The organism is Niveibacterium microcysteis (assembly GCF_017161445.1).
Classification (GTDB): Bacteria; Pseudomonadota; Gammaproteobacteria; order Burkholderiales; family Rhodocyclaceae; genus Niveibacterium; species Niveibacterium microcysteis.
The window spans coordinates 4,353,063-4,408,722 of sequence record NZ_CP071060.1 but is presented as its reverse complement, the minus strand read 5'-3'; the positions used below and the strand labels follow the sequence as shown (position 1 = coordinate 4,408,722).

Annotated in this window: 55 protein-coding genes (1 of these 55 running past the window's edge); 25 read left to right on the top strand and 30 right to left on the bottom strand. The window is 65.2% G+C overall.

What is annotated here, in order from left to right:
* The 7 genes in view from JY500_RS19985 to pelG are tightly spaced (at most 11 nt apart) and all read left to right on the top strand, a layout consistent with a single transcriptional unit that may run on beyond the window.
* On the top strand, positions 1–2,273 hold the 3' portion of the coding sequence (locus tag JY500_RS19985; RefSeq protein WP_172202516.1) for a bifunctional glycoside hydrolase/polysaccharide deacetylase family protein. It extends 619 nt beyond the left edge of the window; only the last 2,273 of its 2,892 coding nucleotides appear in the window; its start codon lies off the left edge, out of view; its stop codon occupies positions 2,271–2,273.
* Positions 2,233–5,937, top strand: a complete 3,705-nt coding sequence (locus tag JY500_RS19980; RefSeq protein ID WP_206254339.1) for a tetratricopeptide repeat protein — start codon at positions 2,233–2,235, stop codon at positions 5,935–5,937. Before JY500_RS19985 ends, JY500_RS19980 begins: the two co-directional genes overlap by 41 nt.
* Before the next feature lie 11 nt (positions 5,938–5,948).
* Positions 5,949–6,494: a penicillin-binding protein activator LpoB gene (locus JY500_RS19975; RefSeq protein ID WP_172202518.1), complete on the top strand. Its 546-nt coding sequence runs from the start codon at positions 5,949–5,951 to the stop codon at positions 6,492–6,494.
* Positions 6,495–7,871, top strand: a complete 1,377-nt coding sequence (locus JY500_RS19970) for a PelD GGDEF domain-containing protein (RefSeq protein ID WP_206254338.1) — start codon at positions 6,495–6,497, stop codon at positions 7,869–7,871.
* Entirely contained in the window at positions 7,831–8,829 is a 999-nt protein-coding gene (locus JY500_RS19965; RefSeq protein WP_172202520.1) for a hypothetical protein, read from the top strand. The genes JY500_RS19970 and JY500_RS19965 overlap by 41 nt, the downstream gene beginning before the upstream one ends.
* Positions 8,826–10,373, top strand: coding sequence for a GT4 family glycosyltransferase PelF (gene pelF, locus JY500_RS19960; protein ID WP_172202521.1), 1,548 nt, complete (start codon positions 8,826–8,828; stop codon positions 10,371–10,373). The genes JY500_RS19965 and pelF overlap by 4 nt, the downstream gene beginning before the upstream one ends.
* Before the next feature lies 1 nt (position 10,374).
* Positions 10,375–11,745 (top strand): exopolysaccharide Pel transporter PelG, encoded by a 1,371-nt coding sequence (pelG, locus tag JY500_RS19955; protein WP_206254337.1) that lies wholly within the window; start codon positions 10,375–10,377, stop codon positions 11,743–11,745.
* Here pelG and JY500_RS19950 read toward each other — a convergent pair.
* Entirely contained in the window at positions 11,732–12,331 is a 600-nt protein-coding gene (locus tag JY500_RS19950) for a GNAT family N-acetyltransferase (protein ID WP_206254336.1), read from the bottom strand. The two genes, pelG and JY500_RS19950, sit on opposite strands and share 14 nt — an antisense overlap.
* Between JY500_RS19950 and JY500_RS19945 the strand changes: the two genes are divergently transcribed.
* The gene (locus JY500_RS19945; RefSeq protein ID WP_206254335.1) at positions 12,316–12,540 is read left to right on the top strand and encodes a hypothetical protein; all 225 of its coding nucleotides are present in this window, start codon (positions 12,316–12,318) and stop codon (positions 12,538–12,540) included. The genes JY500_RS19950 and JY500_RS19945 overlap by 16 nt on opposite strands.
* Here JY500_RS19945 and JY500_RS19940 read toward each other — a convergent pair.
* Complete coding sequence (locus tag JY500_RS19940; RefSeq protein ID WP_206254334.1) at positions 12,534–13,409, bottom strand: lysophospholipid acyltransferase family protein; 876 nt, start codon at positions 13,407–13,409, stop codon at positions 12,534–12,536. The genes JY500_RS19945 and JY500_RS19940 overlap by 7 nt on opposite strands.
* A gap of 19 nt (positions 13,410–13,428) precedes the next feature.
* Positions 13,429–14,286 (bottom strand): lysophospholipid acyltransferase family protein, encoded by an 858-nt coding sequence (locus tag JY500_RS19935; RefSeq protein WP_206254333.1) that lies wholly within the window; start codon positions 14,284–14,286, stop codon positions 13,429–13,431.
* Positions 14,287–14,489: 203 nt separating this feature from the next.
* Here JY500_RS19935 and metK point away from each other — a divergent pair, with 203 nt between their 5' ends.
* Together metK and JY500_RS19925 are read left to right on the top strand one after the other, a co-directional pair.
* Complete coding sequence (metK, locus tag JY500_RS19930; protein WP_172202526.1) at positions 14,490–15,653, top strand: methionine adenosyltransferase; 1,164 nt, start codon at positions 14,490–14,492, stop codon at positions 15,651–15,653.
* Between the two features lie 190 nt (positions 15,654–15,843).
* Positions 15,844–16,215 carry a hypothetical protein gene (locus JY500_RS19925; RefSeq protein ID WP_172202527.1) on the top strand — a complete coding sequence of 124 codons (372 nt, stop codon included), beginning with the start codon at positions 15,844–15,846 and terminating at the stop codon, positions 16,213–16,215.
* A 12-nt stretch (positions 16,216–16,227) separates the two neighbouring features.
* Here JY500_RS19925 and JY500_RS19920 read toward each other — a convergent pair whose 3' ends face one another.
* A complete protein-coding gene (locus JY500_RS19920; protein ID WP_206254332.1) occupies positions 16,228–17,148 on the bottom strand; it encodes a LysR family transcriptional regulator in 921 nt (306 codons plus the stop codon).
* 143 nt (positions 17,149–17,291) lie between these two features.
* Here JY500_RS19920 and metE point away from each other — a divergent pair, with 143 nt between their 5' ends.
* Complete coding sequence (gene metE, locus JY500_RS19915; RefSeq protein WP_206254331.1) at positions 17,292–19,595, top strand: 5-methyltetrahydropteroyltriglutamate--homocysteine S-methyltransferase; 2,304 nt, start codon at positions 17,292–17,294, stop codon at positions 19,593–19,595.
* Here metE and JY500_RS19910 read toward each other — a convergent pair.
* The 13 genes from JY500_RS19910 to JY500_RS19850 all read right to left on the bottom strand — a co-directional run bounded on the left by JY500_RS19910 (position 19,587) and on the right by JY500_RS19850 (position 30,599).
* Positions 19,587–20,558 carry a dipeptide ABC transporter ATP-binding protein gene (locus tag JY500_RS19910; RefSeq protein ID WP_206254330.1) on the bottom strand — a complete coding sequence of 324 codons (972 nt, stop codon included), beginning with the start codon at positions 20,556–20,558 and terminating at the stop codon, positions 19,587–19,589. The two genes, metE and JY500_RS19910, sit on opposite strands and share 9 nt — an antisense overlap.
* A complete protein-coding gene (locus tag JY500_RS19905; RefSeq protein WP_206254329.1) occupies positions 20,555–21,556 on the bottom strand; it encodes an oligopeptide/dipeptide ABC transporter ATP-binding protein in 1,002 nt (333 codons plus the stop codon). The genes JY500_RS19910 and JY500_RS19905 overlap by 4 nt, the downstream gene beginning before the upstream one ends.
* The gene (locus tag JY500_RS19900) at positions 21,543–22,022 is read right to left on the bottom strand and encodes a GNAT family N-acetyltransferase (protein WP_206254328.1); all 480 of its coding nucleotides are present in this window, start codon (positions 22,020–22,022) and stop codon (positions 21,543–21,545) included. Before JY500_RS19900 ends, JY500_RS19905 begins: the two co-directional genes overlap by 14 nt.
* The gene (locus JY500_RS19895) at positions 22,019–22,888 is read right to left on the bottom strand and encodes an ABC transporter permease subunit (protein WP_206254327.1); all 870 of its coding nucleotides are present in this window, start codon (positions 22,886–22,888) and stop codon (positions 22,019–22,021) included. Before JY500_RS19895 ends, JY500_RS19900 begins: the two co-directional genes overlap by 4 nt.
* Entirely contained in the window at positions 22,885–23,895 is a 1,011-nt protein-coding gene (locus tag JY500_RS19890; protein ID WP_206254326.1) for an ABC transporter permease subunit, read from the bottom strand. The genes JY500_RS19895 and JY500_RS19890 overlap by 4 nt, the downstream gene beginning before the upstream one ends.
* 5 nt (positions 23,896–23,900) lie before the next feature.
* Positions 23,901–24,254 (bottom strand): sulfurtransferase-like selenium metabolism protein YedF, encoded by a 354-nt coding sequence (gene yedF, locus JY500_RS19885; protein WP_206254325.1) that lies wholly within the window; start codon positions 24,252–24,254, stop codon positions 23,901–23,903.
* Positions 24,255–24,313: 59 nt separating this feature from the next.
* Positions 24,314–25,912, bottom strand: coding sequence for an ABC transporter substrate-binding protein (locus JY500_RS19880; protein ID WP_206254324.1), 1,599 nt, complete (start codon positions 25,910–25,912; stop codon positions 24,314–24,316).
* A 312-nt stretch (positions 25,913–26,224) separates the two neighbouring features.
* The gene (locus tag JY500_RS19875) at positions 26,225–26,743 is read right to left on the bottom strand and encodes a GNAT family N-acetyltransferase (protein ID WP_206254323.1); all 519 of its coding nucleotides are present in this window, start codon (positions 26,741–26,743) and stop codon (positions 26,225–26,227) included.
* A 4-nt stretch (positions 26,744–26,747) separates the two neighbouring features.
* Complete coding sequence (locus tag JY500_RS19870; protein ID WP_206254322.1) at positions 26,748–28,340, bottom strand: ABC transporter substrate-binding protein; 1,593 nt, start codon at positions 28,338–28,340, stop codon at positions 26,748–26,750.
* Positions 28,341–28,461: 121 nt separating this feature from the next.
* Positions 28,462–29,031, bottom strand: coding sequence for a YceI family protein (locus JY500_RS19865; RefSeq protein WP_172202540.1), 570 nt, complete (start codon positions 29,029–29,031; stop codon positions 28,462–28,464).
* A 70-nt stretch (positions 29,032–29,101) separates the two neighbouring features.
* On the bottom strand, positions 29,102–29,659 hold the full coding sequence (locus tag JY500_RS19860) for a YceI family protein (RefSeq protein ID WP_172202541.1): 558 nt from the start codon (positions 29,657–29,659) through the stop codon (positions 29,102–29,104).
* A 13-nt stretch (positions 29,660–29,672) separates the two neighbouring features.
* On the bottom strand, positions 29,673–30,215 hold the full coding sequence (locus JY500_RS19855) for a cytochrome b (protein ID WP_206254321.1): 543 nt from the start codon (positions 30,213–30,215) through the stop codon (positions 29,673–29,675).
* A 120-nt stretch (positions 30,216–30,335) separates the two neighbouring features.
* Positions 30,336–30,599 carry an accessory factor UbiK family protein gene (locus tag JY500_RS19850; protein ID WP_172202543.1) on the bottom strand — a complete coding sequence of 88 codons (264 nt, stop codon included), beginning with the start codon at positions 30,597–30,599 and terminating at the stop codon, positions 30,336–30,338.
* 252 nt (positions 30,600–30,851) lie between these two features.
* Between JY500_RS19850 and JY500_RS19845 the strand changes: the two genes are divergently transcribed.
* From JY500_RS19845 to JY500_RS19835, 3 genes are read left to right on the top strand one after another with little or no spacing between them, the layout of a single operon-like run.
* A complete protein-coding gene (locus JY500_RS19845; protein WP_246479699.1) occupies positions 30,852–31,628 on the top strand; it encodes a TorF family putative porin in 777 nt (258 codons plus the stop codon).
* Between the two features lie 60 nt (positions 31,629–31,688).
* The gene (glnK, locus tag JY500_RS19840; protein ID WP_172202545.1) at positions 31,689–32,027 is read left to right on the top strand and encodes a P-II family nitrogen regulator; all 339 of its coding nucleotides are present in this window, start codon (positions 31,689–31,691) and stop codon (positions 32,025–32,027) included.
* A gap of 21 nt (positions 32,028–32,048) precedes the next feature.
* On the top strand, positions 32,049–33,608 hold the full coding sequence (locus JY500_RS19835; protein ID WP_172202546.1) for an ammonium transporter: 1,560 nt from the start codon (positions 32,049–32,051) through the stop codon (positions 33,606–33,608).
* A 91-nt stretch (positions 33,609–33,699) separates the two neighbouring features.
* Here the strand turns inward: JY500_RS19835 and JY500_RS19830 are convergent, their stop codons facing one another.
* Entirely contained in the window at positions 33,700–34,926 is a 1,227-nt protein-coding gene (locus JY500_RS19830) for a methionine gamma-lyase (RefSeq protein ID WP_206254320.1), read from the bottom strand.
* Positions 34,927–35,052: 126 nt separating this feature from the next.
* Between JY500_RS19830 and JY500_RS19825 the strand changes: the two genes are divergently transcribed.
* From JY500_RS19825 to JY500_RS19815, 3 genes are all read left to right on the top strand, one after another.
* Positions 35,053–35,535, top strand: coding sequence for an Lrp/AsnC family transcriptional regulator (locus JY500_RS19825; RefSeq protein ID WP_206254319.1), 483 nt, complete (start codon positions 35,053–35,055; stop codon positions 35,533–35,535).
* Between the two features lie 155 nt (positions 35,536–35,690).
* Positions 35,691–36,077: a hypothetical protein gene (locus JY500_RS19820; RefSeq protein WP_206254318.1), complete on the top strand. Its 387-nt coding sequence runs from the start codon at positions 35,691–35,693 to the stop codon at positions 36,075–36,077.
* Positions 36,078–36,206: 129 nt separating this feature from the next.
* The gene (locus tag JY500_RS19815; protein ID WP_206254317.1) at positions 36,207–36,659 is read left to right on the top strand and encodes a GNAT family N-acetyltransferase; all 453 of its coding nucleotides are present in this window, start codon (positions 36,207–36,209) and stop codon (positions 36,657–36,659) included.
* A 32-nt stretch (positions 36,660–36,691) separates the two neighbouring features.
* Here JY500_RS19815 and mtgA read toward each other — a convergent pair whose 3' ends face one another.
* From mtgA to JY500_RS19760, 11 genes are all read right to left on the bottom strand, one after another.
* Positions 36,692–37,387, bottom strand: a complete 696-nt coding sequence (gene mtgA, locus JY500_RS19810; RefSeq protein WP_172202550.1) for a monofunctional biosynthetic peptidoglycan transglycosylase — start codon at positions 37,385–37,387, stop codon at positions 36,692–36,694.
* Positions 37,387–38,217: a shikimate dehydrogenase gene (aroE, locus tag JY500_RS19805; RefSeq protein WP_206254316.1), complete on the bottom strand. Its 831-nt coding sequence runs from the start codon at positions 38,215–38,217 to the stop codon at positions 37,387–37,389. Before aroE ends, mtgA begins: the two co-directional genes overlap by 1 nt.
* 25 nt (positions 38,218–38,242) lie before the next feature.
* Positions 38,243–39,289: an energy transducer TonB gene (locus tag JY500_RS19800; protein ID WP_206254315.1), complete on the bottom strand. Its 1,047-nt coding sequence runs from the start codon at positions 39,287–39,289 to the stop codon at positions 38,243–38,245.
* Positions 39,290–39,313: 24 nt separating this feature from the next.
* Positions 39,314–41,221, bottom strand: coding sequence for a ribonuclease catalytic domain-containing protein (locus JY500_RS19795; RefSeq protein WP_206254314.1), 1,908 nt, complete (start codon positions 41,219–41,221; stop codon positions 39,314–39,316).
* A gap of 60 nt (positions 41,222–41,281) precedes the next feature.
* On the bottom strand, positions 41,282–42,169 hold the full coding sequence (rarD, locus tag JY500_RS19790) for an EamA family transporter RarD (protein WP_206254313.1): 888 nt from the start codon (positions 42,167–42,169) through the stop codon (positions 41,282–41,284).
* Positions 42,166–42,735, bottom strand: a complete 570-nt coding sequence (locus JY500_RS19785) for a YqiA/YcfP family alpha/beta fold hydrolase (protein WP_206254312.1) — start codon at positions 42,733–42,735, stop codon at positions 42,166–42,168. Before JY500_RS19785 ends, rarD begins: the two co-directional genes overlap by 4 nt.
* Positions 42,736–42,791: 56 nt before the next feature.
* A complete protein-coding gene (locus tag JY500_RS19780; protein ID WP_172202556.1) occupies positions 42,792–43,379 on the bottom strand; it encodes a PEP-CTERM sorting domain-containing protein in 588 nt (195 codons plus the stop codon).
* A 159-nt stretch (positions 43,380–43,538) separates the two neighbouring features.
* Entirely contained in the window at positions 43,539–44,363 is an 825-nt protein-coding gene (locus JY500_RS19775) for an undecaprenyl-diphosphate phosphatase (RefSeq protein ID WP_172202557.1), read from the bottom strand.
* 111 nt (positions 44,364–44,474) lie between these two features.
* Positions 44,475–44,846 carry a ribbon-helix-helix domain-containing protein gene (locus JY500_RS19770; protein WP_206254311.1) on the bottom strand — a complete coding sequence of 124 codons (372 nt, stop codon included), beginning with the start codon at positions 44,844–44,846 and terminating at the stop codon, positions 44,475–44,477.
* 81 nt (positions 44,847–44,927) lie between these two features.
* Entirely contained in the window at positions 44,928–45,506 is a 579-nt protein-coding gene (locus JY500_RS19765) for a DJ-1/PfpI family protein (RefSeq protein ID WP_206254310.1), read from the bottom strand.
* Between the two features lie 111 nt (positions 45,507–45,617).
* Positions 45,618–47,024, bottom strand: coding sequence for a bifunctional enoyl-CoA hydratase/phosphate acetyltransferase (locus tag JY500_RS19760; protein WP_206254309.1), 1,407 nt, complete (start codon positions 47,022–47,024; stop codon positions 45,618–45,620).
* A 186-nt stretch (positions 47,025–47,210) separates the two neighbouring features.
* Here JY500_RS19760 and glmU point away from each other — a divergent pair, with 186 nt between their 5' ends.
* The 3 genes from glmU to JY500_RS19745 are packed head-to-tail and all read left to right on the top strand — an operon-like array spanning position 47,211 to position 49,970.
* Complete coding sequence (gene glmU / locus JY500_RS19755) at positions 47,211–48,572, top strand: bifunctional UDP-N-acetylglucosamine diphosphorylase/glucosamine-1-phosphate N-acetyltransferase GlmU (RefSeq protein WP_206254308.1); 1,362 nt, start codon at positions 47,211–47,213, stop codon at positions 48,570–48,572.
* Positions 48,573–48,577: 5 nt separating this feature from the next.
* A complete protein-coding gene (locus JY500_RS19750) occupies positions 48,578–49,402 on the top strand; it encodes a substrate-binding periplasmic protein (RefSeq protein WP_206254307.1) in 825 nt (274 codons plus the stop codon).
* Between the two features lie 49 nt (positions 49,403–49,451).
* Positions 49,452–49,970, top strand: a complete 519-nt coding sequence (locus JY500_RS19745) for a GNAT family N-acetyltransferase (RefSeq protein WP_206254306.1) — start codon at positions 49,452–49,454, stop codon at positions 49,968–49,970.
* On the opposite strand, the gene JY500_RS19740 is transcribed toward JY500_RS19745, so the two are convergent.
* Positions 49,956–50,450 (bottom strand): Lrp/AsnC family transcriptional regulator, encoded by a 495-nt coding sequence (locus JY500_RS19740; protein ID WP_172202564.1) that lies wholly within the window; start codon positions 50,448–50,450, stop codon positions 49,956–49,958. The two genes, JY500_RS19745 and JY500_RS19740, sit on opposite strands and share 15 nt — an antisense overlap.
* Positions 50,451–50,591: 141 nt before the next feature.
* Here JY500_RS19740 and glmS point away from each other — a divergent pair, with 141 nt between their 5' ends.
* The 5 genes from glmS (at position 50,592) to JY500_RS19715 (ending at position 55,618) form a co-directional block, all read left to right on the top strand.
* A complete protein-coding gene (gene glmS, locus JY500_RS19735; RefSeq protein WP_172202565.1) occupies positions 50,592–52,421 on the top strand; it encodes a glutamine--fructose-6-phosphate transaminase (isomerizing) in 1,830 nt (609 codons plus the stop codon).
* 654 nt (positions 52,422–53,075) lie between these two features.
* Entirely contained in the window at positions 53,076–53,507 is a 432-nt protein-coding gene (locus JY500_RS19730; RefSeq protein ID WP_206254305.1) for an HAD domain-containing protein, read from the top strand.
* A gap of 694 nt (positions 53,508–54,201) precedes the next feature.
* Positions 54,202–54,573, top strand: coding sequence for an energy transducer TonB (locus JY500_RS22460; protein ID WP_425493211.1), 372 nt, complete (start codon positions 54,202–54,204; stop codon positions 54,571–54,573).
* 118 nt (positions 54,574–54,691) lie between these two features.
* Positions 54,692–55,039, top strand: coding sequence for a hypothetical protein (locus tag JY500_RS19720; RefSeq protein WP_206254303.1), 348 nt, complete (start codon positions 54,692–54,694; stop codon positions 55,037–55,039).
* Positions 55,040–55,117: 78 nt separating this feature from the next.
* Positions 55,118–55,618 carry a hypothetical protein gene (locus JY500_RS19715; RefSeq protein WP_206254302.1) on the top strand — a complete coding sequence of 167 codons (501 nt, stop codon included), beginning with the start codon at positions 55,118–55,120 and terminating at the stop codon, positions 55,616–55,618.
* Positions 55,619–55,660: the final 42 nt, after the last annotated feature.

Here is a 55,660-nt window from a genome sequence, read left to right as displayed (position 1 = left end):
GTATCCGGTTGATCGCCAATCGCGGTTTCGAGCTGTTGCCGCAGATTGCAGGTGATCTGGAGGGCGTGGCGGCGGAGTCGCTGTTCCGCGGCTATGCGCACGACACGCGAAGCTACCGTGAGGTGGCGGAAGCCGACCGCGCCTGGCTGGGCGAGCAGTTGCGCGCGGTTCGCGACCGCTGGAAGCTCGCGGCGATCGCAATCGACTACGTTGCGCCAGCGGATCGCGAACTGGCGCGCGACACCGCGCGGCGAATCCGCGCCGCCGGCTTCATTCCCTGGGTGGCCGACGGTGCGTTGAGCACGCTCGGCATCAGTACGGTCGAAGTGATGCCGCGGCACATCGCGGTGATGATCGACGGGCGTGAGGCGCCCGCCTTGCACTACCGCTCGGCCCATCGTTTCGCCGAGATGCCGCTGAACTACTTTGGTTACGTCGCGGACTACTTCGATGTGAGCAAGCCGTTGCCGGTGCTGGACCGCGCGCGCTACGCCGGCATCGTCAGCTGGTTTGGCGGCCAGCTCGCGCCCGAGCTGCAGGCGCGCTATCGCAAGTGGCTGCTCGATCAGATCGCCGCAGGGTTGCGTATCGCCGTGTTTGAAGCGCCGGGGTTTGCCGCCGATGCGGCCTTTGCTCGCGCGACCGGCCTGCTCCGCTCGCCGCCGCCAGTCGGCCAGCTCACGCTGGAGCGCCGGCATGAGGCGATCGGTTTCGAGATTGAGCCGCCGATGAACCGGCGCCGGTTGGTCGGTGTTCGCATTGACGACAGCGTCGGCGAGCCCTGGGCGCGTCTGCGCGACGAGCAGGGGCACCGCTACGATGCGGTGGCGATCACGCGCTGGGGTGGGTTTGCGCTGGGTAGCTATGCGGTGGTCGAGATTTCGACCTCGCTGGAAGCTTCGCGCTGGGTCGTCGATCCCTTCCGCTTTCTCAAGGCCGCGCTCGCGCTGCCCGATCTGCCGATGCCGGAAACCAGCAGCGACGCGGGCCGGCGCATGCTGTTCGCGCATGTCGACGGCGACGGCTTTCCGTCGCGCGCAGAGTTCGCCGGCAGCCCCTACGCTGCACAGGTGATGCTCGACGAACTCGTGACCCGCTACCCGATACCGCACGCGCTGAGCGTGATCGAGGCCGAGGTTGCGCCGGACGGGCTTTACCCGAAGGAGAGCGCAGCGCTGGAGGCCATCGCGCGGCGCGGCTTCGCGCTGCCGAACGTCGAAATCGCGACCCACACCTACAGCCACCCGTTCAAGTGGCGCAAGGTGGAAGCGGGCGATGCAAGCACCGATGACGACGCGGACTATCACCTGGAGGTGCCGGGCTATACCCCTTCGCTCGCACGCGAGATCACCGCGTCGGCCGAGTACATCCGCAAGCGCCTCGCGCCGCCAGGCAAGCCCGTCGGCATCCTGCTGTGGTCGGGTGACGCGGTGCCCAGCGTTGCGGCGCTCGACGAGGCAGCGTCGGCAGGCCTGTTGAACATGAATGGCGGTAGCACGCGTGTTACTGCCGCAAACCCGACGATGACCGAGGTCTCAGCGCTCGGTGTGCGGCTCGCAGGGCGCTTTCAGGTTTACGCGCCGGTGATGAACGAGAACGTCTACACCAACCTTTGGCGTGGTCCGTTCTACGGTTTTCGCCGCGTCGTCGAAACCTTCCGCATGACCGGCGAGCCTCGCCGGATCAAGCCGATCGACATTTACTACCACACCTATGCAGCGAGCAAGCCGGCCTCGCTGCGTTCCTTGCGCGAGGCCTACGACTGGGCGATGACGCAGACGACACGGCCGGTGTTTCCATCCGAATTCATCCGAATCGCGACGGACTTCAACCGCGTTGCGCTGGCACGCGATGTCACCGATGGCAGCTACCTGTTGCGTGGGCTTGGGGTGCTGCGGTCGCTGCGCGCGCCGGCGACGCTTGGTGAGCCGAACCTGGCCGTCAGCAAAGGGCTTGCAGGTTGGGCTGAGGGCCCGGACGGGCGCTACCTGATCCTCGCCGATAGCCAGGCGCACATTACCTTCGGTGGCGGGCACAACGGCCCGCGCCTGGCCGGTGCGAATGGCGGCGTCAGCGCGCTCGAAACGACGCCCGCCAGCGTGCGCTTTGCGCTGCACGGCCATGGCCCGCTCGAGTTCGACCTCGCCGGCGCCGAGGCGTGTCGCGTCAGCACGGCGCGGCGCACCCTGACCCCGCGCCAGGTTGGCACCTACCAACGCTTCCACCTCGACGATGCTGCGGCAACGATCGACCTTAGCTGTCGCGCGCCATAAGCGCCCGCACCTGCTGCCGCGCGGCGTACTGCCGCTGTTCGTGCTGCTGGTACTGGTCGCGCTGACGCTGATGTATCCCTACTCCGCGCTGCTCGACCGCATCCTGCGCGATACCCGCGGTGACGAGCTCACGGTCAGCTACCTCAACGCGATGCTGCGCACGGACCCCGCCAATCCCGAGTTGCGCCTGCGGCTTGCGCGGCAATGGCTCAGCCGCAACGATTTTGCCGCTGCCCGCCGGGTGCTGATGCCGTTGCTGGCAGACGACGTGCCGCGGCGCATTGAGGCACGCATGCTGCTGTGGGAAGTGGCCGAGCAGGAGTGGCGCCGGCTTGCGACGGACGACACCCGGCGCGATGCGGTGCGACGCGCACTGCTGCAGGAACTGCATGAGCTCGCACGCCTGCCAGTGACCGAAATGGATCGTTTCGAGCTGGCCCGCCGTGCGCTGGAGTTGGGCGACCGCGCCCTGGCGCTGACGATCTACCGCAACAGCGCAAGCGGCGCGTTGCCGGCGGCGTGGTTCGCCGAGCTGTCGCGCAGCTACCTCGCTGCGGGCGAATACGAAGCCGCGGCCGAAGTGCTGATGGTCGCGCGCCGGCGTGAAGCGCGGCCGCTGGCGGCGCGGCAGCTCTATTTCGATGCGGTCGACGTGATGCGTCAGAGTGGCCGCACGGCCGATGCGCTGGCGCTGGCGGAGCGCGAGTTGCGCGGTCTCGCCAGCGACCCGGAAGTGCTCGAATACCTCACGCGGCTGGCGCTCGCGGCCGGGCGGCCCGATATCGCGTCGAAGTACGCGCGGCAGATGCTGCGGCTCTCGCTGTTGCAGCAGATCGAGCGCGAGGAGTGGGCTCGCCTATGGGGCGATGTGGCGTTGCGCCGCGTTGTCGACGATGGCGAAACGCCCGGGAATGACGGCGCGAAAGGCGAACCGCGTCTGCCCTTCGACGACCGTCGTTACACCCTTGGCTACGAAGTCTTCCTCGCGAATCGCGAACTCGACGAAGCGTGGCGCGTCGCGGCGTCGGCGGTGCGGCAGGCGCCGGGCAACGCGGCGTGGCGGCTGCGTTTGGCGCAAGTGTCTGAATGGTCTGGCCGCCCACAGGAGGCGCTGCGCCACTGGCGCTGGCTTGCCGAACACGGCATGCAGGGCGAAGCTACCGATGCGCTGCTGCGCCTCGCCCCCGGCCTGTTCGACGACGAGGCGTTGATCATCGGCTTGCGTCAGCGCGTTGCGGAGCGGCCGGGCGACGACCGCGTGCTGGGCGCCCTGGTGGATGCCTACGAACGCATCGGCGATCCGGAAGCCGCCATCGCCTATCTGCGCGAGATCGCGCGCCGCCGTCCTGAGCGAGCCGTGCTGCAGGCACTGGCCGACATTGCCGAGCGCGCGGCCGATCTCCCGCTCGCAATCGCAACCCTGCGCGAGATGGATGCGCGATTCGGCGCCGACGTGGGGCGCGCCTTCAAACGCTCGGGTTTTCATCTGCTGCGCGGCGAGTTGCGCTTTGCCTATGAGGCGCTCGACTTTGCACGCGATCAGGCGCTGCCGAGCGATGTGACCTACTGGCGCCGCCTTGGCAATATCGCGCAGATGCTGCAGCGCGACGACACCGCCGAAGCAGCCTATGCCCGCCTGATCAACGGCGGCACCGCGTCGGCCAACGATTACGACGTGCTGATCGATCTGCTGGCGGCCGAAGAGCCGGCACGCGCGGCTGATCTTGCGGTGCAGGCGTGGCGCCACTTTCCTGCGCCCGATCGATTGCTGAGGGCGCTTGATCTCTACGCCGCGGCCGGTGCCTGGAGCAGCTTCGGGCGCCTGCTCGGCGAACTGGACGCCGCGGCGCTGGCCAGCGCGCAGGCCGATCCGCGCTTCCTGCGCCTGCGCGCGCGCTATTTGCGCGAAACAGGCAAGGGCGCTGCGGCGCTGGCCGATCTGCGCCAGTTGCTGGTGCTCACGCCGCAAGATGCCGAAGCCCGAGAGGCCTACCTGTGGCAGTTGATCGACCGGCGCGATACGACCACGCTGCGGCGCGTGCTGGCGCGGAACGAGACGGTGTGGGCGCGCGATCCGGCCTTGCACGACGTGTTGGCCGCAGCATGGATGGCCTTGTCCTTGCCGCGCGTGGCGCTCGACCGCTATCTCTCGCCGCGGGTGGTCGCGCATCGCGGCGACTTCCTGTGGATGATGAATCTCGCCGATGCCTACGAACAGGACCAGCAGACCGATCGTGCGTGGCGGCTGCGTGCGGCGGCGTGGCGCAACCGGCAGACAAGTTCGGAGAATGCAGAGGCGGTGCCAGATGCGGCGCGCCGCGTCGCCTGGGTGCGTCTCGCCAATGTGCTGCGCCCGGGCGATCCGGCACTTGCGGCGCTGCGCAGCTTGCTGCGGCTCGACCGCGACGCGGGCGCACCGCTCGACGCAGCCAGTCGCGAACTGGTGCTGGCCTGGTACCAGGATCAGGCCCTGCCCGAAGCGGTGCGCGGCTACCTGTGGTCGGCCTATGCGCGGCACGAGCAGTTGCCGCTGTGGGCGGACATGGCCGCCGCGATCAACGAAGGCGACATGACGCGCGCAGCCGCGCTGCAGGACCGCTGGGGTGGCGCTGCGGCACGCTACGATCAGATCACTGTCGCGCGCAATCGCGGTGACGATGCACTCGCGGCGACGGTAGCCTTTGAGGCGCAGAGCCTGCAGCGCGACGATGAGGCCTTGCAGCTGCAGTTGGCTGAAGTACTGCCGACACAGGCCAGCCGGGTCGACGCCGACATCAGCGCAGCGGACTATGGCCGGTTCGGTGAGGGCGGCAACTGGCGCGAGCAGCAGGCTACGCTTGCGGTGGCGACGCAGCTGACGCCGGCCTTGCGCATCAGCGCCTCGATCGGGGAGACGCTGCGCAGCGTGCCGGACGCTGGCTTCGCGGTGCCCGATACCCGCGTGGGCACCCTCGGGCTTGCCTGGCGTACGGATGACGGAAGCCTGCGGTTCGAGGCCGGCAGCCATGCCGCCGCCGAGCGCTGGACCGGGCTGCGAGCGGAGCAGAACGTTCGAGTCTTCGCCAATGCCGACGTGGGCTGGAAGCTTGCATGGCGCGATCCGGCAACCGAAACGCTGGCGCTGCGCGCCTTGGGCTGGCGTGACCTGGCGGCGGTCGAGGCGGGATGGGCCATCGATGCGCGCGATCGGGTATCGGTGCAGTTCGAGTGGTCGCGCTACGCGACTCAGGCGGCGCAGACCCTGGGCTATGGCCGGTTGCTGTCGCTCAACTACAGCCATGCGTTCCGCCAGCAGTCGCGTGATCTCTACGGCGAGGCCTTCGTGAGCCGTTACCGGACGAGCAGCTCCGATGTGCCGCCAAGCGGGCCTGCGGCCGAGGTGCCGATCGCCTCGCTGTTACCGCAGGGCTATGATCTGGTGGGCTTGCGCTTGCGCAGCGACACGAAATTCGCGACCGACTACAGTCGCAGCTGGCGGCCATACGGCAGCCTTGGCATGACCTGGAACAGTACTGCGGGGCTCGGTTTTGATGCCTCGGCCGGGCTGGCGGGCAGTGTCTTCGGTGCTGACCACGCTGCGATCGACTTCCGGCGCGAGCAGGGGCAGACCGCGAGCATCTCCTCGACCACGGTGTTCGGCATGCGTTACTGGATTGATTTCTGATGGGGGCTTACATGAGGGCTACAGGTTTGTTCGGCCACTTTGCGCGTGTCGTGGCCTTGGGCGCCGCGCTGCTCGCGTCCGGATGCGCCACCCTGGATAACGCGCCCCCGGCCAATTTCGCCCGCGATGCACGCTGGGCGGTGCTGCCCTTCGCCAACGCCACCGAAACCCCGCTCGCCGGTCAGCGCGCCGCCAGCCTGGCGGCGGCACTGATGCCCAGCCTTGGCGTGGCCGATGTGCGCAGCTATCCGGAACGCCTGGAGGACGACAGCCTGCTCGAACCGGGGCAGGGTGCATCACGCGACAAGGCGCTCGAATGGGCGCGCGGCCAGGAGGCGCGCTATGCACTGAGTGGCACGGTGCATGAGTGGCGTTACAAGGTCGGGGTGGATGGCGAGCCGGTGGTGGGCGTGTCGGTGCAGGTGATCGACGTCGCTGACGGGCGTGTCGTGTGGTCGTCGGTCGGCGCAAAGAGTGGCTGGAGCCGTGAGTCCCTTGCCGGCGTGGCGCAAAAGCTCATGCGCGATCTGATCTCGCCGGCCCTGCGCGCACGCTGAATGCCCTTGCGCCCGTTGTTCGGCAGGCTCCGCAGACTGCTCGCCCCCTACCGGGTCGGCTATTCGGCCGCCGTCGAGATCCTGCTGCTGCCCGGGGTGGCCGTAGCACTTGGGGTATGGCTGAACCCCGCCGACCCCTTCTTCGCGCGTGAAGAGTTTCCGTGGATCTGGCTCGCGCCCCTGGTGCTGGCGCTGCGTTACGGCCCGATGGTCGGTCTGCTCGGTGCCGCCATGGTGTTCCTGCTCTGGTTCGGGCTGATTGGCTACGGCACGGGCTGGAACGCGCTGCCGAAATCGTATTTCCTCGGTGGATTGATTACGGTGATGCTGGCCGCCGAGTTCTCGTCCGTCTGGCGCGGCCGGGTGCGCCGCGCGGAGTCGATGCAGGACTACCTCGACGAACGGCTCGACGGGCTAACGCGCAACCACTATCTGCTGCGCCTCTCGCACGACCGGCTGGAGCAGGAACTGCTGTCGCGCCCGGTGTCGATGCGTGATGCGCTGACTGGGCTGCGTGCGCTGGTCGGGCAGGCGCAAGCAGGGCAGGCGTTGCCGGCCGCGAGTGAATTCCTGCGCCTGACGGCCCAGTATTGTCAGGTGGACCGCGCAGCGCTGGTGCCGCTGCGAAATGGAAAGCCGAGCGCAGCGGAAGCGGTGTTTCTCGGCGAGGCATTCGAGGTCGTCGTCGACGATCCGTTGGTGCGGCACGCCGAGCGTGTGCGCGTGCTGGTCCACGTCGCGATCGAAAGCCTGCCGGAGCGGCTCGACAGCCGCTACATTGCGGTGGCACCGGTCAGCGATGCGCGCGGCGAGGTGCATGCGCTGATGTTGGTGCACGCGATGCCCTTCTTCGCGCTGCAGGAGGAAACCCTGCAGATGCTCAACCTGATGCTGGGTTTCTACGGTGACGACCTGTCCAGCACCCAGCTGGTGAGCGAACTCACGCGCATCTGGCCGGATTGTCCGCAGCCCTTTGCGCTTGAACTGCAACGCCTGATCCGCCTGCGGGTCGAATCGGCGGTGCCGAGCATGCTGGTGGCGCTGAGCTTCGCGCCCAACCCGGATCAGAGCGATCTGCCCGAGGCGGTGGCGCGGCAGCGCCGCGCGCTCGATGTGTCGTGGCTGGTGCGGGGTGCGCTGGATCAGCCGAGTGCGCTGCTGGTGGTGATGCCGCTCGCCGGCAGCGAGGCGGTGGACGGCTACCTCGCGCGGCTGTCGCGCTGGATCGAGAACGATCGTGGTATCGGCCTCGATGCGGCGGGTATCCGCAGCCGCTCGTGGCGGATCGGCGATGCGGCTGCGAGCGAACTGCTCGCCCATGTGCTGGAGGCCTGCGATGTCGCAGATCAAGCTCGCGATCTACGCCGTTCTGCTTGAACTCGGCGCCTGGGCGCAGATGTTCGAGGCCGGGCGGCAAACGGATCTCGCGTTCATCGGCTTCATGCTGACCCATTCCGGTGCCAGCGCAGTGCTGGCAAGCCTTGCGCTGCTGATGGTGCCGGCGGACTTTGCGCGACCACGCGTGGCGGTGTGGCTGTTGTTCTTCGCGCTGAGCGCCTGCATCCCGGTGCTCGGCTTCGTCGGCATCGGTGTTGGCCTGTTCGCGCTGCCGTTGATGCCCGCGCTGCGGGCCCGGCGGCGCTTCAACAAGGTTGCGTTGCCGGCGCTCGACCCGCATGAGCGGCGCGATGCCACCGCCTTCCGCCAGGCTGGCCTGCGCCAGTTTCTCAACAACGACCGTGCGCCAGTCGACCAACGCCTGAAGGCACTGGTGGCGCTGCAGAACGCGCCGGCGCAGTTCTCCAGCCCGGTGCTGCGCGACCTGCTGGGCGACTCAAGCGAGGACCTGCGTCTGCTTGCCTACGGCATGCTGGAAACCCGCGAAAAGAAGCTCAACGCACAGATCCAGACGGCACGCGCCGAATACCTCGCCGCCGCGGATGACGCCGGCGCGAGGCAACGCGCTGCACAGCAGCTCTCCACGCTTTACTGGGAACTCGTCTATCAGGGGCTGGTGCAGGGCGACCTGCGACGCCACGCTGCCGGCGAAGCCCTGCGTTACCTTGAAGAGGCGCTGAGCGAAACCGCCGACGCCGGCCTGCATCTGCGCCACGGCCATCTGCTGCATGAGCTCAAACGCGCCGATGAGGCCGAGGCCGCCTACCGGCGGGCCGCCGAGCTGGGCATTCCGCCGCCGCGCGTGGTGCCTTACCTGGCGGAGCTTGCCTTCGAGCGACATGACTACCGCGAAGTGATCCGGCTGCTCGGCGGCTTGCGCGACTTCCGCAGCGTCGCGCGCCTCGAGCCGCTGCTGCGCTTCTGGGGGGCGGCATGAGCGAGCCGGTGTTCCCGAAGGCCGACTCCGCCGACGTTGCCTTGCTGCTTGAAGGCACCTTTCCGTTTGTGTCAGGCGGCGTGTCGAGCTGGGTGAACCAGATCATCCGGGCCTTCCCCGAGATCCGCTTCGCGATCGTGTTTCTCGGCAGCCGCCGCAGTGACTACGGCGCGCCGAAGTACGCGCTGCCCGACAACGTCGTGCATGTCGAGACGCACTTCATGCACGACGATCTGGTGCGTCACGGCATCGAGGTCAAGCCCAGCAAGGGTGACCCGGCCGCGTTCGCGCGGGTGATGATGCTGCACGAGACCTTCCGCCAGCATGGCGCGCGAGACCTGTCCGCGTTTGCCGCACTGGCGCCGGAGCTGGCGCCCGGCGGCTGCCTGCCGCTCGACGACTTCCTGCACTCGGAACAGGCCTGGGGCGTCATCACGTCGAGCTACCGCCGCTTCTGCACCGACCCGAGCTTCGTCGACTACTTCTGGACGGTGCGGATCATGCATCAGCCGCTGTGGATGCTGGCTCGCGTCGCCAAGGACCTGATCCCGGTGCGCGCACTGCATTCGGTGTCCACCGGCTATGCGGGCTTTCTCGGCGCCTTGCTCGCGCGCTCGCGCGGGCTGCCCTTGATCCTGTCCGAACACGGCATCTATACGAAGGAACGCAAGATCGACCTGTATCAGAGCGAGTGGATCCAGGATAACCGCAACGTGTTCCAGCGCGATCCGTCGGAGCTGTCGTACTTCCGCACGATGTGGATCCGCTTCTTCGAATGGCTCGGGCGGCTGTGCTACGACGCCGCCGACCCGATCATCGCGCTGTACGAAACGAACCGGCTGCGCCAGATCACCGATGGCGCCGAGCCCGCCCGCACGCGCAACATCCCGAACGGTGTCGCGGTGAAGCGCATGGCGGCGCTGCGCGAGAAGCGTGCGCCCGGTGTGCCGCCAGTGCTGTGCCTGATCGGCCGCGTGGTACCGATCAAGGACATCAAGACCTTCATCCGCGCCATGCGTATCGTCGCCAACCGCCTGCCGGAAGTGCAGGGCTGGATCGCCGGCCCGGAGGACGAAGATCCGGGCTATGCGCAGGAATGCCGTGATCTGGTGGCGAGCCTCGGGCTGGAGGACAACCTCAAGTTCCTCGGCTTCCAGAAGATCGATGAGCTGATGCCCAAGATCGGCCTCGTGGTGTTGTCCTCCATCTCCGAAGCGCTGCCGCTGGTGATCCTCGAAGGCTACGCCGCCGGCGTGCCGACGCTGGCGACCGATGTCGGATCCTGCCGCCAGCTGGTGTACGGGCTGGACGAGGACGACCGTGCGCTGGGCGCGGCGGGCCGGGTGGTCGGCATCGCCGATCCGCAGGCGCTGGCCGAGGCGGCAATCGAACTGCTGCAACCAGAGGCATGGCAGTCGGCCCAGGCGGCGGGCATCGCGCGGGTCGAGCGCTACTACACCGATGAGCTGATGTTCGGCCGCTATCGCGAGGTCTATCTCGAGGCGCTGGCGCGCAGCCCGGTCGCGCCGGGGGTGGCAAGCTGACATGGCGGGGATCGGATTCGAGCTGCGCAAGCTGCTGCGCAAGGACAATCTGCTCGGCATCCTGCAGGCCTATGCCTATGCGGGGGTGATCGGCTCCGGCCCGTGGGTGCTGTCCATCGTCGGTATCCTGATCGTCGGCATGCTGTCTCATGCCGTGGTGGTGCCGAACTTCCTCGTCACGCAGTTCCAGGTATCGGTGACCTACCTGATCTCCGCGTCGTTGATCTTCACCGGCGCCTTGCAGCTTGCCTTCACCCGCTTCGTGTCGGATCGCCTGTTCGAGCACAAGGACACGCTGGTTTTCTCCAACCTCAACGGTATCTTGCTTGTGACGCTGATGGCCGCCGGCGCGGTCGGCATGCTGCTGGCGCTCACGCTGTTTTCCGGCCTCGCGGTGGTGTACCGCGTGCTGATGCTGGCGGGCTTCGCGTTGATGTGCGGTATCTGGATCGCGACGATCCTGCTCAGCGGGCTGAAGATGTACCGCCAGATCGTCGCGCTGTACGCCGTGGGCTACGGCATCGTGGTGGCGTCTGCACTGCTCGCGCGGCCGTGGGGGCTCAATGGCTTGCTGGCGGGTTTCGTCTTCGGCCAGTTCGTCATGCTGGTGGGCATGTGGATGCTCACCGCGTGGGACTTTCGCTCGCCGCAGCTGGTGTCGTTCGAGTTCGCACGGCGCGAGTCGCGCTACCCCTCGCTGATGTGGATCGGGCTGCTCTACAACGTTGGCGTGTGGGCGGACAAGTTCATGTTCTGGTTCTTCCCCTATACCTCCGACGTGATCATCGGCCCGCTGCGTGCGTCGGTGATCTACGACCTGCCGGTGTTCATGGCCTACCTGTTCATCATCCCCGGCATGGCGGTATTCCTGGTCCGCATCGAGACGGATTTCGTCGAGTACTACGACCGCTTCTACGAGGCGGTGCGCAGCGGCGGTTCGCTGGAGTACATCGAAACGATGCGCGACGAGATGCTCTACGCGATCCGGCAGGGGCTGCTCGAGATCGCCAAGATCCAGACGATTGCGGTGCTGGTTGCGCTGGTCGCCGGCCCTGCCGCGTTGCGCGCACTGGGCATCTCCGAACTCTACCTGTCGCTGTTCTACATCCAGACGGTCGGCGCGAGCCTGCAGGTGGGCTTGCTGGCGCTACTCAACGTGTTCTTCTACCTCGACCAGCGTCGCATCATCCTGTGGCTGTGCGGCGTGTTCCTCGTCAGCAACCTTGCCCTCACCGCGCTCACGCTGCGCCTGGGTGCGCCTTACTACGGCTACGGTTACGCGTTGGCAACACTGATCGCGCTGGCGGCAGGCCTGGTGATGCTCGATCGCCGGCTCGATCGGCTCGAATACGAAACCTTCATGCTGCAGTGAGCGGTGTCGGCGCGCGTGGCCCGGCGCGCTGGCCGCGCCAATCCTCCGCCGTGATCGCGTAGCGCAGATGGTCGCGCCAGCGGCCGCCGATCTTCAGGTAGCGCGGCGAGAAGCCTTCGCGCCGAAAGCCGCCGCCTTCCACCAACGCGATCGATGCGAGGTTGCCCGGCTGGATGTTGGCTTCGATGCGGTGCAGCTTGAGCGCGCCGAACGCGCACTTGAGCAGCAGCGGCAGCGCCGCGCGCGTCCAGCCGTGGCCCAGGTAGGGCGCCAGCGCGTAGTAGCCGAGGTAGGCGTTGCAGAACGGGCCGTAGAAGATCTGGCTGAGGTTGAAGACCGCCGCCGGCGCGCCGGTTGTGCGATCGAACGCGACGAAGCTCTGGAAGTCCGCATCCGCACTGCGCGCCACCCAGCGGGTCAGCGCCGTTTCGCTGGTATCCACGCGTACCCAGGGGTGGTGCAGGCGCCGGCTGTGCTTGAGCGCAAGCAACAGCGCGGGCAGATCGTCCGGCAGCGGGGGGCGCAGGCTGATCCAGCGGTTGTGCGCCAGCGGCATGTCAGAATCGGGGCATGTCATCTCTGCCATGGATGCCTCTGCTGATGCTGTTGGCGGCGCTCGCGTGCGGGCTGGCCGCGGGGCTTGGCGCGCTTGGGCTGTGGCAAGCGCCGGGCTGGCTCGGCGCCGACGGCGCTGCGCTGGCGCTGGCGGTGTCGGCCGTTGCATTGGCCGGCAGCGCGGCGATTCCGCTCGCCATCCGGCGCCTCGTCGCGCGCGACACGCCAGCGGATCAGTAAAAGCCCGCTTCGCCTTCCGGGCGCGTCTTGAAGCGCTTGTGCACCCAGTAGTACTGCGCCGGCATGGTCAGTACATGACGCTCCAGCTCCTGGTTCATGCGTAGCGTGTCGGCGTATTCGTCGTCGCTGGGAAAATCCTGCCACGGTGCGCCGATGGTCAGCTCGTAGCCCTTGCCCCAGGGCAGCATGCGGGTGATGCCGCTGAGCACTTGCGCCCGCGCCATCCGGGCGATGCGCGGCAGCCCCGGCACGGTGGCCGCCTGTACGCCGAAGAAGGGCACGAAGATCGAATCGCGCGGCCCGAAGTCCTGGTCAGGCAGATAGAAGAAGCCATAGCCGCCTTCGCGCAACTTCTTGATCACCGGCCGTACGCCCTCCTGGCGCGAGAACAGCACCTGCTGGCCGAAGCGCGTGCGGCCATGCAGCAGCCAGTGCTCCAGCACCTTGTTCTTCTGCGCCGAATAGATGCTGACCCAGTTCACCTCCGTCGCCAGCCGGGTGCCGGCGGCGTCCAGCGCGCAGAAATGAGGCACCAGCAGGATTGCGGGCGTGCCGCTGTCGATCACGCCTTTGAGGTGTTCGAGGCCTTCCACGCGCACCAGCCGGCGGATGCGCTCGGCAGGCGCAAACCAAAGCACGCCACGTTCGAGAAAGCTGCGTGCGACGTACATGAAGTGTGCGCGGGCAAGCCGCGAACGCTCCACCTGCGACATCTGCGGAAAGCACAGCCGCAGGTTGGTCTGCACCACGCGTCGGCGTGGCACGACGAGCCAGTAGAGCAGCCATCCGAGTACGTTTCCGCACGCCGCCTGCAGCGGCAGCGGCAGCCAATGGAACAGCCACAGGAAAGCGACGACGAGTCGGCTCATCGGTTGGTCCCCCGGTCTTTCATGTTTGGCTCGCCGGCGGGGTCACACCGGGCGGGCATTTGTAGCGGTTGTAGCCCCAAAGGTACTGCGCAGGGCATGTCAGGATCGTGCGTTCGAGGGCCGCGTTGAGTGCTGCCACGCGCACTTCGGCGGGGCCTTCCGGCAGTTCGATCGGCGCGCAGTCGAGCTCAAAGCCACGACCCCAGGGTAGCCGGCGGGCGAAGGCAAGGAAGGCCGGCGCACCGTTGCTGCCGATGAAGCGCGCGGCCAGCGTCATGGTGTAGGCCGGCCGGCCGAAGAAGGGCGCCCAGATGCCTTCGCCTTCGCGTGGCACCTGATCGGGCAGGATGCCGATCGCCTCGCCGGCGCGCAGCGACTTGAGCAGCTGGCGCACCCCCGCCGCATCGGCAGGTACTGCGCGCATGCGGCCGCGGTTGCGCCCGGCGTCCATCAGGGGTGCGAGCACCGCCTTGCGCGGGCGGCGGAAGAGTACGGTGATCGGCGCGGCCACGGCGGCGAAGTACTGCGCCGAAATCTCGAAGCAACCCAGATGCGGGGTCACGAACACGATGCCGCGGCCGGCCCCCTGCGCGTCGAGCACCGCCTGCCAGCGCGCCGTGGTGCGCACCGCGCGGGCCAGCGTGGTCTGCGGACGGATCCACACCCATGCGGTCTCGAATGCGCCTTTGCCGGCCTCGATCGCGTTGGCGAGGCACTCGCCAAGGTGCGAAGGGCGACCCAGCGCCTGGGCGAGGTTGGCGGCGAGCGTGCGGCGGTAACGGCCGGATACGGCCCACACGAGCAGGCCGACGCCGGCACCGAGCCAGTGCAGCAATAAGAGCGGAAGATGGCCGAGCAGGCGGAAGAAGGTGTTCATTGCGGAAGGTGGGAACCCGGTCGGCGTTTGACCGGGCTTTCGGGCCCGAGGGATAATAGCCGATCCGCCGAGTTAAACCGACAACTTGCAGGGCGGGCCGGGGCCTGTCGCAGGCTTCGAAAATTCTGCTAAAGCGTCGCCCGCTCGAAACCCCGGAGCCGGCCGCGACGGCAGCAACGGGGTTTTTTCATTTGGAGCGCGCCATGAGCCAAGACTTCCTCTTCACTTCCGAGTCCGTCTCGGAAGGCCACCCGGACAAGGTGGCCGACCAGATCTCGGACGCCATCCTCGATGCGATCTTCACGCAGGACCGCTACGCGCGCGTTGCCGCCGAGACGCTGTGCAACACCGGCCTCGTAGTGCTGGCCGGCGAGATCACGACGCATGCGAACGTCGACTACATCCAGGTCGCGCGTGACACGATCAAGCGCATCGGCTACGACAACACCGAGTACGGTATCGACTACAAGGGTTGTGCGGTGCTGGTGGCCTACGACAAGCAGAGCCCGGACATCGCACAGGGCGTGGACCATGCGTCGGACGACCACCTGAATACCGGTGCCGGCGACCAGGGCCTGATGTTCGGCTACGCCTGCGACGAAACGCCGCAACTGATGCCGGCGCCGATCTTCTACGCACACCGCCTGGTGCAGCGCCAGTCTGAGCTGCGCAAGGATGGTCGCCTGCCCTGGCTGCGTCCGGATGCGAAGAGCCAGGTCACGTTCCGCTACGTCGATGGCAAGCCGCATTCGATCGACACCGTGGTGCTGTCCACCCAGCACTCGCCGGACATCACCCAGGAGATGATCCGCGAGGCAGTGATCGAGGACATCATCAAGGCGGTGATCCCGGCCGAGCTGCTGAAGGACACCAAGTACCTGGTCAACCCGACCGGCCGTTTCGTCATCGGCGGCCCGCAGGGCGATTGCGGCCTGACTGGCCGCAAGATCATCGTCGATACCTACGGCGGCGCTTGTCCGCACGGTGGTGGCGCCTTCTCGGGCAAGGATCCGACCAAGGTTGACCGCTCGGCCGCCTACGCGGCGCGTTACGTCGCGAAGAACATCGTTGCCGCCGGCCTGGCACGTCAGTGCCAGGTTCAGCTGTCGTACGCGATCGGCGTCGCCAAGCCGATCAACGTGACGGTCTACACCGAAGGCACCGGCGTGATTCCGGACGACCAGATCGCCAAGCTGGTGCAGGAGCATTTCGACCTGCGCCCGAAAGGCATCATCCAGATGCTGGATCTGCTGCGCCCGATCTACCAGAAGACCGCCGCCTACGGCCATTTCGGCCGCGACGAGCCGGAATTCACCTGGGAAGCGACCGACAAGGCCGAGGCGCTTCGCGCCGAAGCGGGCCGCTAAGCCAAACGCCCAGCTTCTACCGCACGAGGCGGGCTGTCGAGAGACAGCCCGCCTTTTTGCATTGCAGCAACACTGGTGTGCATTAGTTGACGTGGATTTGGGTGTGCACACCTAGGTCTGAAATGTTGCAGCGCATACACTGAAAGCCTGCTGGGTAGCTCGATCGTGCCCGTGCAGGAAGGAGGCGATCATGGATGTAGCGATGCCTGTCAGTGGTGTGCTGTTACCGCCTGGAAGACATCACGGGATTGCCCAGACAATCCTTGGCGGATTGGGTGGTCTGTTCGTGCAGGCAACCGATGGCGAACGGGTTACCGGGTTCAAGGAGATCGACGACCCGAAGGGGCACCTGATCCAGCTGACGCCGCAGCGCGTCGGCAAGCGCTGGCGTGTCGTCAGTGTGGGCGACCCACTGCTGCACGCTTGTGTGCTGCCTGGGGAACTGGTGCTCTTCGGCAGCCGCGAAGAGCTCACGGCGCGCATCAGCGACGAACTGCCGAATATGGATCTGGATCCGCTGACCGCAGCGGAGCTCGACGCCTTCTGCGCCAGCCCGGCCTGAGCCGGCCCGCCGTCAGCCCGCGTCGATCAATGCGATGCCGTCCAGCGTCGCGGCGCAGCGTTCGCGGATGATCGCGAGCATGTCCTGCGCAAACGGGCGCTGCATCAGCGGTGCCAGCGCGGTGGCGTGCAGCTCCGACCACAATCCGTTCGGCCCGATCGGTTTTGCGGTGACGTACTGGTAATCAACATAGTTCTTCACGCCCCAGTTCGGTAGCGCGGCGATACCTCGCCGACTTGCCACTAGCTGCATGATCGCCACCGTCAGCTCGGTCGTCCGGCGTTCCAGGTGCACGCCGGCCGGCTGCAAGACCTGGCGGATCAGATCGATGCGTTCTTCGGGCACCGGGTAGGTAATCAGCGTCTCGCCGACGAAGTCCTCGGCGCTCAAACGGCGCTTGCTGCGCAGGCGATGGTCGTTCGGCAGCACCGCGAGAATCTCGAAGCGGAACAGCGGTGCGGTGACGCGGCCGCGTCGCGGTGTGGGCGCCGCGCCGATCACCAGATCCGCCTGGTCCGCATCGAGCAGGCCCATCGGGTCGGCATGGAAACCCGCCACCAGATCGACTTCCACTTCCGGCCAACGGCGCCGGAATTCATCCATCACGGGCATCAGCCAGTCGAAGCAGGTGTGGCACTCGAGCACGATGCGCAATTGCCCGCGCTGATCGTCGCGCAGGCGCATCAGATCGCGCTCCGCTTCGCCCACTGCAGCGATGGTCTCGCGCGCCAGCCGCAGCAGGCGCTCGCCAGCCGCGGTAAAGCGCAAGCCGCCCGGCGTGCGCTGGAACAAGGCCATGCCGAAGTGTGCCTCGACGTTGCGGATCTGATGCGACAGCGCGGATTGGGTCAGATGCACGCGCTCGGCGGCGCTGGCCAGCTTGCCGCTGTCGGCAATCGCAATCAGGGAACGCAGATGGCGGAGCTCCAGCATGGCGTCCTCCGTATGAATTGTATTCAAGTCTATCGGAAAAACTTGCGATTGATGAATGTGCGGCCGCGCCCGAGACTGCATGACCCAACACGATATTGATGCGCCCGACCGATTCCGGCGGGCACGCAGCCCGGAGGCTCCGCATGACAACGATTCACACCCTTGGATATCCGCGCATTGGCGCTCAGCGCGAGCTCAAGTTCGCGCTTGAGGCCTGCTGGCGCGGCGAAACCGATGTTGCCGCGCTCGAAGCCTGTGGCGCTCGCCTGCGCACGGCGAACTGGCAGCGCCAACAGAACGCGGGCCTCACTCGCGTTACCGTCGGCGACTTCAGCTTCTACGACCCGATGCTGGACCACGCACGCATGTTTGGCGCCACGCCGGCCCGTTTCGGTGAGCTGGGCAACCGCCTCGACGCCGTGTTTGCGCTGGCCCGCGGCACGCCATCGCAGCCCGCGCTCGACATGACCAAGTGGTTTGACACCAACTACCACTATCTCGTACCCGAGATTGAGGCCGATACGCCCTTCCGGCTCGACGCATCGGTGCTGCTGGCCGCAGTGCGCGAAGCGCAGGCCCTCGGCCATGCGCCCAAGCCGGTGCTGATCGGGCCGCTGAGTTTTCTCTACCTCTCGCGCAGCGCCACGCCGGGCCATGGGTTGCTGGCCCGCGCCGCGGAGCTGGCCGAGTGTTACGCGAGCCTCCTGGCGGAACTGGCAGGGCTCGGCGTCGAGTGGGTGCAGATCGACGAACCGATCCTCGCGCTGGAGTTGCCGGCAGACTGGCTGGCGGCCTTCGCGCCGGTGTACGCACACCTTGCCGCGCAGGGGCCCAAGCGCCTGCTCGCCACTTACTTCGACAGCGTCAGCGCGCATGCTGATGTGATCCTCAAGCTGCCGATCGACGGCTTGCACCTCGACCTCGTGCGCGCCCCTGCGCAGGTGCAGGCTTTCCTGCCGAGACTGCCGGCCCACTGGGTGCTTTCCGCCGGCATCGTCGATGGCCGCAACGTCTGGCGCTGCGATCTCGACGCCGCGCTCGCCGTCTTGCAGCCGCTGCACGCGCGCTTGGGCGATCGGTTGTGGCTGGCGCCGTCGTGCTCGCTGCTACATGTGCCGCTCACGCTGCAGCAGGAAACGCGGCTCGATGTGGAGCTGCGCAACTGGCTTGCCTTCGCCGACGAGAAGCTTGCGGAGCTCGCCGTGCTTGCACGCGCGCTGGACCACGGCGCTGACGCGGTCGCGGCTGAACTGGCTGTCGCACGTGCGGCGTGCCAGTCGCGCCAGCATTCGCCGCGGGTTCAGGTCAACGCGGTGCGCGAGCGTGTCGCCGCAATCCGCCCGGAGATGGCCCGGCGCGCGAGCCCCTATGCCCGACGCGCGCCGGCGCAGCGCAAACGCTTCCAGCTGCCCTTGCTGCCGACCACGACGATCGGCTCATTCCCGCAGACGCCAGCGATCCGTGCGCTGCGGGCGGCCTGGAAGCGGCGTGAGCTGGGCGAACTGGCTTACCTCGGTGGCGTGCGCGAGGCGATCGCCGATGCGATTGCGCGGCAGGAGGCGCTGGGGTTCGATGTGCTCGTCCACGGCGAAGCCGAGCGCAACGACATGGTCGAGTTCTTCGCCGACAAGCTGTGCGGCTTTGCCTTCACCGAGCATGCCTGGGTGCAGAGCTACGGCTCGCGTTGCGTGAAGCCGCCGCTGATCTTCGGCGATGTGTGGCGGCCGGAAGCGATGACCGTCGACACCGCGCGCTACGCACAGTCGCTGACCGCGAAGCCGGTGAAGGGCATGCTGACCGGCCCAGTGACGATGCTGCAGTGGTCATTCGTACGCGACGATCTGCCGCGCGAGGCGGTGCTCAAACAACTTGCGCTGGCGATTCGCGCCGAGGTGCTGGATCTCGAGGCCGCCGGCATCGGCATCATCCAGATCGACGAGCCAGCCTTCCGCGAAGGCCTGCCGCTGAAGGAAAGCGCTTGGCGTGCGGCACTGGCGGCTGCGGTGCAGGCCTTCGGCCTTGCGGCCGGCGGGGTTGCCGACGAGACGCAGATCCACACCCACATGTGCTACTCGGAATTCAACACCGTGTTGCCCGCGATTGCCGCGATGGATGCGGACGTAATCACGATCGAGACCTCGCGCTCCAACATGGCCTTGCTCGATGCCTTCGGCGAGTTCGAGTATCCGAACGAAATCGGGCCGGGTGTCTACGACATCCACTCGCCGCGCATACCGTCGGAGGCTGACATGCTGCATCTGCTCGAGCGAGCGTGTTCAGTCGTACCGGTCGGGCGGCTGTGGGTCAACCCGGATTGCGGTCTGAAGACGCGCGGCTGGCCCGAAACCGAAGCCGCGCTCGCTGCAATGGTGCGCGCTGCACACGCGATGCGTGCGCGGCTCGCTGAGCACATCAGCGCGCCAGCGAGCGAGCCGGTCTCAGCCTGAGGCTTCGGCGAAATGGCAGGCCACACGGTGGCCGCCAAGCTCGCGTAGCTGCGGTGCTTCGTCGCGGCAGCGCGCCTGCGCCAACGGGCAACGGCTGGCGTAGGCGCAGCCGCGCGGCGGCGCGAGGGGTGATGGCGGCTCGCCGCGCACGATCGCGCGTTCGCCACGTTCCGCCGGATCAAGTCGCGGCGTGGCGGCGAGCAGCGCGCGGGTGTAGGGGTGTAGCGCGGTGTCGAACACCGCTCTCGCCGGCCCTTGTTCGACAACGCGGCCGAGGTACATCACCATCACTTCATCAGCAATGTGTTCGACCACCGCGAGGTTGTGCGAGATGAACACGTAGGCGACGTTCGTCTCTGCCTGCAGATCCATCAGTAGGTTGAGCACCTGCGCCTGGATCGACACATCGAGCGCGGAAACCGGTTCGTCGGCCACCACCAGCTTGGGCTGCGTCATCAGCGCACGCGCTATCGCCAAACGCTGCCGTTGCCCGCCCGAGAACATGTGCGGATAGCGCTCGTAGTGCTCAGGCCGAAGCCCGACGCGGGCCATCATTGCCCGTGCGCGGTCGGCGCGTTCTGCTGCATTGAAGGTGGTGTGTATCTTCAGCGGCTCTTCCAGGATGCTGCCGATGCGTTTGCGCGGATTGAGGCTCGCATAGGGGTTCTGGAACACCATCTGCACCATCGGCCGCAGTTGCCGCAGTGTGGCTTTAGAGGCAGTAGCAAGGTCGTGGCCGTCGAGTACCAGCGTGCCGGCGGTCGGCGTTTCGAGCATCGTGATCTGGCGCGCCAGCGTGCTCTTGCCACAGCCGGACTCACCGACCACCGCCAGCGTGTGGCCGGCCATGACGCCAAAACTCACGCCATCGAGCGCACGTACCACCGCCTTGGCGCGGAACAGCCCCTGCGGCACTTGGTAGTGCCGGCTCAGATCGCGCGCTTCAAACAGGATTTCGCTCATCGCGCCGCCTCGGCCGTGTGGCCTTGCGATGCGCCCTGAGCGTCGAGCGGGAAATGGCAGCGCACCGTGCCGACGCCGCTGGTGACGAGGGCAGGGCGTTCGGCGGCGCAGCGTGCTTCGGCAAATCGGCAGCGCGGCGCGAGCAGGCAGCCGGCGGGGCGGTCGAACTGCCCAGGCACCACGCCGGGCAAGCTCTGCAGGCGCTCGCCACCGCGGTTGTGTTCCGGCAGGGCTTCGAGCAGCGCGCGCGTGTAGGGATGCTGCGGCGCTGTGAAGATCGCGGGCACCGGGCCGGTCTCCATCACTTGCCCGGCGTACATCACCACCACCCGTTGTGCCACTTCCGAGACCACGGCAAGGTCGTGCGTGATAAGCAGCAATGCCATGCCGCGTTCGCGTTGCAGGCGCAGCAGCAGTTGCAGTACCTGGGCCTGCACCGTCACATCCAGCGCGGTCGTTGGCTCATCGGCGATCAGCAGGCGCGGGTTGCAGGCGATCGCCATCGCGATCATCACGCGCTGGCTCATGCCGCCGGAGAGCTGGTGCGGATACGCATCGAGGCGCTGCGCGGCATCGGGAATCTCGACTTGCTGCAGCAGTTCCAGCGCGCGGGCGCGCAGGCTGCGCCGCGAACCGCCTTCGTGTACCGCGAGCGTTTCGATGATCTGATCGCCGACGGTGAAGCAGGGGTTCAGGCTGGTACTGGGGTCCTGGAACACCATCGCGATGTCACGGCCCAGCAGGCGGCGGCGTTCGGCCGCGCGCATCGCGAGCAGGTCGCGGCCGTCGAAGGCCAGCCGCTCGGCGCTGACACGGCCCGGCGCGTCGACCAGCCCCATCAGCGCGAGCGACGCGACGCTCTTGCCGGAGCCCGATTCGCCGACGAGGCCCACGACTTCACCGGCCTCCAGCGTCAGGTCAAGCCCGTCGACCGCGTGCAGCGGCTGACGCGCCGCGCCGAACGCCACCCGCAACTGGCGCACTTCAAGCAGCGCCATCGCTCGCCTCATCCTGCGCCGGCTGCAGCAACGGCCGCGCGAACACCAGCTGTGCCTTGGTCTCGACGAAGCCGCGCGATTTGTAGAAGGCATGGGCGCGGCCGCGCTTGATGTTCGATCGCACCCGAACTTCGGCTACCCCTTGGGTCCGCGCCCATCCCGCGATCGCCTCCACCAGCTTGCTGCCTACACCTTGGCCGCGCGCGGCCTCACCGACCACGAGCCCACCGATCTCGACGAAGGCATCGCTCTCGACGAACTGGCACACGAAGGCGTGCCCCCAACCAAGGATCGCGTCGCCGCGGGTTGCCACGAACGCGGCATGGTCTTCGCGATCAAGAATTGCAGCGAGGCGCGCGATCATGCGGGCGGTCTCAGTCGGATAGCCCAGCTCGCCGGAGAGTGCAGAGACCGCCGGTGCATCGAGCAGCGCCATGCGGCGCAAGCGAATCCTGTCCTCGCTCATCGTTTCAGCTTCGGGTCGAGCGCGTCGCGCAACCCGTCTCCCATCAGGTTGAAGGCCAGCACGGCGACGAAGATCGCGATGCCGGGCAGGGTGACGACCCACCATGCGGACTGGATGAACTCCATCGCGCCGGCGAGCATCGCGCCCCACTCGGAGGCTGGCGGCTGCGCGCCGAGGCCGAGGAAGCCGAGTGCCGCAGCGTCGAGGATCGCGGTCGAGAAACCCAGCGTCGCCTGCACGATCAGCGGCGCAAGGCAGTTCGGCAGCACCGTGATGAACATCAGCCGCAGCGTGCCGGCGCCCGCGATGCGCGAGGCTTGCACATATTCCTTGTCGCGTTCGCTGACCACCGCGGCGCGCGTGAGGCGAACGTAGTGCGGCAGCAGCACGATGGCGATGGCGTACATCGCGTTGATAAGGCCTGGCCCCAGCACCGCGACGACCGCGACGGCGAGCAGCAGTGAGGGGAGCGCCAGCAGGATGTCCATCAGCCGCATCACCGCGGTACCGACCCAGCCGCGCGAGAAGCCGGCGACGAGGCCCAGCAGGATGCCGAAACCGAGCGACAGCGACACCGACACGAGGCCGATGCCGAGCGACAGGCGTGCCCCGAAGATCAGGCGTGAGAGCAGATCGCGGCCGACCGGGTCGGTGCCGAGCAGGAACTCGGCTCGCCCGCCCTCGGCCCATGCGGGCGGCGTGAGTATCGCGTCGCGGTATTGCTCAATTGGCGAGTGTGGCGCCAGCACTTCGGCGAACAGTGCGCAGAACAGCAGCGCGAGCACGACGACGAGGCCGCCCACGGCGCCAGGGTTGCGCGCGAAGTCGCGCCAGAGTTCAAGAAGCGGATGCGTCGGGCGATTCATCGCGGATGCCTGATGCGCGGGTTGATCACGCCGTAGAGCAGGTCGACGACGAGGTTCACGACGATCACCAGGGTGGCCGTGAGCAGGATGCCGCCTTGCACCACCGGGTAGTCGCGGCGGTGGATGGCTTCGATCAGCCACTTGCCGATGCCCGGCCAGGCGAAGATGGTTTCGGTCAGCACGGCGCCGCCCATCAGCACGCCGACCTGCAAACCCAGCACCGTGACGACCGGGATCAGCGCGTTGCGCAGCGCATGCTTTACGACCACCCTGAAAGGCGAGAGCCCCTTCGCGCGCGCCGCGCGAATGTAGTCTTCGCGCAGCACTTCGAGCATCGCGCTGCGTGTCATGCGCGCGAGCGTGGCGAGCGGGATCGTGCCGAGCGCGATGGTCGGCAAAATCAGGTGCGAGGCGGCTGAGCGGAACGCCCCTTCCTCGCCCGAGAGCCACGCATCGATCAGCATCAGCCCGGTGACCTTGGGTGGATCGAACAGGATGTCGAGGCGCCCGGACACCGGCGTCCAGCCCAGATGCACCGAGAAGAACAGGATCAGCAGCAGCGCCCACCAGAAGATCGGCATCGAGTAACCGGCCAGCGACACGCCCATCACGCCATAGTCCACCGGCGTGTTGCGCTTCACCGCGGCGAGCATGCCGGCCGGGATGCCGATCAGCATCGCGAACAGGATCGCGCACAGCGCCAGCTCGAAAGTGGCGGGGAAGCGGTCGAGGAACTCGCGCAGCACCGGCTCGTGGCTGACGATCGAAAAGCCGAGATCACCGTGCAACGCACGCCATACGAATTCGCCGTACTGCACCGGCAGCGGCCGATCCAGCCCGAACTCATGCATCAGCCGCGCATAGCGCTCCGGCTCCATGCCACGCTCGCCCGACAGCGCCTCGACCGGATCGCCGGGGATCATGCGGATCAGCGAGAAGACCAGCAGCGTGATCCCGAGGAAGGTCGGGATCACGACGGCGAGGCGTTTGAACAGGAAGGCGAGCATCGGCGTCAGAGGGTGATGACCTTCTCCGCTGCGCCTTGTGCCTCGATCACGTTCAGCATGTTGCCGATTTCGCCGACGGCGACGCGGTCCATCAGGTTGAAGTATTCGAGGCAGGTGCGGCAGATGATCAGCGGTACGCCGGCATCAGAGAGCGCCTTCAGTTCGGCGAGGCAAGGCGAGTCGTCCGCCGAGAGCAGCACGCCGCGGGTGTAGAACAGGATCGCCCGGGGCAGGTTGCCGCTTTCGAACAGCGTGCGGAAGTAGGTGCCGATGACCTTGCGGCGCAGTGTGTCGTCGCCATGGCCGAGGCCGTCGTTACCGACGACGATGACGGTGTTGGCGTAGGCGTTGCTGGACATGTTCCGATGCTCCTGTGGAAGGGTGCGCGCAGCAGGCGGGTGGCGCCGCTGCGCGTTGGCTATTTCGCGAGGTCGACTTTGGAGAGGAAGTGGCTGACCGGCACCGCCGCCATTTTGTAGTTCTTCACTTCCTTGCGCACGGGCTCGAAGCGGACCGAGTGGGCGATCGGCACCCAGGGCGCTTCGTCCTTCACGATCTCCTGCGCCTTCTCGTAGAGCTTCGCACGCTCCTTGCGATCGGCGGTGCGGGTGGCCTTGGCGATCAGATCGTCGAATTCCTTGTTGCACCACTTGGCGTTGTTGCCGCCCCCCTTCACCGCATCGCAGGAGAGCAGCGGGGTGAAGAAGTTGTCCGGGTCACCATTGTCGCCGGACCAGCCAAACATGATGGCCTGGTGTTCGCCGGCCTTGCTGCGCTTGCGGTACTCGCCCCATTCGTAAGTGATGAGCTTGACCCGCACGCCGACCTTGGCGAGATCCGCCTGGATCAGCTCGCCCATGCGCTTGCCGTCCGGGTTGTAGGGGCGCTGAACCGGCAGATACCACAGTTCCATCTCGAAGCCGTCCTTCAGGCCGGCCTGTGCGAGCAAGGCCTTGGCTTTGTCCGGTGAGTAGTCGTAGTCCTTCACGCGGTCGTTGTAGCCCCACATGATCGGCGGGATCGGGTTCTTCGCCATCTGCCCCGCGCCCTGGTAGATCGTGTCGAGGATCGCCTTCTTGTTGATCGCCATGTTCAGCGCTTGCCGGACGCGTTTGTCGTCGAAGGGCTTCTTCTCGACGTTGAAGGCGATGTAGCCGATGTTGAGCCCTTCCTTGCTCATCAGGTTCAGCGCCGGGTCGGCCTTCATCTGGGCGAGGTCGGCGGGCTTCGGGAAAGCCATCAGCTGGCATTCGCCGGCCTTGATCTTGGCGTAACGCACCGATGCGTCCGGCGTGATCGCGAAGATCAGGTTGTCGATCGCGGGGCGGCCGTCCCAGTACTGCTCATGGGCCTTGTAGCGGATCACGGCGTCCTTCTGGTAGCTGACCAGCTGGAAGGGGCCGGTGCCGACCGGTTCGCGGTCGATCAGTTCGGGCGAGCCGGCGGCCTTCATCTTCTCGGCATGCTCGGCCGAGAGGATGGACATGAAGTCCATCGCCATGTTGGCGAGGAAGGGCGCCTCGGGCTGGCGTAGCTTGAATCGCACGGTGTAGTCGTCGAGCTTCTCCAGCTTCTCGACGATGCGGGCCATGCCCATGTCCTCGAAGTAGGCGTAGGTCTGGCCGGGGCTGTTCTTATGGAAGGGGTGGTTCGGGTCCGCCATGCGGTACCACGAGTACATCACGTCGTCGGCGTTGAAGTCGCGCGTCGGTTTGAACTTTGGCGTGGTGTGGAACTTCACGCCGCGGCGCAGGTGGAAGGTGTAGGCGAGGCCATCGGGCGAGATTTCCCAGCTGGTCGCGAGCCCCGGCACGATGTTGGTAGTGCCGACCTCGAACTCGACCAGACGGTTCATCAGCTGGGCAGAAGCCGCGTCATGCGTGGTGTTGGTGGTGAAGAACTGCGAATTGAACCCCTCTGGGCTGCCCTCAGAGCAGTACACGAGGGTCTTCGCGGCGAGGGCGGGCAGCGTGAGCGCGGCAGCGAGCGCGGCCGTGGCGAGGCGCAACATAAACATCGATCTCTCCTGGGGGCTGTGGACAAGCTCCGCGCCGCAGCACGCGGGGCCAATGAGGGCAACCCTCCGGGCTCGGGTCATTCGCGCACGCTACCGCGTTGCGGCTCGTCGCAAGGGCACCACCCTTGCTTCCTCGCCACGCCTTGTAGCGCACGCGAATGACCGCGAGCGCGCCCGGCGCGGAGCTTGTCCACAGCCCGATGGATTTCCGAACCTGGGGCGATGCATGCCGGCCGCCGTGTGGGCGGTCGGTCTCTTGTTTGCCGGATCATAGCCGCGCGGCTTCGCTGCGTTCAATCGCCCGCCGCGCGGTCAGCGCAAATCGCCGGCCCAGATCTCCACCTGCACACCGGGCAAGGGCGGGTATTCGCGATGCGTTTCGAGCCTGAATCCCAGCTTCTGCACGACGCGCTTGGAGGCGTGGTTGTCGGGGTGGATCACCGAGATCACCCGTGCGAGGCCCAGCGTGTTCTTTGCGAACTGAAGCGAAGCGAGCCCCGCCTCGGTGGCAAGCCCTTGCCCCCAGTAGCGGGTGAGAAAGCGATAGCCGAGTTCGGTTTCATTGAATTCCGGCAGGTACTTGAGGCCGCTGAATCCGACCAGCTCGCCGCTGGCTTTCCACTCGCAGGCAAAACGGCCGTAGCCGTAGCGTGCGTAGTCGGCTAGTGGCGCGGATCTCAGGATCTCGCGCACGCCTTCCAGCGTATCCGGCCCGGGGCCGCCGGCGTAGCGCACCACATCCGGGTCGGTCACCAGCGGCATGTAGGCCGCGGCATCAGCTTCGACGAAAGGGCGCAGGCGCAGGCGTTCGGTCTCGATGATCGTGTGCATGGGCTCAGCGTGCCAGATCGACGTTCTGGAAGTTCAGGCCGTAGGTCGGTTCCAGCACGAAGCCGGTGACTTCCTTGCGCGTAACGCCGAAGCGGTTGCCGTGCGCGATCAGGAGTTGCGGTACGGCCTCGCGCAGCGCTTCCTGCGCCTTCGCGTAGAGCTTCGTTCGCTCGGCGCGCTCGCTGGTGCGGCGGGCGCGCTGCAGTAGGTCCTCGAATGCCGGGTCGCACCAGCGTGCGAGGTTGCCACCGCTCTTGGCTGCGTCGCAGGAGAGCAGCGGCTCGAAGTAATTGTCGGGCTCACCATTGCCCGAGAGCCAGCCGAACATCACGGCCTGGTGTTCGCCCGCGCGGCTGCGCTTGAGGTATTCACCCCACTCGAAGGTGGCGAGTTTCACGCGCACGCCGATCTTGGCGAGATCCGCCTGGATCATTTCGGCCATGCGCTTGCCGTCCGGGTTGTGCGGGCGCACGACCGGCAGGTACCACAGCTCCATGTCGAAGCCTTGCGGGTAACCGGCACTGGCGAGCAGCGTTTTCGCCTTGTCGGGGGCGTAGGCGAGGGCCGGCAGTTTGGCGTCGGCGGCCCAGTAGGCGGGCGGCAGCAGGCTCTTCGCGAGCGTGGCGCGCCCCTGATACACCGCGCCGAGGATCGCGGCGCGGTCGATTGCCAGATCCAGCGCTTGCCGCACGCGGGCGTCGGTGAAGGGCTTCTTCTGCGTGTTGAGCGCGATGTAGCCGGTGTTCAGGCCGGGCTGCTGGACCAGGTTCAGGCCGGGCGTCTTCTCGATCTGTGCAACGTCGGCCGGCTTCACCGAGGTGGACACATGGCACTCGCCGGTCTTCAGCTTTGCAAACTGCACAGCGGCATCCGGAACGATGCTGAATACCAGTGCGTCGATCTTCGGCCGCCCGCGCCAATGCTGATCGAAGGCCTTGTAGCGGATCGCGGTGTCCTTCTGGTAGCCAGCAAACTGGAACGGGCCAGTGCCGATCGGCTCGCGGTCCAGTTTGTCCGGCATACCGGCGGCGCTGAGCTTCGCGGCGTATTCGGCAGACTGGATGCCGAGCATGTCGAAGCTCATGCGCGTGAGGAACGGCGCCTCGGGCTTCTTCAGTACGAAGCGGATCGTGTAGTCGTCCAGCTTCTCGAGTCGCGCCACGTTTTCGTCCATGCGCAGGTTGTTGAACTGAACGAAGGCGAGGTTGCCGGCGAGCGTGTGGTACGGGTGGCTTTTGTCTGCCTGGCGGTTCCAGGTGAACAGCACATCGTCGGCAGTGAAGTCGCGGCTCGGTGTGAAGCTCGCGCTGCGGTGGAACTTCACGCCGCGGCGCAGCTTGAAGGTGTAGCTCAGGCCGTCGGGCGAGATCGTCCACGACTCGGCCAGTGCTGGCTGCAGTTCGGCGGTGCCGGGCTTGAAATCGAGCAGTGTGTCGGCGATCTGTGCGCCGGCGTCCGCGGTGTTCTGCCCGTTGGCGAACAGCCGGGTCAGTGATTCGGGGCTGCCCTCGGCGCAGTAGACCAGCGTCTTGGCGGCATGGGCGGGCGCCAGCGCAAGCAGGCCGGCGATCAGGAGGGTGAGGTGCGTGCGTCGCATGCGTCGTCTCTCGGTCGGGCCATGCATGATGGCAGAGCGGGCGGGGCGGGTCGATCGACTCTCGGCGCCGGCAGAAAAAAGGGCGCCCATGGGCGCCCCTACTCTTGCGGCTGAGTGCGGCTTACTGCTGCTTGAGCGACTCGACCGGGATCTTGATCGTGACTTCGTCGCTGACGTAGGGCACGTACTTGTTCAGGCCCCAGTCCGAGCGCTTGATCGTGGTGCTGATGTCGCCGGCACAGGCTTGCACCTTCAGCATCGGGTGCGGCACGCACTTGAAGTTGCTGACCGCGAGCTTGACCGGCTTGGTCACGCCCAGCATCGTCAGCGTGCCGTCGGCGCCGACCAGCTTGTCGCCGTCGAACGTGAGGTTGTCCGACTTGAAGGTCATGGTCGGGAATTTGGCGGCGTTGAAGAAGTCTTCCGACTTCAGGTGGTCGTTCCACTTCTCGAAGCCCATGTTGATCGAGCCGGTCTCGATCACGGCCTCGACGCTGCCCTTCTTGGCGGCGAAGTCGATTACCGCCTTACCGGTGGTCTTGTCGAAACGGCCGCGCTGTGTCGACAGGCCGAAGTGGTTGATCTCGAAGCTCGGCCAGGTGTGGGTCGGGTCGAAGTTGTAGGTTTCTGCGGCGGCTGCGGCGGCGCCCGACAGGGCGGCGAGCGTGACAGCGATGATCAGTTTCTTCATTTGGGTGACTCCTGTTGCGGGGTGAGTGGTGTCGCCGGCCCCGGTGGGTGCCGGCGATCGGTGATCCGGATTACTTGCGCGCAGCGGCGACGAGGCGGAACTTGATCTGCACATCGTCGGCGACCGTGGAGGTGTCCCCCCATGGGCCTTCGCCGATGCCGAACTGCAGACGCTTGATCGTGAAGGCCCCTTCGAACACGCCGTTGGCGCCGTCAGCCTTGTAGGTAAACGGCGCCGTCACGTTCTGCGTGCGGCCCTTGATCGTCAAAGGGCCGGTCACTTCGAAGCGATTGCCGCCGAGTGCCTTGACGCTGGTGGACTTGAACACCGCGGTCGGGAATTGCTTCGCGTTGAACCAATCCTTGCCCACCACCTCGTCGTTGGCTTCCTTGCTGCCGGCGTCGATGCTGGCGAGCTCCAGCTCAAACCCAGCGCTGGCCTTCTGTACGGCCGCCGGGTCGAAACTCAGCGCAACCTTGAACTTGTTGAACTTGCCGTCGACCGGCACGCCCATCTGCTTGGACGTGAAGGCGAGGCTGCTCTTGGCCGGATCCAGCGTGCCGTATTCGACGGCCGCAGCGGGCAAAGCGAGGGCGGCGGCCGCGAGGGCCGTGACGAGAATCTTCATGTTGGGACTCCGCTTACTTCAGGAAGGGCAGCATGCGGGCAAGGACGCCGTCGCGTGCCGCGAAGTGGTGCTTCACTGCTGCCGCTGCGTGCGCAACGACGATCAGTGCCATCAACCAGGCGAGGATTTCGTGTGCTTCCTCGAAGAACTCGGCGAGCGATTCACTCTTGCCGATCAGATCGGGCAGCGGCAGTACGCCGAACCAGACCACCGGAAAGCCCTTGGCCGAGCTCATCAGCCAGCCGGCCATCGGTACCGCGATCATCAGCAGGTAGAGCAGGTGATGTGCGCCATGCGCGGCGAGCTTTTCGATGCCGCTCATGGAATCCGGCAAGGCGGGCGGGCGATGTGTGGCGCGCCACAGGATGCGCACCAGCACCAGCGCGAGCACCGTGATGCCGGCCCACTTGTGCCAGCTGATGATCTTGAGTTTCTGCGGGGAGAGGGGAAGGTCGACCATGTAAAGGCCGACCGGGAAGGCGATGAAGATCAGCAGCGCGATCAGCCAGTGCAGTGCGATCGCGGTGCGGGTGTATTGCGTTGGGGCTGTTGTCATGTCTGTGGGCTCTCTGCATGCAGTCCGCAATCGTTCGATGCGGTTCAGTATTTACTGCATGCTAGAGCCACAGACTCCGTCATTCCAGCGAAAGTTTCTGGCGAATCAGATGAAACTGATTCACTTATTTTCGTTGCCGGCCTTGCTGCGGGCGAGTTCGGCTTCCAGTTCGATGACGCGGGCTTCCAGTCGCACCAATTGTTCACGTGCGCGCGCAAGCACCTCGCGCTGAACGTCGAATTCCTCGCGCGTCACCAGATCCATCTTGCCCAGCACCGATGCAAACGCTGCCTTCGCGTTGCGTTCGATGTCCCGCGCGGGGCTGCTCTCGAGCAGTTCCGCTACTTTCTTCTGGATCTCATCGACGAACTTGGGCGGCTCCATGGCGGCTCTCCGTAAGGGTTTCAAGGGCTTGCAGCCAGTTTAGCACGCGCCATTTCATGCACCGGGACAGTGCGGCATGCGGGGAAACCCGGAATCGCACCGTCGTGGTGCGAATTGCTTCCGGATGCGGGGCAAAACGGTGCGGCGATGCGGGCGGGGATATCGCAAGGCGCGATCAAACGGTGCGCGGACGGGGTTTTCGAGTCTGTGGCACGGATTCTGCATTAGGCCCGTCACCACGATTCTCATCCCATGACGGAGATTGAAATGCGCAAGACCCTGATCGCTACCGCCCTGATCGCTGGCTTTGCCGCTTCCGGTTCGGCCATGGCCGAAGAAGCCAAGGCGCCCTACACGCTGACCGGAAACTTCACGCTGGCCTCGGAATACATCTATCGCGGGATCACGCAGACCAACCACAAGCCTGCCATTCAGGGCGGCATCGACTTTGCGCACGAGAGCGGCATCTACCTCGGCACCTGGGCGTCGAACATTAGCTGGCTGTCCGATGCAGGCGGTATCAGCGCCCCGATCGAGATGGACTTCTACGGTGGCTACAAGGGCACGGCCGGTGACTTCGGTTACGACGTCGGCCTGCTGCAGTACTACTACCCGGGCACCTACCCGGATGGCTTCACCAGCCCGAACACGCTGGAAGGCTACGTGGCCGGCAGCTACAAGTGGATCACGCTGAAGGGCTCGTACTCCTTCACCAACCTGTTTGGCGCCAAGGCCCCGAACGGTGACAAGACCAGCGGCAGCTACTACCTTGATGCAACGGGCACCTTCCCGGTTGCCGAGGGTGTGAACCTGGTTGCCCACGTCGGTTACCAGAGCGTCAAGGGCTTCGATGACGCGTCCTACACCGACTACAAGCTGGGCGGTACCGCCGATGCGCTGGGCCTGACCTTCGGCCTCTTCTACAGCGGCACCAACGCCAAGGGCGACGCGGGCGAGTTCTATCACAACGCGTTTGACAAGGACATGGGCGCTGGCCGCGTCCTCTTCACCGTAGGCAAGACTCTCTAATTCCGGTTTAGCACACGGCATCCCTCCCCCGGGATGCCGCGTTCCACCCAAGGAGCCAACATGAAATTCGTCACCGCCATCATCAAGCCGTTCAAGCTTGACGAGGTGCGCGAGGCCCTCAGCGCGATCGGCGTGCAGGGCATCACCGTCACCGAGGTCAAGGGCTTCGGCCGTCAGAAGGGTCACACCGAGCTGTATCGCGGCGCAGAGTACGTCGTCGACTTTCTGCCCAAGGTGAAGATCGAAATCGCAATCGCCGACGACCTGCTCGACCAGGTCATCGAAGCGGTCGAGAAGGCCGCCAGCACCGGCAAGATCGGTGACGGAAAGATCTTCGTCTTCGATCTCGAACAGGCTATCCGCATCCGCACCGGCGAGACCGGCGCTGAAGCGCTCTAAGGCAGACAAGGAGATTTCGACATGAAGAAGATGCTCGCGATCCTGCTGACGGCGCTGTCCGTCGGTATCGCAGCCCCGGCCTGGTCCTCGGATCAGAGCAATGAGGCGACCGGCGCGGTTGCCACCACCGAAGCGGCCAAGCCGGCTGCGGAAGCCCCCGCTGCTGACGCCAAGCCGGCCGACGCTGCGCCGGCCGCCACCGCCGAAGCGCCTGCTGCTGCGCCCGCCGCTGCGGAAGCTGCACCGGCTGCTGCCGCGCCGGCCGCAACCCCCGCCCCGAACAAGGGTGATACCTCCTGGATGATCGTTGCCACGCTGCTCGTGACGCTGATGACGATTCCGGGCCTCGCGCTGTTCTACGGCGGCCTCGTGCGCTCGAAGAACATGCTGTCGATCCTGATGCAGGTGTTCGTGATCTTCGCGCTCTGCGTCGTGCTGTGGACGGTGTTCGGCTACTCGCTCGCCTTTACTGAGGGCAACGCGTTCATCGGCGGCTTCGACAAACTGTTCCTGAAGGGCATCACCCCGGATTCGGGCGCAGCCACCTTCTCGAAGGGTGTCTATATCCCCGAACTGATCTACGTGATGTTCCAGGCGACCTTCGCTGCAATCACGCCGGCCCTGATCGTCGGCGCCTTTGCTGAGCGCATGAAGTTCTCCGCGGTGCTGCTGTTCATCGTGCTGTGGTTCACCTTCTCGTACCTGCCGATCGCTCACATGGTCTGGTACTGGGCGGGCCCGGATGCCTACACCGACGCTGCTGCTGCCGACAAGGCCGCCGCGACCGCTGGCTTCCTGTTCCAGAAGGGCGCGCTCGACTTCGCTGGTGGCACGGTGGTGCACATCAACGCTGCGATGGCCGGCCTGGTCGGTGCCTTCATGGTTGGCAAGCGTATCGGTTACGGCCGTGAAGCAATGGCGCCGCACAGCCTGACGATGACGATGATCGGTGCTTCGCTGCTGTGGGTGGGCTGGTTCGGTTTCAACGCCGGTTCCAACCTGGAAGCCAACGGTGCTGCCGCGCTGGCCTTCGCCAACACCATGGTCGCTACCGCGATGGCTGCGCTGGCTTGGCTGTTCGCTGAATGGCTGATCAAGGGCAAGCCCTCGATGCTGGGTGCTGCGTCGGGTGCTGTTGCTGGCCTCGTTGCAATCACCCCGGCTTGTGGCTTCGTCGGCATCATGGGCGCACTGATCATCGGCCTCGCTGCCGGCCTGATCTGCCTGTGGGGCGTCAATGGCCTGAAGAAGCTGCTTGGTGCGGATGACGCGCTCGATGTGTTCGGCGTGCATGGCGTCGGCGGCATCCTGGGTGCCATCCTGACCGGCGTGTTCGCGGATCCGGCCCTCGGTGGCGCAGGCGTCATCGACTATGTGGCCAACAAGGTCGGCGACTACAGCATCTCGGCGCAGGTCACGAGCCAGCTGTGGGCCGTTGGCACCACGGTGATTTGGTCGGGTGTTGTGTCCTTGGTTGCGTACAAGCTGGTCGACCTCTTCATCGGCCTGCGTGTCGCGGAAGACGAAGAGCGCGAGGGCCTGGACATTGCCTCGCACGGCGAATCGGCCTATCACAACTGATCTGTCGTACCGGTCCGGCGGCATGCCGCCGGGCCAAAGCAAAACGGGCGCCCTCGGGCGCCCGTTTTCATTTGCGTGGAGGCGCCAGCGCTTACGCGGCCGCGCTCTCGCCTGGCACGCCGACCGCGGCGACGGCAAGGGCCTGTTCGATATCGGCGAGCAGGTCTTCCGCATCCTCAAGGCCGGCCGACACACGCACCAGACCTTCCGGGATGCCGTGCGCCGCGCGCTCCTCCGGCGTGTAAGTCGAATGCGTCATGCTGGCCGGGTGCTGTGCCAGCGTCTCCGGATCGCCGAGGCTCACGGCGCGCGTCACAAGTTGCAGCGCGTTCATGAAGCGGCGCCCGGTTTCGATGCCGCCCTTGAGTTCGAACGCGATCATGCCGCCGGCGCGCTTCATCTGGCGTAGCGCCAGCATGCGTTGCGGGTTGTCCGGCAGGTCCGGGTAATGCACCCGCTCGACCAGCGGGTGGTGCGCAAGCAGGCGCACGATCGCCTTGGCGTTATCGCAGTGGCGCTCCATGCGCAGCGCCAGGGTCTTGATGCCGCGCAGCACCAGGTTGGCGTCGAGCGGCGACAGCACGGCGCCGGTCATGTCCTTCAGCCCGACGAGCCGGATCCGCTCTGCAGTGGCGGCATCGCACACCACCAGCCCGGCGGTCACGTCGCCATGGCCGCTCAGATACTTGGTGGCCGAATGCACCACGATGTCTGCGCCCAGTTCCAGCGGCCGTTGCAGGTAGGGCGTGCAGTAGGTGTTGTCGACCACCGTGATCGCGCCGTTTGCCCGTGCGAGCATCGCAACCTGGCGGATGTCCACCAGGCGCATGTTCGGGTTGGCAGGCGTTTCGAAATAGACCACCTTGGTCTGCGCCGTCAGCGCGCGCTGCACCGCGACGGTGCTGGTCATGTCGCAGTGGCGAACGCTCACGCCAAACTTCGCCAGCCCATGATGCAGGAACGAGAAGGTGCAGCCGTATAGCGTGGTGTCGACCAGGATTTCTTCACCCGGTGAGAGCAGGGTCCACAGCGTGGAGGTGATCGCCCCCATGCCGGATGCGAAGGCCGCGCCCGCCTCGCCGCCTTCCAGCGCCGCAATGCGTGCTTCGAGCAGCGCCAGGGTCGGGTTTGAGATGCGGGTGTAGATGTAGCCCTGCGCTTCGCCAGCAAAGCAGGCGGCACCGTGTTCGACGCTCGGGAAAGCGAATGTGCTGCTGTGATACACCGGCGGCACCAGTGCGCCCTGATGGCTCATCGGATCGTAGCCGTGGTGGATTGCGCGCGTGGCAAAGCCGCGCGCCCGGTTGTCTTGAGTCATGCTGCACCCCGCCCCAGATCGCCATTTCGATGCGGCAATCCTATCGAGTTCGACCGGCTGAAGTTTTGCAAACCATGCCGATACGGCGATAGAGTGCGCATGACTAATGCGCAAATGGTGGTTGGAGTGGATAAAACAATCGTCGAAAATCTGGACGCTACGGACCGGCGGATTCTGGTCGCGCTGCAGGACAACGCCCGCCTCACTACTGCCGAACTTGGCGAGCGCGTGTACCTCAGCCAATCCCCCTGTTGGCGACGAGTGAGGCGTCTGGAAGACGACGGTTACATTCAGGCCTATCGTGCAGTGCTGGATGCGAAGAAGCTCGGCTACGGCGTCACCGCGTTCGTCAGCATCATGCTTGAGAGCCATGCCCAGCCCTTGAGCCGCGATTTCGAGGCGCGCATCGCCGAGATCCCGGAAGTCATCGCCTGTCACAATGTATCGGGCCGCTACGATTTTCTGCTTGAAGTGGTGGCTCGCGATCTGGAAGGTTTCGGCGTGTTCGCGCGCGACGTGTTGCGCGCGCTGCCCGGCGTGAAGGAGATCTATTCGAGCTTCTCGCTCAAGGAGATCAAATCCACACGGGCCTTGCCGATTGCCGGATGAATCCGCCGGCCTTGTGGTCGGCGTGGTGCCTCGATCGCGGCCCGGCGCCGCGGTTGGCCCTTGAGTTGCAGCAAAAGCCGCGCAACTTATCGGCCACCTGTTGAGGGCGCACTTTTAGACTTGGCTTTTCTGCAGCTTCCGAGGCGTGCCCCCGAATGCCCGTGACGCTCTACCTGCTGGTCCTGCTGATTGCTGCAAGCGGCACGCTGATGCTTGCCGAATCGGCGTGCGCGATGAACGATTGCGGCGCGATCGAAACCCTGCACGGTTTCGCGGCGCTTGGGCTGCCGGTGCTCTTGCTCTACGCATTGCTGACGCTCGGGCTACTGTACCGGCTCGCGGTGGCGCTTGAAGCACGCCATGGTCGCCTGCGTGCGGCGCTTTACCCTTCCGCGCTGTTGTCCGCACTGATCGTGCTGGGCGCGACCGACCCGCAGCGCGCCGATCTGCATCAGACGCTGGTCCTGCTCGGCAGCCTCGCGATCCCATGGTTTGTTGCCGCGCTGGCAGGCCTCGTGATGCGCGCGGGTGCTGACGCGTAGGCGCTTCGATCGCGCGAGGTCTTTTCCGCTTCCCTTGGCGGCACGCTGCGTTACGCTTGCGCGCCTGACGCATCGAGCCCGGCGGGATACGCTCCGCCGCCTGCCACGCACCTCCGGTAGATTAACCCCATGACCCAGATTTCCACGCGGCTTGCGACGGCCAATGATGTTGACGCGCTGGCCGTGCTGTTCGATGCCTATCGTCAGTTCTACCAGCAGGCGGCCGACCTGCCGCTTGCTGCGGCATTCATCCGGGAACGGCTGGTGCGGCATCAGTCCTTCGTCTTCGTCGCGGAGTCCGCTGCCGGCGAGATGCTGGGCTTCTGCCAGCTCTACCCGAGCTTCTGTTCCCTGGTCGCCGCGCCGATCGTGATTCTCAACGATCTGTTCGTGCTGCCTGCAGCGCGCAAGGCGGGTGCCGGGGCAGCGCTGCTGCAGGCCGCCGAGGCGTTCGCCCGCGCCCAGCGCTTCGCACGCATGGAACTCACGACGGCAAAGACCAACCTCATTGCGCAATCGCTTTACGCATCACAAGGCTGGCAGCGCGATGAGGTCTACTACGCCTACAACAAGGTGTTGTAGGGCTGAGGGGGCGCCCGCTGGGGCGCATTGGCTCAGGGCACTTCGGAGAAGCGCATCCGCCGCTCGACGCTTGCGGCGTGGGCTGCCAGGCGTGGGCCGAAGCTCTTTTCGTACTTGCGCGGGTTCGGCAGCATCACGGCGAGGCGCGCCGCCTGCCCGGCGCCCAGTTGCGCAGCCGGAATATTGAAGTAGCGCCGTGCAGCCGCCTCGGCACCGAAGACGCCGTTGCCCCATTCGACGACGTTCAGATACACCTCCAGGATGCGGCGCTTGTCCCAAAGGTGTTCGATCATCACGGTGATCAGCGCTTCCTCGGCCTTGCGTACATAGCTGCGCGTAGGGGTCAGGAACAGGTTCTTCGCCAGTTGCTGGCTGATCGTCGAGCCGCCACGGATCGGCTTGCCGCGCTTGGCCAGCTTTTCGTTCTTCTCCAGCGCTTTCTCGATCGCATCCCAATCGAAGCCCTCGTGGTCGACGAAGCCGTCGTCCTCTGCCGCGATCACGGCGCGCTTGAGGTTGGGGGAAATGCGCTCGTACGGCACCCATTGATACTTGAGTTGCGCATCAGGCGTCTTCTCGCGCAGTTCGGCGAGGCGCAGCGACATGAAGCTCGTCTGCTGCGGCGGGTTCCATTTCCACCACAGCACGAGTCCGAACACCCACAGTTGGTACGCAAGAAACAACAGCAGCAGCGCGAGCAGTGCACGCTTGAACCACTTCAGCATCATCAGGATTGGGCAATCGCCTCGCGCAGCGCTGCGCGTACAGGCAGGGTGTCGGGGCGCACGCCGCGCCACAGGAAGAAACTTTCAGCCGCTTGTTCGACGAGCATTCCGAGCCCGTCCGACACGCGGGCCGCACCGAGCGCGCGGGCCGCGGCGATGAAGCTCGTCTCATCGCGGCCGTACATCATGTCGTACGCCAGCGCACCAGGTGCGTAGATGCCTTGCGGCAGAGGGGGCACATCGTCGGATAGCGACGACGATGTGGCGTTGATCACTACATCGAACGTGCCGCCGGCAAGGCCGTCGAAACCACAACCCGCAAGCGCACAGGCGCGGCCTTCGGGCTGGAACTGCTGCGCCAGCGCGAGCGCCTTTTCCGGCGTGCGATTGGCGATGGTCAGCGAAGACGGCGCTTCGGCCAGCAAGGGCAACAACGCGCCGCGCGCCGCACCGCCTGCGCCCAACAGCAGTACGCGTGCGCCGTCGAGTACGCAGCCGAGCTGCGCGAGGTCGCGCACCAGGCCGACGCCGTCGGTGTTGTCGGCAAGAATGCCGCGCTCGTCGAACAGCAGGGTGTTGGCGGCCCCGGCGGCTTCGGCACGCGCCGAACGACGGTCGGCCAGTGCGAACGCATCGAGCTTGAAGGGCACGGTCACGTTGGCGCCGCGGCCACCTTCCGCACGGAAGGCGGCAACCGCCTCGGCAAAGCCGCCCAGTGGCGCGAGGCGCGCCTCGTAGCGCAAGGCCTGCCCGGTCTGCTCGGCGAAGCGGGCATGAATGACGGGCGACTTGCTGTGGGCAATCGGGTTGCCGAAGACGGCGTAGCGGTCCATCGCTGGCTCCTGTGGTGGCTTGCGCTCAGCGCCGTGCATCCAGCGCGTCGCCTTCCTTCGAGAAGTTCCAGGTACGTGCGATCACCAGCACGTCGACATCCTTGCGGATGTTCGCCGGGAACGGGGCAAACGGCGAGGCAAGCTGCAGGATTCGCATCGCGGCGTCATCCAGCACCTGATTGCCGGACGAGCGGCGCACCTCGGCGCTGGCGATCGAGCCGTCGGACTTGATCTCGACGGCGATCAGCAGGCTGCCGTAGATCTTGCCGTTGCGGTCGCGCGGGAAGTTCAGCGTGCCGACACGCTCGATCTTCTGGCGCCAGTCTTCGACGTACTGCGCGAAGCGGTATTCGGTGGTGCGTGCGCCGACAAAGGCCTTGCGCGGCCGCTGCGCGTATTCCTGCAGGTTCTTGTCGATCACCGCTTCCTGGCGGGCGATCGCGCGTGCGTGCTCCACCAGCTCGAAGCCAGCCACTTTCGGGGGCTCGGGATTCTGCTGCGGTTTCGCGAGATCGATCTGCGACTGCTTGAGGCTCTTGCTCTGTTTGAGCAGCTCGCGCTGCTGTGCTTCGAGCTGCTCGATGCGTCGCTGCGCATCCATCAGCGACTCGCCGTCGCGTGTCTGGTCCTGTGGCGGCAGCGGCGTGGTCGGCAGCGCCTTGGTCTTGCTGTTGCCGCCCCCATCCAGGTTGGCTTGCGCCAGCGCCTGGGCGTCTTTCGGTGCGCGGGCGTGCTTGGCGTTGACCAGCACGATGTCGAGGCCCTTGTCGCGTTGGCGATTGGCCTTGTTGTCCGGCATCGAGAACTGCAGGGCAAGCAGCACCGCATGCAGCACGATCGACACGGCCACCGCGCCCCAGAAGATGTTCTCGCTGCCGATGCGGCGCGTCGCTGGCGGCAGGCGCAGGCGGCGGCGCTTGGCGGTAGCCGGCTTGGCCGGAGTGGCCTTCGCTGCGGCAGCCGGGGCGGGCTTAGCGGCCTCGGCGGCGGCGCCCGATGGCGCCCGTGCACCGCTTGTGCGGGCAGCGGGGGCGGCCGTCGTGGGTTTGCGTGGAGTCTGGGCGTTGGGCATCGGGACGCGAGTGTAACGCGCAGATTACAGGCCGTCTTCCTCGTCCGTCGTCAGGACATCGGCATCAGGCGCGAGCGTCTCCACATAGCGGGCCACGAGGTCGGGCGCGAGGTCGTCGTAACGTTCGATCGCGAGGCGGATATGCGTGCCGGCATCGAGGTTGGGCAGCGACGGCACCTTGACGACCAGCGGGATGTCGTTGAAGCGCACGAGGTTCTCACGCCAGACATGCCCTTCCGGCTGGTAATCCGGGCCTTTCTGACGCAGCCAGCGCAGGCACCAGTAGCGTTCCATCTGGCGCTGGTAGTCCGCATAGGCCGCGTACGCGAGTTCAAAGTCGTTCATCGCGGCGGCGAGTTCGGCCGAGCCTTTGCCGAAGGGGGCGGGCTCGTTCGATAGCAGTGCGATCAGCTGGCGCTGGTTGACTAGATCGACGTAGCGACGCAGCGGTGAGCTCGACCACGCATAGCAATCGACGCCCAGGCCATCGTGTGGCGCGGCGGCGGTGGTCATGCGCACGCGGCCGCCGGTCTGTGCACGGTAGATCGCAGGGATGCCGGCATCGGCCAGCACGCGGCCCCAGGTGCTGTTGGCAAGGATCATCAGCTCGGCAACCAGCTTGTCGAGCGGGGAGCCGCGCTTGCGGCGCTGGATATCGACGAGGCCGGGGCCGTCAGCCGTTTCCACATCCCAGTCGACGTAGAAATTGAAGTCGAAGGCGTTCTGGTTCGCCGAAGGCTTGCCGCGGCCGGCTTCAAGCACGGTGGCGAACTCCCACAGCAGTTTCAGTTCATCGCGCCACGGTGCGTTCGGCAGTTCGGCGGCGAGTGTGGTCTCGTTGAACCAGGGTTCGATGTCGTGATGACGCAGGTTGGCGATGACCGGCACGATCTCGACCCGGCTCGAATGGCCCGCGATCGAGTAGTCGGCATTGACGTCCACATACAGCGACACGGCCGGGCAATCACGTCCCTCGGAGAGGGTGTAGGCCGACACCGCGTCGTCCGGCAGCATCGTGATCTTGTCGCCCGGCATGTACACCGTGGAGAGACGCTTGCGCGCCACGGCGTCGAGCGGCGCACCCTGCGGGATGCCGATGCCCGGTGCGGCGATATGGATGCCGATATGCCAGCCACCAGCGGCGCGCGGCGTGATCGAGAACGCATCGTCGATTTCGGTGGTGGTGGCGTCGTCGATCGAGAAGGCGCGCACGTCGGCGCGCGACAGCGCGTGCACCGGCGCAGGCACTTCGTGCGGCGGAAACTCGATGCCGTCGGGGAAGTGCTCCGACAGGAAGCGTGCGCGGTGGTAGGCGTGGGCGTTCGGGAAGGCGGCGCAGGCGAGCAGCAGTTGCGGCAGGGTGCGGCCGCTGCGTTCGCAGGCGAGTTCCACGCCCTTGGTCTCGAGCCGGTTGCGATCCGGTTTGACCAGCAGTTGCGTGACGATCGCGGCGACTTCCGGCGGCAAACGACCCGCTTCGAGTTCGCTAGCGTAGCGTTCCACGGTTTCCTGCTGCAGGCGCTTCTTCTCAAGCCCGGCCAGCGCGGCTTGAAGAATCTCAGGCGGCGCCTTGCGGAAGCGGCCCTTGCCCTTGCGGTGGAAGTGGATCGGTGAGGCCTGGAGTTTGAGCAGCAGCGCGACCGACTCCACCGCATTCGGCACATGGCCGAAGTAATCCTGCGCCAGATCGGTGAAGGCGAATTCGTCGTCGCCACACACTTCGTACAGGAATTCGGTTTCCAGCCCTTCGGCTTCGCGTTCCGCGGCGGCCATCAGGTCGCCCGCCGCCGGCCGGTCGAAACGCATCAGCACGTTGGCGGTCTTGAGCTTCACCCGCTTGCCATGCGGTGTTTCCACCTGAAGCGAGGTATCGGTTTGGGTGAGGATCGTGGCGGGCTTGAAGGCCCCATCCTCTTCGAACAGCACGTGCATGGCAGCCCAAGATCAAGCAAACCGCAAAGTATAGCGGAGCGCTCGATGCCCCCGGCGGCTTCAGTGTGTGGCGGGCTTGCCGGCGCGCAGCGCGTCGGCCGAGTACAGCGCCAGCGCGGCCCAGATCAGCCCGAATGCCGCGAGATCGCCGCCCCGGAAGGCTTCGCCGAAGACCCAGACTGCGATCAGGAAGTTCAGCGTGGGCGACAGGTATTGCACCAGGCCTACCGTCGATAGCGGCAAGCGGCGTGCCGCTTCGGCAAAGAGCGCGAGCGGAATTGTGGTCATGACGCCGGCGAACGGAAGCAGCGCGGTGACGGCAGACGTCGCGCCCAAATGCAGATCGCCCTGGGCTGCCAGCCAGCCGAGGTAGCCGATCGCGATTGGCGCGACGAGCAGGGTTTCGATGAAAAGGCCGTTCTGCGCATCAATCGGTGCTCGCTTGCGCAGCAGCCCGTATGTGCCGAAGGTGCCGGCGAGGAACAGTGCGATCCACGGCAGCTGGCCGGTCTGCCAGACTTTAAGCGCAACGCCGGCTGTGGCGATGGCTACGGCGATGCGCTGCAGCGGGCGCAGCCGCTCGCCGAGGAAGAGCCGGCCGAACAGCACATTGACCAGCGGGTTGATGAAGTAGCCAAGACTGGACTCGACCAGCCGGCCGGCCCCGACCGACCATACGAAGACCAGCCAGTTCAGGCTCGTCAGGCTTGCGGTGAGGGCGAGCAGTGCGATCAGGCGCGGCTGGCCGAACACGCTGCGCAGCGTGCCGTAACCCTGTCGCCAGCCGATCCATGCGGCCAGCAGCAGCACGGACCACACCACGCGGTGCGCGACGATCTCGCCCGCGGGAATCGAACCGACGGCGTGGAAATAAAGCGGCGACAGGCCCCAGACGCTGAAAGCACCGAGCGCGCAGGCGAGCCCGGTGCGCGCGGCCTTGCCGCTCACGGTGCGGACGCGAAATCGATGATCGCGTCGATGTAGTCGTGCCAGCGCGTGAAGCTGTGGTCGCCGCCCGGCAGCACGGTCTGTCTGGCCCCAGCGAAGCGCGCTACCGATACGCGAGTGTCGAGCACTTCATCGGCTTCCTCCGCCAGCAGCCAGAATCGTTCCGGGTGAGCGATGCGGGGCAGGCGCAAGGCATCGATCTGGGCGACATGCGCCCAGGTGAACTCGAACACTTCGCCGGTGTAGAGGTTCGAATGCGTACCGACGAAGGGTGTGGCGTCGAAACCTTCCGGGAACACGGCCGGGTTGATCAGCACCGCTCGCAGGTCGTGCTTCTCGGCGAGCCAGGTCGCATAGAAGCCCCCCAGCGAGCTGCCGACCAATGTGGGCCGCACCGGGGACGCTGCAATGGCGGCCTCGGCCTGCGCGATCGCCCGCGCCGGTTCGTGTGACAAGGCTTCGCACCAGAACGCATCGCCGCGCCCGAGTTCAGTCAGGCGCGCATGCAGATCCTGCGCCTTCGAAGAGGCGGGCGAGGAACGGAAACCGTGGAGATAAATGATCACGGCCCGGAGCTTATCGCATCCGGGCCGTGCTGCCTCTCGGCGAAAATACGTACGGCTTAGGCGCGGCGACGCAGCGCCGCGGCTGCAAGCCCAAGGCCAATCAGCGCCAGCGTGCCAGGTTCGGGTACTTCGGCGCCGCGCGTGTTTGTGAAAGAGAAGCTCAGATCGTTGTAACCGGCAGGGTATTCCGGCGTGTTGAACAGATCCTCAAAGCTCACCAGGGCTTCGTGCGGCATCCATTCCGACTGCACTCGAGCGTGCGCCTTGCCGTCGGCGTTACGCGTGCTGGGGCCGGTGTAGAAGTCATCGCCGGTGTTGTTCACATGAAGCCGGAAGATCAGTTCGGTGCCGACTGCAAAGCTGCCGAGCGCCACGGTGCTACCCACCGCCGACGCGTGGTTGTTGAACAGGAACAGGTCGTTGCTCAGGTCGCCGTCGTCGCCTGGCGCGCCGAGTCCATTGAGCGCAAGGTAAAGATCATTGCTGTATCCGGCCGAGTTGCCCTGGTAGGTAGCAACAATCGTGTCCGTCGAGGTGACCGTGACCTTGATGCCTTCGGTGCCCAACGGGGCGATCGGGAATGCGAACGACGCGGTTGCCGCGGCGCTTGCAAGGATTGCGACGATGAGTTTTCCGAGTTTCATGATGGTTGCCGGAGCCAATGAGGGGACGGCTAGCTCTAAAGCAAGGGCCGGACCTGCTGCTTGGCAGCCCAGATATTACAAGGGCCGCCGTCTTGCGACCGCGGCCCCGCATGGCAGAAATGTAAATGCCGCCGACATCATCGTCGGCCGATAACGGGATTAATGATCGACCCAGGCAACCCAGCCCATCTGCCAGGTGAGCAGGATCAGCAGGCCGAAGGCGATGCGGTACCAGGCGAAGAGGCGGAAGTCGTGCGTCATGATGTAACGCAGCAGCCAGCGCACGCACAGGTAGGCGGAGGCAAAGGCAGCGAGGAAACCGACTGCCCACATGCCGATATCATCCGCGGCGAGCAGTGCGCGTTCCTTGTAGAGCTGGTAGAGCGAGGCGAGGAACAGGGTCGGGATGGCGAGGAAGAACGAGAACTCCGTCGCCGCTCTGCGCGACAGCCCGAACAGCATGCCGCCGATGATCGTTGAGCCCGAACGCGAGGTGCCGGGGATCAGCGCAAAGGCCTGGGCGATACCGAGCTTGAGCGCATCCAGATAAGTCATCTGGTCGACCGTCTCGACGCGGGTGAATTTTTGCCGCGATTCGGCCCACAGGATTACCAGGCCACCAAGGATGAAGGTGGAGGCCACGACTGGCGCATTGAAAAGGTGAGCCTTGATCTGCTTGCCGAATACCAGCCCGAGTACTGCAAGCGGCACGAACGCGATCGCCACGTTCACCAGGAAACGCAGGGCTTGCGCGTCGCTGCGGGCATGCATGAACGCGCCGACCAGGCGCTGGCGGTATTCGAGCACCACGGCGAAGATTGCGCCGGACTGGATCACGATTTCGAACAGCTTGCCGCGCTCGTCATTGAAATCGAGCAATTGCCCGGCGAGGATCAGGTGGCCGGTCGACGAGATCGGCAGGAATTCGGTAAGGCCTTCGACGACGCCGAGAATCAGCGCCTTCAACAGAATCAGCAGGTCCATGGGGAGCGCGGGAGAAAGAGGGTGCGGCGATTATACGGTTGCACTGCAACAATCCCGTGTCGCCGCCGGGCGACTTTGGCGGCGTAGCGTGCAGCGTGGCACGCGGTGCAGCTACATCCGACTCTGCGTTGCGGCGCTGCGCAGGGCGCGTTCGGCGGCCAGCACGCGGGTCGCATCGAGGCTCGCGATCGGGATGTCGTTGCCCTGCGGGATCGCGCCGAGCAACTGCAGCGAGAGGTAGCGCAGGCAGCTGACGCGCAGGAAGGATGTGAAATTGCCAAGGTCGCCGTCGGTCTCGGCGAGTTCGTCGTAGAGCTTGGCAATCAGCTGCGACAGGCTCAGGCCGTCGCGTGCGCCGATGTCTTCGAGCACGCGCCAGAACAGGTTTTCGAGCCGGATCGACGTGGATACGCCGCGCAAGCGCAGCGAGCGTGCTCGGGCCTGATAGAGCGCCGCATCGGCGCCGATGAACACCTGACACATGAGAGCGATCCCCCCGGACGCAGCGTGGCAGGCCGGGCGGCCTGCCACGGGTGAGATCGTAGCCCCTGCCGGGGCTACTGCTCAGGCCTCGATCCGCGTACCAAGCACAGCGAGGAACTGCGCGATCCACGCGGGGTGGGCCGGCCACGCGGGTGCGGTGACGAGATTGCCGTCCGTCACTGCGGCATCGATCGCAATCTCGGCGTACTTGCCATGCGCCAGTTCCACTTCTGCGCGGCAGGCCGGATAGGCGGAGCAGGTGCGGCCCTCCAGCACGCGGGCGGCTGCCAGCAATTGCGCGCCATGGCAGATTGCGGCGACCGGCTTGCCTGCATCGAAGAAGTGCCGCACTGCGGCGATCACCGCCGGATTGAGGCGCAGGTACTCGGGTGCGCGGCCGCCGGGGATTACCAGCGCGTCGTAATTCTCGGCGCGGATTTCGGCGAAGCTGGCGTTGAGGGTGAAGTTGTGGCCGCGCTTTTCCGAGTAGGTCTGCTGGCCTTCGAAATCGTGGATCGCGGTGGCGATCGCGTCGCCGGCTTTCTTGTCAGGGCAGGCGGCGTGCACAGTGTGGCCGACCGCGAGTAGCGCCTGGAACGGCACCATGATTTCGTAGTCTTCACCGAAATCGCCCACCATCATCAGGATCTTCTTACCCATGGCTGTCTCCTCTGTTGAGTTTCGGCCGACTGCGCGACCGTGAGGAGATTCTTCGCCTGGGTTCACCTAAGCGGGTGTTAACCGGTTACCGCGTGGGCTGCCAATGCAGCCTCACAGTGATACCGGTTTCTTGTGAGCCAGCAATTGCGCAATCGCGCAGGAGATCGAACGGCTCTGAGCCGTATCGGCCCGGCTGGTGAGTACGATCGGTACCCGTGCGCCGAGCACCACACCCGCGAGCAGCGCGCCGGCAAGGTAGTGCAGTTGCTTGGCCAGCATGTTGCCGGCTTCCATGTCCGGAACCAGCAGGATGTCGGCCCGCCCTGCCACTTCCGATTCGATGCCTTTGGCCTTTGCGGCGAGCATCGAGATGGCGTTGTCGAAGGCGAGCGGCCCATCGAGCAGCGCGCCGCGGATCTGCCCGCGGTCGCCCATCTTGCACAGCGCGGCGGCCTCGAAGGTGGAGCGAATCTTGGTTGTGACCATCTCCACCGCAGAGAGAATCGCCACCCGCGGTGTCGTGATGCCCATCGCCTGCGCCAGCTCGATCGCGTTCTGCAGGATGTCGACCTTCTCTTCCAGGGTCGGCTCGATGTTGATTGCGGCGTCCGTGATCAGCAGCGGGCGCGGGTAGGTCGGCACATCGGCGACGAAAACGTGGCTGACACGCCTTCCGGTGCGCAGTCCCGCATCGCGCGACACCACCGCGCCCATGAAGGTGTCGGTATGCAGACTGCCCTTCATCAGCGCGTCGACGCGGCCGTCGCGCGCAAGCGCCGCAGCCAGTTTTGCAGCGTCGGCCTCGAACTCCGCGTCGACGATTTCAACGCCATCAAGGCTTGCACCGTATTGCGCCGCGAGCCGTTCCATGCGTGCGCGCGGACCGACGAGCACCGGTATCACCAGGCCTTCGTCGCGCGCCTGCAGCGGGCCGACCAGCGAATCTTCAGAGCAGGGCCATGCCACGCCAATGCGGATCGGGCTGAGCCCTTGTGTCAGCGCGATCAGGTTGCCGTAGCGGCGCTGGCTGTCGTTCACCGTGACCTCGGGCAGTTCTGGCACCGGTTTGCGTACCTTTACCGTCGGCGCGATGACCTCGGCTTCGCCTTCGAAGATGCGTTCGCCATCCTGATTGATGCCCTCGCAGCTCATCGTCACACAGTGCGTTGCAGCGTGTTTGTCGCGGCAGGTCACGGTGACGGTCAGCGTGTCCCCCAGGCTCAGCGGTGCGAGAAAGCGCAGATTCTGGCTGCGATAGACGGTGCCGGGGCCAGGCAGGCTGCTGCCCAGCAGCGAAGACACCAGGGTGCCACCCCACATGCTGTGCGCGACGACACCCGCAAAGCCGACATCACGCGCATAGTCGCTGTCGAGGTGCGTCGGGTTGAGGTCGCCCGACGCCACCGCAAAGAGCTGGATGTCCTGCAGACGCAGTGTTCGAGTCAGCCGAGCGGACTGGCCTAGCTGGATCTCGTCGAAGGTGCGGTTTTCGATGTGTTCAGTGGCAACAGCAGACATCACGGCCTCTTGGTTTGCTGCACTGCGGAACGTCATCTTATGCCGGCTTCGCTCATGCGGCGAGGTGCGGAGCGCCGGATTTGATCCAAGTGAAACGCCGGCCGCACCGTCGTGACGCAGACCGCCGAGGGCGCGGTGGTTGGCGATGCTAAAATCCGCCGGATCTCGCATTCCGAAAGGCTTCCCATGCACGTCGTCGTTCTCGCTGCCGGCCAAGGCAAACGCATGCGCTCCGCTTTGCCGAAGGTGCTGCAGCCGCTCGCGGGTCGTCCGCTGTTGGGGCACGTGCTTGCAACGGCGCGCTCGCTGGGGGCGCAGAAGTTGTGCGTGGTTTACGGCCACGGCGGCGAACAGGTACGGGCCGCGCTGGACGCGCCGGATCTCGCATGGGCATTGCAGGCCGAGCAACTCGGTACTGGCCATGCTGTTGCACAGGCGCTGCCGCATTTGCCTGAATCGGGCCCGGTGCTGATTCTTTACGGCGATGTGCCGCTGACACGCCGCGAGACCCTGGCCGAGCTGGTTGTTGCTGCGGGGGCGGAGGGTTTTGCGCTGCTGACCGTCGATATGGCGGACCCAAGCGGCTACGGCCGCATCGTGCGCGATGGCGCGCATCGCGTGGTGCGCATCGTCGAGCACAAGGATGCCAGTGAAGCGGAACGCACGATTCGCGAAGTGAATACAGGCATCATCTGCTGCCAGGCGCAGCACCTGCGCGGCTGGCTCGGCAAGATCCGCAACGACAATGCGCAGGGCGAGTACTACCTGCCGGACATCATCGCGATGGCCGTGGCGGACGGCATCGAAGTGAAGACCTCGCAACCGCTGGCGGTGTGGGAAACGCTTGGCGTCAACGACAAGGCGCAGCTTGCTGAGCTCGAGCGCCTGCATCAGCGCAATCAGGCGCAGGCTTTGTTGGTGGCCGGAGTCACGCTGATCGATCCGGCGCGTATCGACATCCGCGGCACGCTGGAGACCGGCCGCGATGTTGAGATCGACGTGAACTGCGTTTTCGAAGGGCGCGTGGTGCTTGGCGATGGCGTGAAAATTGGCGCCAACTGTGTCCTGAAGGACGTGACGGTTGCAGCCGGCGCGGTGATCCATCCGTTCAGTCACCTCGATGGTGCTGAGGTCGGCGCCAAGAGCCTTATTGGCCCCTTTGCGCGCCTGCGGCCGGGTACGAAGCTGGCTGAGGATGTGCACATCGGCAACTTCACCGAAGTGAAGAACAGCACCATCGCGGCACACTCGAAGGCTAATCACCTGGCCTATGTCGGCGATGCGGATGTCGGCAGCAAGGTGAACATTGGTGCCGGCACGATCACCTGCAACTACGACGGCGCGAACAAGTTCCGCACGGTCATCGAAGATGAGGTGTTCATCGGGTCCGACACTCAACTCGTGGCGCCGGTGCGCGTTGGCAAGGGCGCTACGCTTGGCGCGGGTACGACGCTGACCAAGGATGCGCCGGCGGGTGACTTGACCCTTTCGCGCGCGAAACAACTGACCGTTCCCGGCTGGAAGCGGCCGGTCAAAATCACCAAGTGAGCTCCATGTGCTTGCGCCTGGCAGGGCTGTTGCTGGGCGGGCTCGTCTGCTTTCCGACGGGGCTGGCCCATGCTGCGGGCTGCAAGGCGAGCTACACGGTGCCGGTTGCCCTCATCGGCGATGTGGCACGTCGCGCATCCGATAACAGCGTCGAGGGCTACGTACCAGATCTTGTCGCGGAGCTCGCGCGACGTTCCGGCTGCGACCTGAAGATTGAGGAAGTGCCCGCTGCGCGGATCAGCGCCATGCGCCAGCACGGCGAGGTGGCGATCCTGGCTTATTCGACGCAACGGCCGTCAGCGCCGGGCTATGCGTTCATTCCCACCGAGCGGTTTGCGCACGATCTGCTGGTGAATACGGCGCACGTTGCGTCGCCGCCGACGGTGAAATCGGTTCTCTCCGATTCGCGCCTGGTGTTCGGGCGTGTGCGCGGCATGAATTACGGGCCGGAGATCGAGGCCTTGCTTGCCCAACTCGGGCCGAGTCGTGTCGATGAATCGAGCTCGATCGATGATCTCTACCGCAAGTTGGTGGCTGGCCGCGTCGATGCGGCGTTCCAGTTCCCGCTGGTGTATCGCGGCAAGCTTGCTGCGCTGAGCGCCGAACACCGCGTCGCGGTGTTGCCCTTTGATGGCGCGGCACCGCAAGTTGGCGGTTGGGCGTTTCATACGCCGCCGATGGATGGCGACGATGCCGAACGGCTTGCCACGGCGGTACGGATGATGCGCGACGACGGCACGACAACCCGCATCCTCGCCCGCTTTGTTGGCGATGCGGCAGCGCGCCGTGCCCGCTACGCCGGTGCTGGCCAGAAAGCGGGCAAGTCTTGATGCGTCGGCTTGGGTCGTTCCGGCGCGGTGTGAGCGGGCCGACGCTCTGATGGACATGCGCGCAGCATGGCCGCCGCTGCACGCGGGCGGCGCGCCGACGTTCGAGCAGGCCAGCGAGGCCGATTTTGAGGTGCTGCTCCAGATCCGTCTTGTTGCCATGCGAAGCAGCCTTGAGCAGATCGGCCGCTTTGATCCATTGCGCGCTCGTCAGCGCCTTGCTGCGAGTTGGGATCCGGCGATGACCCAGCACATCCTGTGCGATGGACAGCGTGTTGGCTTCTTCATGCTGCGCCGGACTGACCATGCCTTGGTGCTGCAGCACCTGTACCTGATGCCTTTCGCGCAGGGCCGTGGCGTAGGGAGCGCGGTGATGCGGACACTGATCGATGAGAGCAACTGGGCGGGCCTGCCCTTGCGGGTGACGGCGCTGCGCGGCAGCCCCGCGAATGCGTTTTATCTAAAGCATGGCTTCGTTCGCTGCAGCGCCGATGAATACGATCTTGGCTACGTTCGTGCGCCGGATCGGGACGCGGGTGCGCGCGCCGCGACGACATCACCCAAGGGCTGATGGCAGGCGAATTGCCGGCGAGAACTTGCTGCGTTTTACCGAGAAGAAGGTGCGCACGTTGCGTACGTTGGCGTCACCCGCGAATAGGCGGTGCGCCAGCGCTTGGTAGGCCGCCATGTCGGCTACCTGCAGAATCAGCACGAAATCCGGGCCACTGGAGACCCGATAGCACTGCTGCACCTCGGCCGCAGCCTCGGTTCGGGTCTCAAATGCAAGCATGTGCTCGGCGGACTGCGAATCCAGTGTGACTTCGACGATCGCGGTAAGGCCCGCGCCAAGATGCTCGGTCGACAGGATCGCGACCTGGCGTTCGATTACGCCAGCATCAATCAGCTTTCGCACCCGGCGCAGACAGGTTGCCGGTGATACGTGCACATGTGCGGCAAGGGCGTGGTTCGTCAGGCTTGAATCACGTTGAAGTTGATCGAGGATGCGCAGATCGGTCGCATCCAGTGCGGCGGGGGTGTGCTTTTCGATCATGAGGCCGTATTAAATGAAATATTATTTCTCGCACGTAGTGCGGTGCAATAATGTTGCGCAAGTGTGAAAACTTAGCAAGCCTGTTGCAAGCGGGAGTGCCTATAGTGCCGCCATCTTCTTCCTTCAAACGTGGAGTGCTCCATGTGCGGCATCGTCGGTGCAGTGTCCCAGCGCAATATCGTTCCCATTCTGGTCGAGGGCCTCAAACGGCTTGAATATCGCGGCTACGACTCCTGTGGCGTGGCGGTACATCAGAACGGTGCCCTGCGCCGCGCCCGCAGCACCTCGCGTGTCGCCGAGCTCGATGCGCAAGTTCACGCCGAGAACGTTGAAGGCTTCACCGGTATTGCCCATACGCGTTGGGCGACGCACGGCGCCCCGGCGGTGCACAACGCACACCCGCACTTCTCGCGTGACCGCATCGCGCTGGTTCATAACGGCATCATCGAAAACCACGACGAGCTGCGCGCCGAACTCAAGACCAAGGGCTATGTGTTCGATAGCCAGACCGATACCGAGGTCATCGCTCACCTGGTTGATTCGCTGTACGACGGCGACCTGTTCGACGCCGTCAAGCGCGCCACGCTGCGCCTGAAGGGCGCCTACGGTATTGCGGTGTTCTGCCGCGACGAACCGCACCGCGTGGTAGGTGCCCGCGAGGGCTCGCCGATGGTGCTGGGCGTTGGCCAGGGTGAGAACTTCGTTGCCTCCGACGCAATGGCGCTTGCAGGCGTGACTGATCAGATCATCTATCTGGAAGAAGGCGACGTCGTCGACCTGCAGCTCGGCAAGTACTGGGTCGAGACACGCGCAGGCACCGATGGTTTCGTGCGTGTCGAACGCCCGGTGCGCACGGTTCATGCGCACACCGGCGCAGCAGAGCTCGGCCCCTATCGTCACTTCATGCAGAAAGAGATTTTCGAGCAGCCGCGTGCTGTAGGTGACACGCTGCAAGGCGTCGAGGCGATCACGCCGACACTGTTTGGCGAGAGCGCCGAAGCAGTGTTCAAGGGCATCGATTCTGTGCTGATCCTCGCCTGCGGCACCAGCTACTACGCGGGCTCGACGGCGAAGTACTGGCTCGAATCAATTGCCAAGATCCCGACGAGCGTCGAGATCGCCAGCGAATACCGCTACCGCGACAGCGTGCCGAATCCGAAGAGTCTGGTCGTGACGATCAGCCAGTCGGGCGAGACGGCGGACACCATCGCGGCGCTCAAGCACGCCCGCGGCCTGGGCATGGAACACACGCTGACCATCTGCAACGTATCGACCTCGGCAATGGTGCGCGAGTGCAAGCTGGCCTACATCACTCGCGCCGGCGTCGAGATCGGTGTGGCGTCGACCAAGGCCTTCACTACCCAGCTTGCAGGCTTGTTCCTCCTGACGCTGGCGCTCGCCAAAGTGCGCGGCAACCTGTCGCCGGAATCCGAAGCCGCGCACCTCAAAGCCATGCGTCACCTGCCGGTCGCGCTGCAAGCAGTGCTCGCACTGGAGCCGCAGATCATGGCGTGGTCCGAAGAGTTCGCGAAGAAGCAGAACGCACTCTTCCTCGGCCGCGGCCTGCACTACCCGATCGCGCTCGAAGGGGCTCTGAAGTTGAAGGAGATCTCCTACATCCACGCCGAAGCCTACCCGGCGGGCGAACTCAAGCATGGCCCGCTAGCCCTGGTTGATGCGTCGATGCCGGTGGTAACCGTGGCGCCGAATGACACCCTGGTCGACAAGCTCAAGAGCAACATGCAGGAAGTGCGTGCGCGCGGCGGTGAACTCTACGTGTTCGCCGACGCCGACACCCGCATCGAAAGCGAGCCCGGCGTACATGTGATCCGCATGCCGGAGCACTACGGCGCGCTGTCGCCGATCCTGCACGTCGTACCGCTGCAGCTGCTCGCTTACCACACCGCCTGCGCGCGGGGCACGGACGTCGACAAGCCGAGAAACCTGGCCAAGAGTGTGACGGTCGAGTAAGCGTTGGCGCGAGGACGGTGTGTTGATGCCGGAAAAGAAAGTCCGTCGGAGGAAAAGTAAGTCCGTCGAGTCGTGGCACGTAGATGCAACTGTTCGCGGCGAGGGACGAAGTGAGGTTCTGCGGCCAAGGTTGTCAACGAGCTAGGCCTATTGACATGGAGCTTGGCAAAGCATCCCGTCAAGAATTTGTACGCAATCTGGTTGATGGATTGTCCTGGAAGGCCTGACCCACAGCCGCCAAGTTACAGGGGTCGGTGCCGGCATATCTCCAGCGAAAATCGTAGCCTTTCGGATGGCCGCGGTAGGCCTCTAGCTGCCGCGTGCCATGTCAGGAGCTCCTTGGCTGTTTTCGGACTGGAAAGGCCGCTCGTTACGAGCCGCCACTGACACGGAGCGGCCTTAGTTCACCTTAAAGCGTCAGCGATCTCAGAGCGGGCGAATGTCAGCTCTGAATTCTGCAGTCCGCCGCTTTGTGCGATAGCGGACAATCGTTACCGTAGGGGACGTGTGGCCCGTCTTGCTCGCGACGGGACCGGGTTTGCCTAGCCGACCGGGGACAGCCCACTCTAGTGGTCGCGAGTCCATCGGGGCGCCCACTCGAAAGAGGTATACGCGAGAATGAAGCATCGACCTGGCGATAGTGGTTGTGCTCTCATGATCCTGTTCCTTGATTTCGACGGAGTGCTACACCCGCTCAACAAGGCGGAGAAGTTCACCAGGGCGCATCTACTCGATACCTTTCTGGCCGAACAATGCGACGTAGAGATCGTCCTGTCGACCAGCTGGCGCCAGATATTCCCCTTGGCTGTGCTGCGTTCAAAACTAACTGCCACGATTGCCGAACGCGTGATTGGAGCAACGCCGATCTTTCCGCGGGCAGCGCTGGAGCCGGCACCGGCCGCCGTGCGTGAGCGCGAATGCCGGATGTGGCTTGACACCAACGGACGAACGGACGCCGCATGGATCGCATTGGATGACGAACCCACGTTGTTCGCGACGCGAGAACGGGTGATTGTTTGCGACTCAAGGGTTGGTTTGACGCCGGAGAGTATCGAAGCGTTGCAGCAACACTTTCGTACGTCGTGAGGGGACACCCTTGCACTTTAGCGCCCATCATTCCATTTCATAAACTGCAAAGGCCACTTTGACCGGCGACGTGTTAGTCGGCCCCAATAAGCCTATCGTTCCATTATCGTCCGAGTTTCGGCCTTAGCCGACGTTCCTGCGCCAGCGAGCGCTGGGCTTGCGAATGTCAGCTCCATAAGCCTGGTGCCGTTTGGATTCGACCCAAAGCCGTCTGTCGCAACATTGCAAATCCACCGAACGGTCGGCCCCCGGCCTTCCCGCGCTTCGACATAACGGCTACCCGCCTCGCCGTTAGCCGACCGGAAGCCTCCCGTCCGGCCGCCAGCGCTGTCCGGCCGACGTTCGCACGTCTCAAGACGTTCGACGCTGCCACCTGAGCAACCCTGAACGCAAGCGGGTGACCAAGCCATCTTCCGAGTAAGAATTCACAGGAAGGCAAGTTGGATCAACCGCGCGGCGGCGCGCTCTCGTAGCATCCGAAACAGGGCCGGCAGCGAGGCAAGCATCACGGACTCTGGATGTACGGAGCAGGCTATTGCGGTCCACCCAGGATATTCATCATGCTGATAACCAGCGTCGCGATTAAATGTTTTGATATCAGCCACTTCCACGCCTCTGCTGTTTGATCAATATCCCAATAAAACCTCGTTTTGAGGTCTACTTAACGTTGGGCATCTCAAATCTGTCACTGAATATGCGATTTACTCCTACGCTTGCTAGCCTTGCACTGTTCACATTGGTTGTCTCGCCAGCGCATGCCGACTCACCGCCCAAACCAATACCGGAATGCCCAAAAACAACGGCTGTACCGCCGTGCAATTGCGAGGCACCACGATATCCCGCCGAGTCGGCACGTCGCATGGAGCAAGGAACTGTCGGTCTGGAGTTCTTGATTACCTCTGAGGGTCGGCCGCGGCGGGTAACCGTCGCCAAGTCAAGCGGCTTTCCTCTGCTTGATGGAGCGGCGGTTGCCGCAATCACGAACGCCTGCTTCAAACCATTCGAGAAGGATGGCAAATTTGTCGAGCAAGCAACGGCTCTTAATTTCGAATGGCGCCTCGAATAGAGATTCAGGCGGCGTCGATGCCCAACAAGTCCGTCAACGGGACGCCAAAATGCTACGCATTTTGGTCCCCTCCGCTGCGCTCCGGCGCCCGTTACGTCCAACGTTAGGCATTTGATCCATGTCATCAAAGCTCAGCCCAGTCGCACCACTGTCGCAAGTCGTTTTCGTTCACGACTACGTGCAACTGGTGTTCCAGGATGAGGTGTTCTCCGTCTACAACATCGCCAAACTTGTGTTTCGCGGAGTCCAGATTTCTCAAGGTTCTCCCGGTTTCTGCGACGGTCTCGTCAATCTCATCGGTCAACGCGCAGTTCAAGTCGAGCAAGCTGAGCAGTGCGCTCTATCGCTTTCATTCGAAGGCGGTGCGAGCCTTCATGTGCTCAGCAGTGAAAGCGCCATTCGCGGCCCAGAGGCGTTTCAGTTCGCGGGAAGAGACAACCTTCTCGTCGTCGAACAAAATGCCTAACCATTCCATCGAGCGGACGTCTTCCAGCGTGCTTCGCACGCTTCCAGCCGCCGCTCATGTCAAACGTTAGAAATAGCCATGACGCCTCAGCAAATTGTCGCGATTGCAGTTCGTCTATTTGCCGTCCTATGTGCGGCGAGTTCAGCCAACTACTTTTTCATCGTCCCGCACCAACTTACTTCCGCCAACCTAGGCGATCAACTTCCGAGCGCTCTAGTCTACGGTGGCATCTATTTGGCACTGGCCCTAGGTCTCTGGCTGTTCCCTATGGCAGTCGCGCACAAGATCATCCCGCGCACCAACTTCGACAATGTTGTTCGTGTGCCTGGCTTTGAAGCGGCACGGATCGGCTGCGCATTAATCGGCCTCTGGTTTTTCTGGTCGTCGCTCAGCTACGTTGCCTCTATCGTATTTCGAGCAATGATTGTTCCTGGAAGTGCCTCCTACTTCTCCAGCCTCACGCCGGAAGCCCGGGCCGATGTCTACGCCGTTATCGCTCAGATGGCGTTTTCGGCCGCCCTTGTCGCCCTATCTGGCCGTATCGCCGTCTACATCGCTGGGCGGCAGGTGGCTGAGTGACTATTTCTAACCAGTCCGTCAACGGGACGCCAAACTGCTGCG

Bases quoted from the DNA above. Each gene is read 5' to 3' on its own strand.
- JY500_RS19980 (WP_206254339.1), top strand. From the start codon at position 2,233: ATGCTGCGGCAACGATCGACCTTAGCTGTCGCGCGCCATAAGCGCCCG.
- JY500_RS19975 (WP_172202518.1), top strand. From the start codon at position 5,949: ATGAGGGCTACAGGTTTGTTCGGCCACTTTGCGCGTGTCGTGGCCTTG.
- JY500_RS19970 (WP_206254338.1), top strand. From the start codon at position 6,495: ATGCCCTTGCGCCCGTTGTTCGGCAGGCTCCGCAGACTGCTCGCCCCC.
- JY500_RS19965 (WP_172202520.1), top strand. From the start codon at position 7,831: ATGTCGCAGATCAAGCTCGCGATCTACGCCGTTCTGCTTGAACTCGGC.
- pelF (WP_172202521.1), top strand. From the start codon at position 8,826: ATGAGCGAGCCGGTGTTCCCGAAGGCCGACTCCGCCGACGTTGCCTTG.
- pelG (WP_206254337.1), top strand. From the start codon at position 10,375: ATGGCGGGGATCGGATTCGAGCTGCGCAAGCTGCTGCGCAAGGACAAT.
- JY500_RS19945 (WP_206254335.1), top strand. From the start codon at position 12,316: ATGTCATCTCTGCCATGGATGCCTCTGCTGATGCTGTTGGCGGCGCTC.
- JY500_RS19950 (WP_206254336.1), bottom strand. From the start codon at position 12,331: ATGGCAGAGATGACATGCCCCGATTCTGACATGCCGCTGGCGCACAAC.
- JY500_RS19940 (WP_206254334.1), bottom strand. From the start codon at position 13,409: ATGAGCCGACTCGTCGTCGCTTTCCTGTGGCTGTTCCATTGGCTGCCG.
- JY500_RS19935 (WP_206254333.1), bottom strand. From the start codon at position 14,286: ATGAACACCTTCTTCCGCCTGCTCGGCCATCTTCCGCTCTTATTGCTG.
- metK (WP_172202526.1), top strand. From the start codon at position 14,490: ATGAGCCAAGACTTCCTCTTCACTTCCGAGTCCGTCTCGGAAGGCCAC.
- JY500_RS19925 (WP_172202527.1), top strand. From the start codon at position 15,844: ATGGATGTAGCGATGCCTGTCAGTGGTGTGCTGTTACCGCCTGGAAGA.
- JY500_RS19920 (WP_206254332.1), bottom strand. From the start codon at position 17,148: ATGCTGGAGCTCCGCCATCTGCGTTCCCTGATTGCGATTGCCGACAGC.
- metE (WP_206254331.1), top strand. From the start codon at position 17,292: ATGACAACGATTCACACCCTTGGATATCCGCGCATTGGCGCTCAGCGC.
- JY500_RS19910 (WP_206254330.1), bottom strand. From the start codon at position 20,558: ATGAGCGAAATCCTGTTTGAAGCGCGCGATCTGAGCCGGCACTACCAA.
- JY500_RS19905 (WP_206254329.1), bottom strand. From the start codon at position 21,556: ATGGCGCTGCTTGAAGTGCGCCAGTTGCGGGTGGCGTTCGGCGCGGCG.
- JY500_RS19900 (WP_206254328.1), bottom strand. From the start codon at position 22,022: ATGAGCGAGGACAGGATTCGCTTGCGCCGCATGGCGCTGCTCGATGCA.
- JY500_RS19895 (WP_206254327.1), bottom strand. From the start codon at position 22,888: ATGAATCGCCCGACGCATCCGCTTCTTGAACTCTGGCGCGACTTCGCG.
- JY500_RS19890 (WP_206254326.1), bottom strand. From the start codon at position 23,895: ATGCTCGCCTTCCTGTTCAAACGCCTCGCCGTCGTGATCCCGACCTTC.
- yedF (WP_206254325.1), bottom strand. From the start codon at position 24,254: ATGTCCAGCAACGCCTACGCCAACACCGTCATCGTCGTCGGTAACGAC.
- JY500_RS19880 (WP_206254324.1), bottom strand. From the start codon at position 25,912: ATGTTTATGTTGCGCCTCGCCACGGCCGCGCTCGCTGCCGCGCTCACG.
- JY500_RS19875 (WP_206254323.1), bottom strand. From the start codon at position 26,743: ATGCACACGATCATCGAGACCGAACGCCTGCGCCTGCGCCCTTTCGTC.
- JY500_RS19870 (WP_206254322.1), bottom strand. From the start codon at position 28,340: ATGCGACGCACGCACCTCACCCTCCTGATCGCCGGCCTGCTTGCGCTG.
- JY500_RS19865 (WP_172202540.1), bottom strand. From the start codon at position 29,031: ATGAAGAAACTGATCATCGCTGTCACGCTCGCCGCCCTGTCGGGCGCC.
- JY500_RS19860 (WP_172202541.1), bottom strand. From the start codon at position 29,659: ATGAAGATTCTCGTCACGGCCCTCGCGGCCGCCGCCCTCGCTTTGCCC.
- JY500_RS19855 (WP_206254321.1), bottom strand. From the start codon at position 30,215: ATGACAACAGCCCCAACGCAATACACCCGCACCGCGATCGCACTGCAC.
- JY500_RS19850 (WP_172202543.1), bottom strand. From the start codon at position 30,599: ATGGAGCCGCCCAAGTTCGTCGATGAGATCCAGAAGAAAGTAGCGGAA.
- JY500_RS19845 (WP_246479699.1), top strand. From the start codon at position 30,852: ATGACGGAGATTGAAATGCGCAAGACCCTGATCGCTACCGCCCTGATC.
- glnK (WP_172202545.1), top strand. From the start codon at position 31,689: ATGAAATTCGTCACCGCCATCATCAAGCCGTTCAAGCTTGACGAGGTG.
- JY500_RS19835 (WP_172202546.1), top strand. From the start codon at position 32,049: ATGAAGAAGATGCTCGCGATCCTGCTGACGGCGCTGTCCGTCGGTATC.
- JY500_RS19830 (WP_206254320.1), bottom strand. From the start codon at position 34,926: ATGACTCAAGACAACCGGGCGCGCGGCTTTGCCACGCGCGCAATCCAC.
- JY500_RS19820 (WP_206254318.1), top strand. From the start codon at position 35,691: ATGCCCGTGACGCTCTACCTGCTGGTCCTGCTGATTGCTGCAAGCGGC.
- JY500_RS19815 (WP_206254317.1), top strand. From the start codon at position 36,207: ATGACCCAGATTTCCACGCGGCTTGCGACGGCCAATGATGTTGACGCG.
- mtgA (WP_172202550.1), bottom strand. From the start codon at position 37,387: ATGATGCTGAAGTGGTTCAAGCGTGCACTGCTCGCGCTGCTGCTGTTG.
- aroE (WP_206254316.1), bottom strand. From the start codon at position 38,217: ATGGACCGCTACGCCGTCTTCGGCAACCCGATTGCCCACAGCAAGTCG.
- JY500_RS19800 (WP_206254315.1), bottom strand. From the start codon at position 39,289: ATGCCCAACGCCCAGACTCCACGCAAACCCACGACGGCCGCCCCCGCT.
- JY500_RS19795 (WP_206254314.1), bottom strand. From the start codon at position 41,221: ATGCACGTGCTGTTCGAAGAGGATGGGGCCTTCAAGCCCGCCACGATC.
- JY500_RS19780 (WP_172202556.1), bottom strand. From the start codon at position 43,379: ATGAAACTCGGAAAACTCATCGTCGCAATCCTTGCAAGCGCCGCGGCA.
- JY500_RS19775 (WP_172202557.1), bottom strand. From the start codon at position 44,363: ATGGACCTGCTGATTCTGTTGAAGGCGCTGATTCTCGGCGTCGTCGAA.
- JY500_RS19770 (WP_206254311.1), bottom strand. From the start codon at position 44,846: ATGTGTCAGGTGTTCATCGGCGCCGATGCGGCGCTCTATCAGGCCCGA.
- JY500_RS19765 (WP_206254310.1), bottom strand. From the start codon at position 45,506: ATGGGTAAGAAGATCCTGATGATGGTGGGCGATTTCGGTGAAGACTAC.
- JY500_RS19760 (WP_206254309.1), bottom strand. From the start codon at position 47,024: ATGTCTGCTGTTGCCACTGAACACATCGAAAACCGCACCTTCGACGAG.
- glmU (WP_206254308.1), top strand. From the start codon at position 47,211: ATGCACGTCGTCGTTCTCGCTGCCGGCCAAGGCAAACGCATGCGCTCC.
- JY500_RS19750 (WP_206254307.1), top strand. From the start codon at position 48,578: ATGTGCTTGCGCCTGGCAGGGCTGTTGCTGGGCGGGCTCGTCTGCTTT.
- JY500_RS19745 (WP_206254306.1), top strand. From the start codon at position 49,452: ATGGACATGCGCGCAGCATGGCCGCCGCTGCACGCGGGCGGCGCGCCG.
- JY500_RS19740 (WP_172202564.1), bottom strand. From the start codon at position 50,450: ATGATCGAAAAGCACACCCCCGCCGCACTGGATGCGACCGATCTGCGC.
- glmS (WP_172202565.1), top strand. From the start codon at position 50,592: ATGTGCGGCATCGTCGGTGCAGTGTCCCAGCGCAATATCGTTCCCATT.
- JY500_RS19730 (WP_206254305.1), top strand. From the start codon at position 53,076: ATGATCCTGTTCCTTGATTTCGACGGAGTGCTACACCCGCTCAACAAG.
- JY500_RS22460 (WP_425493211.1), top strand. From the start codon at position 54,202: ATGCGATTTACTCCTACGCTTGCTAGCCTTGCACTGTTCACATTGGTT.
- JY500_RS19720 (WP_206254303.1), top strand. From the start codon at position 54,692: ATGTCATCAAAGCTCAGCCCAGTCGCACCACTGTCGCAAGTCGTTTTC.
- JY500_RS19715 (WP_206254302.1), top strand. From the start codon at position 55,118: ATGACGCCTCAGCAAATTGTCGCGATTGCAGTTCGTCTATTTGCCGTC.